This window comes from Streptomyces sp. NPDC005820 (assembly GCF_040630255.1).
Taxonomy (GTDB): Bacteria; Actinomycetota; Actinomycetes; order Streptomycetales; family Streptomycetaceae; genus Streptomyces.
Map to the genome: position 1 here is coordinate 115343 of NZ_JBEXXE010000018.1, position 57239 is coordinate 172581.

Genomic DNA, 57239 nt, shown 5'->3' on the forward strand with positions numbered 1-57239 from the left:
GGCGACGCTCGAGGTCACCGCGGAGCACACCTTCGTGTACGCGCTGCGGCCGGCCGGGGCCGACGCCAAGGCGCCGGCCTCCCTGTTCACCGTCCGCCGTGAGCTGCTGTTCCGGTTCGACCGGGAGGATCTGCGGACCCGCCAGACGCAGATCGTCTCGGCGACCGTGCAGGCGGGGCCGCTGTCCTGCGCGGAGGACTCCACGAACCAGCTGCGGCCGTTGCTGGCCGGCCGGACCGCGGTGGGCCGACCGCCCGGAACCGATCCGTTCGCGACGGGCGGCGCGGCATTGTGCGGGACGCTTGCCGCCGGGGCTGAGCCGAAGTTCTGAGGCCGCGGGCCGGCGGGGGCCGGTCGCGCCCACGCGGCGGAGCCGCATATCGGCACAGCCCCGCGCCCCTCAGGGTGACGGCCCCTGCCGGCGTCGACCAGCGCCCCTTTTACTGGGCGCTTTCCGCCGGAGGCTCCTCATTCCCCTCCGGCGTGCTCGTGAAGCCGTCGAAGCCTCGGCGGACTCGGCCGCCCAGGCCGCCGGCGCCGCCCGCGATGTCGGTGACCAGCTTCATCAGGGGGTCCTTGGAGGACTTGATGTTGGTCGCGTAGTGGGAGGCGGACTCGCGGAAGGAGTCGGAGACCGAGGTGTTCTTGTCGTCGTCGCGCCGCGGGTAGTGGCCGTCCATGATCCGCTGGTGGTCGCGGGACTCGGCCCACTTCTTCAGCTCAGCCGCCCGGACCGTGGCGAAGGGGTGCGTCCGGGGCAGGACGTTGAGGATCTTCAGGACGGAGTCGCGCAGGTCGCCGCCCTCCTCGTACTCCTCCGCCTGCTTCAGGAACGCGTCCACGTTCATCTCGTGCAGATGGTTGCCGCCGGCCAGCTTCATCAGACCGCGCATCGAGGCCTGCAGATCCTGGCCGACTAGGAGACCGGCCCGGTCGGCGGACAGCTCCGACTTGCGGAACCACTCGCGCAGCGCCGTGACGATCGCCATGATCGCGACGGTGCCGAGCGGGATCCAGGCGACCCGGATGGCGAGGTTCGTCAGGAAGAGGAGGATCGTGCGGTACACCGCGTGTCCGGACAGGGCGTGGCCCACCTCGTGTCCGATGACGGCCCGCATCTCCTCCTCGTCGAGCAGCTCGACGAGCCCGGTGGTGACCACGATGATCGGCTCGTCCAGGCCGATGCACATCGCGTTCGGCTGCGGGTCCTGGTTGACGTACATCGGCGGGACCTTCTCCAGGTCCAGGATGTAGCAGGCGTCCCGCAGCATGTCGTTGAGGTGCGTGAACTGCTGGTCGGAGACCCGCACCGAGTCGGACAGGAACAGCAGCCTCAGGCTTCGCTCGGGCAGCAGCCCGCTGAGCGCCTTGAACACGGTGTCGAAACCGCTCAGCTTGCGCAGCGCCACCAGGGCGGAGCGGTCGGCCGGGTGCTCGTACGCGCGCGAGGAGATCCCGGGGAACCGGGTGCGCTGCCTGCTCGGCACGTTCTCCGAGCCGTTGTTCTCGCGGCCGTCGTCGGACATGTACTCCCCCATGTGCGTCTGTGTGGCCCTCGTGGTGCGGTCCGCCCTTTGCGGACCCTTGTGCGGCCCTTTGCGCCCCCGAAGCAGAGCCCAGCCTAGGCGGAGTTACCGTGGACGGGCACTACACCTAAGGAGTCCCGAACCATGGAGCAGCACCCCGCGGCCGCCTGGCTGACCGAGGCCGCCCAGCAGCAGGGGGCGGGGAACCTTCTCCGTGTCGTACTGATCGTGATGATCCTGGGCTGTGTGCTCACCGCGTGGTTCGTACTGCGGGGCTACAAGCGGAAGGACGACTGAGTCCGCGCGAAGGTTCCCATTGGCGGAGTCGGCGTGATCGCCGCCGAGCGCCCCGCTTACGATGGGCCGACATCTTTATCCCGCCCACACCGGATAGGTCGTCCCGAAGATGAGCCTTCACAGCGCCGCTGCCCAGCTGGTCACCCTCGCCGCCGAGGGCGAGGAGCACGGTGGCAACCACGAGAGCCTGAACCCCCTGCTCACCGGCGGTGGCGCGTTCATCATCCTGATGCTCCTGCTCTGGGTCACCACGCGCTTCAACCGCGACCGCTGAGGCACTCCGTGTTCATACCGGGGTTCATACCGGGGTGGATACCGGTGCACTTCGGGCATCGGTCGGCCGGTGTCCTCAGGACGGGCCGGTAGGGTCTGCACGCATGGGAGAGCAGGACATGCCTACCGGCCCGTCGAACCCGGGCAAGCGCCGCCTGGGCGTCATGGGCGGGACGTTCGATCCGATCCACCACGGACACCTCGTGGCGGCCAGCGAGGTCGCCGCACAGTTCCACCTGGACGAGGTCGTGTTCGTCCCGACCGGTGAGCCCTGGCAGAAGAGCCACCGCCGGGTCTCCCCGGCCGAGGACCGCTATCTGATGACGGTCATCGCGACCGCCGAGAACCCCCAGTTCTCGGTCAGCCGTATCGACATCGACCGCGGCGGCGCCACCTACACCGTGGACACCCTGCGCGACCTGCGGGCCCTCAACCCCGACACCGACCTCTTCTTCATCACCGGCGCCGACGCCCTCGGCCAGATCCTGACCTGGCGCGACAGCGAGGAGCTGTTCTCCCTGGCGCACTTCATCGGGGTCACCCGGCCCGGCCACCACCTCACGGACCCCGGCCTCCCGGAGGGCGGCGTCTCCCTCGTGGAGGTTCCCGCGCTGGCCATCTCCTCGACGGACTGCCGTGCGAGAGTCGCCAAGGGAGACCCCATCTGGTACATGGTGCCGGACGGAGTCGTGCGTTACATCGACAAGCGCGAGCTGTACCGCGGCGAGTGAGCCGAGAGGGGTACCGGTGAACGACCGATACGACGCGGGCTACGGGGGCGACCCCTACGAGCTCGTCGGCTACGACGAGTACGGGCAGCCGATCTACCGGCAGGTCGCGCAGCAGCCCTACGACGCCTACGGGCAGCAGGGGCAGCAGAACCAGCAGGGCTACGGGTACGACCCGTACGCCCAGGGCGGTCAGCAGGCGCCCCCCTACGACCCCTACAACACCGCGGTGCAGCAGACCGGCCCGGGCTACGCCCCGTACGACGCCGGTACCGCGGCCCCGTACGACCCCTACGGGCAGACCGTCGCCGGCGGACAGCACCTCCGGGCCGAGCAGCCCCGTACCGCCGAGCAGACCGCGTACATCCCGCAGCAGGCCGGACCGGCCGAGGACGAGAGGGACGCGCAGACAGGCGGCCAGGAGGGTTCCCGGGCCCCCGAGGGGGACCGACGGGAGTACCACACCGGGCAGTTCGCGTTCGTGGAGGAGCCCGACGGCGACTCCGAGGACGTCATCGACTGGCTGAACTTCACCGAGAACCGCACCGAGCGCCGCGAGGAGGCCAAGCGCCGCGCCCGCAGCCGGCTCGTGGCCCTCGCCGTGGTCCTCTCCCTCGTCGCGGTCGGCGGCGTGGGCTACCTCTGGTTCGCCGGGAAGCTGCCCGGACTGTCCTCGTCCGCCGGCTCCAAGACCGGCGCCACCACCGCGAGCGCCGCCCAGAAGCGCGACGTGGTCGTCGTCCACCTGCACAACACCTCCGGGGGCGGCACCAGCACGGCGCTGCTCGTCGACAACACCACCACCAAGCGGGGCACCACCGTCCTGCTGCCCAACTCCCTCGTCCTCACCGACACGGACGGCACCACCACGACCCTCGCCAAGTCCGTCGACGACGACGGCTCCGACGGCACCCGGGACGCCCTGGACACCGTCCTCGGCACCGACATCGAGGGCACCTGGCGGCTGGACACCCCCTATCTGCAGAACCTCGTCGACCTCGTCGGCAACATCGAGGTCGACACCGACACCGACGTCCCCGACCCGGCCGCCAAGAAGAAGGGCCAGGCGCCCCTCGTCAACAAGGGCGAGGACCAGACCCTCAGCGGCAAGATGGCCGTCGCCTACGCCACCTACCGCGCCTCCGGCGAGGCCCAGAACGCCCAGCTGGAGCGGTTCGGCCAGGTCATGCAGGGCGTCCTGCGCAAGGTCTCCTCCGACGCGTCGGCCGCGACGACCACCGTGCAGACGCTCGCGCAGATCCTGGACCCCTCGCTCACCGACAAGGACCTCGGCACCTTCCTCGCCAAGCTCTCCGACCTCGCCAAGGGCGGCGACTACAAGACCGCCCTGCTGCCGGTCCAGGCGGACGGCACGCTCAGCGCCGAGGACAGCGCGAGCGTCGTCAAGGACGTCCTCGGCGGCACCGCGAAGAGCCCCGACAAGGACGCGGCGGTCAGTGTCTCCGTGCGGAACGCCGGCGGCACCAAGGCCGACACCGAGGACGCGCGCGTGGTGCTCCTCAACGGCGGCTTCACCTTCCTGGACGGCGGCACGGCCTCGGCCACGCAGCCCACCTCCCAGGTGCTGTACGCGGACGCCGCCGACAAGGAGAACGCCACCGAGGTCGCCAAGACCCTGGGCCTGCCCGCCGGCACCGTGAAGAAGGGAAAGGTCTCCGGGAACGCGAACGTGTCGGTCGTCCTCGGCCAGGACTACGAGCCCTCGTCGTAGCCCGCCCCCTGATCGCGTGGGGGGCCGTCGGCGGTCCGTGAGACCCTTGAGGTCAAACGACCGCCGACGGAAAGCCACGTAGTGACCGCCACCGACCGCTCCATCGAGCTCATCACCGCCGCCGCCCAGGCGGCCGCCGACAAGCTCGCGCACGACATCATCGCCTACGACGTCAGCGACGTGCTGTCGATCACGGACGCCTTCCTGCTGGCCTCCGCGCCCAACGACCGCCAGGTCAAGTCGATCGTCGACGAGATCGAGGAGCGGCTGCAGAAGGAGCTCGGCGCCAAGCCGGTCCGCCGCGAGGGCGACCGCGAGGCCCGCTGGGTCCTGCTCGACTACGTCGACATCGTCGTCCACGTCCAGCACAGCGAGGAGCGCGTCTTCTACGCCCTGGAGCGGCTGTGGAAGGACTGCCCCGAGCTGGAGCTCCCCGAGGACGCCGTGGCCACCAAGGGCAAGGCCGCGGAGTACGCCAAGCTGCGGGCCGAGGAGGACGACGCCGCCGAGTTCGGGGAACTGCGGTGACCGCCTCCGGCCGGGGCCGACGCGTCATCCTGTGGCGGCACGGCCAGACCGCGTGGAACGTGGAGCGCCGCTTCCAGGGCACCACGGACGTCGAGCTGACCGAGACCGGCGTGGCCCAGGCCCGCCGCGCCGCCCGGCTGCTGGCCTCCCTCAAGCCGGACGCCATCGTCGCCTCCGATCTCTCCCGCGCGGCGGCCACCGCCACCGAGCTGGCCGAGCTCACCGGTCTGGAGATCACCCATGACGAGGCCCTGCGCGAGACCTACGCGGGCGTGTGGCAGGGCCTGACGCACGAGGAGATCGTCGCCCGCCACGGCGACGAGTACGCGGCGTGGAAGCGCGGCGAGCCGGTCCGCCGCGGCGGCGGCGAACTGGAGACCGAGGTGGCCGACCGGGCCGCGCCCGTGGTGCTGCGGCACGCCGAGAAGCTGCCCGAGGACGGCACGCTGGTCGTCGTCAGCCACGGCGGCACGATCCGCACCACGATCGGCCGTCTCCTCGGCCTGGAGGCGCACCACTGGGAGAGCCTCGGCGGCCTCTCCAACTGCTGCTGGTCCGTCCTCGGCGAGGGCGCCCGCGGCTGGCGCCTGCTCGAGCACAACGCCGGCACGCTGCCGGAACCGGTGCTCGGCGACGACGACTGAGCCGATTTCGCTTTCCGGCAGGTCGCAGGCTAAAGTTCTTCTTGTTCGGCCCGCAGGAGCGGGGAGAACAGATGGGGCTATAGCTCAGTTGGTAGAGCGCCTGCATGGCATGCAGGAGGTCAGGAGTTCAATTCTCCTTAGCTCCACAGCGACAGGACCCCGTCCGATCGACTCGATCGGACGGGGTCCTTCTCGTTCCTACGGCCCCTGAGTGAAGCGCACTTGAGTCGGAACCGCCTCACCAGGCGTATACCTCTGCGGAGGCGCCGCCGTGTCCGGACTGGTACTGAGGCGTCGCTGACCGTATTGGCCCGGCCGTGGCAGAATCAAACGGCCGGAAGGGGGCGCGGCCCGACGGGAGGGAGTAGCGATGCCTGCGAGCATCCTCGGAGAGGTCGGCCACCTCTCCGGAGCGGCGTTGACACGGGGCAAGGCCACCCGGCTCAGCTGCCCTTCCTGCGGTTCGGCGTTCGTGGCCCAGGTTCTCGGCGACAACGGCGGGATCTCCTACGTGTGCACGGCCTGCGGCCACAGCTGGAGCTGATTCATGGGTGCACACAGGCGGAAGTGCGACTGGTGCGGCAGCGGCACCCCGATCGTCCGCGACATGGAGCCGGTCAACCCCGACTACCAGTACTGGTGCGAGGAATGCGCCCGGGCGCTGATCATAAAGGGCGACCCCATCGAGACGTACCGCGAGCTGGAGGGCGAGCCGATCTACGGGCGGCTGCTCGAGGAGCACTGCACGCTCAAGCGGTTCTATTCGTTCGTCACTGCTTGACATTCCGGCCAAAATGGACAGAACGGAAACGATTTGGTGGTCCACCCCCCGGACCGTGTAATGTTGGCGTCGTCGCCGGGGAAACCGGGCGGAGCAAAGCAAGGGGCTATAGCTCAGTTGGTAGAGCGCCTGCATGGCATGCAGGAGGTCAGGAGTTCAATTCTCCTTAGCTCCACAGCAGAAAGATCCCGCCGGGTCGAATCGGACTCGGCGGGATCTTTCTTTATGTCCCGTAATGTCTCGTAATGTCTCGTACGACGCCGAAGGGGCCGCCTGTTTCCAGGCGGCCCCTTCCGGATGCGGGGGCGGTCAGCGGCCGAGCGCGCGCCGGCCGCGGCCCTGGGAGAGCACCGGGAGGTTCTTGGCGGGCGCGGAGCCGCGCGTGTCCTCCTCCAGGCGCAGGGCGAGGGCCGGGCAGCGCCGTACCGCGCGCAGCGCCTTCGCCTCCGCGTACCGGGGCACCTTCGCCTGGGCCACGGTCGGGAAGCCGTCGGCGCCCAACTGGAAGACCTCCGGGAGGATGTCCGCACACAGACCGTGGCCCCGGCACAGGGTCCAGTCGACGAAGATCTTCTGACGGCTGTCGCCGGCGTCCTGGGGGGCGCCGCCGCTCGTGAGGGCCGCCGGGGCCATGCCCTCCTCGAAGAGGGGGAGAACGCCCTCCACCGGCCGTCCGCAGCCGTTTCCGAGGACATGCGCCGCGAGGTCGTCGGTGAACGCCTTGATGGTCGACTCGAGGAACATCGCGGAGCCGTCGGGGTGCGAACACGCCCCACGCCGCTTGACGTTCTTGGCGACCTGCTTGAGGGCCTCCAGCGCGGCCGGGCCGCCGCCGTTGATGATGTCCTCCATGCCGCGCGCGGCGGCCGGCAGACCGAGGTAGCAGGGACCGCACTGTCCCGCGCTCTCGTCCGCCAGCCACTGCGCCACGCGCAGCGACTCGCCCAGCGGGCAGGTCTCCTGGCTGATCGGCAGGATCGCGCCGGCGCCCAGCGCACCGCCCACCGCGTCCAGCGAGTTGCGGGAGACGACGGCCTCGTTGACCGTCGCCGCGTCGATCCACTTGCCGTGGTAGCCGCCCGTCAGCACACCCTGCGGCACCGGCGGGGCGCCGGCCAGCTGAAGGACGTACCGCAGCGGGACGCCCGTGGGGACCTCGATCACCATGGGGCGCGCGACCGCGCCGGAGACCGTCAGCATGACGGTGCCCGGCTCGTCGTAGAGGCCGGTGTTGCCGTAACGCTCGGGGCCGATGCGGGCGGCGATGGCCAGCTGGGCGAACGTCTCGGCGTTGGACAGCAGGGTCGGCGCGCCGCCGACGCCGCTCTGCGAGGCGCTGGTCTTGCGGCCGGGCGGGATCGCCGGGCCGCCGTCGATGGAGCGGACCAGCGACGCGGCCGCGCCGGTGACCATGCGGATCGGGTTGCGCTGGACGAACGCCTTGAGCGCCGAGCGGCGGCCGGTGCCGAGGCCCCGCTCGGCGAGGGCGGCCTCCATGGAGCGCTCGGTCGACTCCCGGGTGACCCCCACCACGAGCGTGCGGGCACCCAGCGCCTCCGCGACCAGCAGCGCGCCGTCGAGGATGAGATGCGGGGCACGGTTGATCAGCACCGTGTCCTTGCGGCAGGCCGGTTCGTCCTCACTGCCGTTGACGACGACGACCGGCCGGACGCCGCGCTTGATCGCCGCGTCGGCGACCGAGCGCAGCTTCTTGTGGAACGGGAAGCCCGCGCCGCCGCGTCCCTTGAGATTGATGCGTTCGGAGAGCTGCGCGAGCTTCTCCCCGCCCATGGGTTCGAGCGGCCCGTGCACCTTGAGGTGCATGGGCAGGTCAAGTCTCTCGACAAGGTCGAAGCCCGACGTGAGCTGCGGAAGGCCGACCACGCGGACTTCTGGGACGTCGGGCAGGGCCTCGTTCACCTATAGCCTCCGGAAGGCGTGTTCCAAGGTTCGCCCGAACCCGGATTGTCCGTGGACGCTCCGGGCGATGGTGCACTGGCGGGACCGCTGTTGTACGTGTCGTTCGAGTTGTACGCGCCGTACTGGGCATTCGTCTCACCGGTGTTGTACACATCACCCCCGCCGTACCCCGGGTTGCCCGAATTGCCATAGACGGGGATGTTGAACCCGGTGTCCTGCATGGGGTCGTACGCCGACGGGGGCGCCTCGCCGACCGGCGGCGGGGACGGGATCGGCCAGCTGCCGGAGGTGCTGCCACCGGTGTCCATGCGCGGCATCGCGGTGGTGGCCTGCATGTCCTGCATGTTCATGCGCGCGGTCTGATCGGCCGCTCCCGCATAGGGCTGTTGCCCGCCGGGCGTGTTGGCGGAGCGGTAGGCGGCGGCGTATCCGCCGCCCCCGGCGTCCACGCCGGCCGGCATGCCGAACAGGGACGAGGTCTGCGGGTTGCCTCGGCCGGTGTCCCGGCCTTCGTCCCTGGACGCCGCCCGGGAGGGCCGGGAGGGACGCTCGTAGTCGCCTTCGGCCATCCGCGCGCGGTTCGCCTCCAGACCCTCCATGGCGTAGCGGTCCTGGGTGCCCATCATCGTGGTGATCTTGTCGGCGACCCCGCGCTTGAACTCGCGCGGGGCGGCGCGCAGCAGCAGCGCGGCCATGACGCCGACCAGGCAGAGCTGGTACGAGATCATGAAGAACGGCTTGGCGGCGCGACCCGCGTAGAGGCCGTGGATGAGGGCGGCGCACAGGGCCGGGTAGGCCAGCATGTGCATCGCGCGCCAGCGGGCGGCGACCTCGGCCGGGGCGGCGAACTGGTTGCGCAGGGCGCCGGTGATGCCCACGAAGATCATGAGCAGGCCGGCCGTGGAGCCGAGGCCGATCAGGAAGCCGATACCGGTGACGCCCTGGGAGAACGGGATGAGCGCGGCGAGCAGGACGGTGTGCTCCAGCGCGATCTTGACGGTGACGTGCACCAGGAGGAAGGCGATCGAGCCGACTGCGGTCACCCGGTGGATGCCCTGCGCGATGATGCGCTGGCGGGTGTTGAGGATCAGCCGGTCCTGGGCGACCAGACCCCAGATGACCGAGCAGGTGAGGCACACCAGCGACAGGACGCCCGCGCCGAAGTTGAGGAAGGACTGGACCTGGTCCCCACCGGCGAGCACGACGACCGGTATGAGGACCAGGACGACAGCCGAGGCCACCCCGTAGGCCGATCGGCCGGGCTTGGGGATCGAGCTGTTGTTGAGAAGAGGGTTCATGGGGGCAACTCCGAGCAGTTTCGGGAAAGCGGTCCCGCTGCCGAACTCTAAGCGGCTCCATACCGATGGGTACGAGGTTTGAGTTATTGCGTTGTTATCAAGTGACCATCTGGGCGGGACGATGTCCCTTTAGCTGCTGTTACGCGAAGTAATCCTTGACCTTTGTTCAACTTCGGCCGGGTGTGCCCGGTGTCCGTAGGTCATACGTAAGTCCGTCGCAGCTTGCTCAACCCCTGCGGTACCCTAGCGCCATGCGTGCCGTACGCCTTCTGCTTAGCGAGCCGCGCTGATCAGTCCCGAACGCCGGTGGACCGGACGGTTCGGCATCGGCGCGGCGTCCCCTCCTGTGCGAGGGGATTTTTCGTTTCCGGGAAGCCCGGGAAGTCCGGGACGCCGCAGCAGTCGGCAGAGACGATCGATGGAGCCTTGAGGATCATGAGCGAGACGAACCCCGCTGCCGCCACTGGCATGCCGGCGGATGCCGCGCCACACCGCTACACGGCGGCCATGGCCGCCGACATCGAGGCACGCTGGCAGGACTTCTGGGACGCCGAGGGCACCTACGCCGCGCCCAACCCCACGGGCGACCTGGCCGGGGACCCGGCGGTCGCCGCCCGCCCCAAGAAGTTCATCATGGACATGTTCCCGTACCCCTCCGGTGCGGGCCTGCACGTCGGCCACCCCCTGGGCTACATCGCGACCGACGTCTTCGCGCGCTTCCAGCGCATGACCGGCCACAACGTCCTGCACACCCTCGGCTTCGACGCCTTCGGCCTGCCCGCCGAGCAGCACGCCGTGCAGACCGGCGAGCACCCCCGGGTCACCACCGAGGCCGCCATCTCCAACATGAAGTCCCAGCTGCGCCAGCTGGGCCTGGGCCACGACAAGCGCCGGTCGTTCGCCACGATCGACCCGGACTACTACAAGTGGACCCAGTGGATCTTCCTGCAGATCTTCAACTCCTGGTACGACGACGAGGCCGCCAAGGCCCGTCCGATCGCCGAGCTGATCGCCCAGTTCGAGTCCGGTGAGCGCGGCGTCCCGGGCGACACACGCGCGTGGAACGAACTGACCGCCACCGAGCGCGCCGACGTCCTGGGCGGCTTCCGGCTGGCCTACGCCTCCGACGCGCCGGTCAACTGGTGCCCCGGCCTGGGCACCGTCCTGGCCAACGAGGAGGTCACCGCCGACGGCCGCTCCGAGCGCGGCAACTTCCCCGTCTTCAAGGCCAAGCTGCGCCAGTGGAACATGCGGATCACCGCCTACGCCGACCGCCTGCTCGACGACCTGGACGCGCTGGACTGGCCCGAGGCCATCAAGCTGCAGCAGCGCAACTGGATCGGCCGCTCCGAGGGCGCCCGCGTCGACTTCCCGATCGACGGCGAGCACATCACCGTCTTCACCACCCGCCCCGACACCCTGTTCGGCGCGAGCTACATGGTCCTGGCGCCCGAGCACCCGCTGGTCGACAAGTTCGTCCCGGCCGCCTGGCCCGAGGGCACCCACGACGTGTGGACCGGCGGGTACGCCAGCCCCGCCGAGGCCGTCGCCGCCTACCGCGCCCAGGCCGGCTCCAAGTCCGACGTCGAGCGGCAGGCCGAGGCCAAGGACAAGACCGGCGTCTTCACCGGCGCGTACGCCACCAACCCGGTCAACGGCGAGCAGGTCCCCGTCTTCATCGCCGACTACGTCCTGATGGGCTACGGCACCGGCGCCATCATGGCCGTCCCGGCCGGTGACCAGCGCGACTTCGAGTTCGCGCGCGCCTTCGAGCTGCCGATCGTCTGCATCGTCGAGCCGACCGACGGCCGCGGCACCGACACGGCCACCTGGGAGAGCGCCTTCGGGTCCTACGACGCGAAGATCATCAACTCGTCGAACGACGACATCTCCCTGGACGGTCTGCCCGTCGCCGAGGCCAAGGCCCGCATCACCGAGTGGCTGGCCCGCAAGGGCATCGGCGAGGGCACCGTCAACTTCCGGCTGCGCGACTGGCTGTTCAGCCGGCAGCGCTACTGGGGCGAGCCCTTCCCGATCGTCTATGACGAGGACGGCGTCGCCCACGCCCTGCCCGAGTCGATGCTGCCGCTGGAGCTGCCGGAGGTCGAGGACTACTCGCCGCGCACCTTCGACCCGGACGACGCCGACACCTCCCCCGAGACCCCGCTGTCCCGCAACGAGGACTGGGTCAACGTCACCCTGGACCTGGGCGACGGCCGTGGACCGCGCGCGTACCGCCGCGAGACCAACACCATGCCCAACTGGGCCGGTTCCTGCTGGTACGAACTGCGCTACCTGGACCCGCACAACAGCGAGCGGCTCGTCGACCCCGAGATCGAGCGCTACTGGATGGGCCCGCGCGAGGGCCGGCCGCACGGCGGCGTCGACCTGTACGTCGGCGGCGCCGAGCACGCCGTGCTGCACCTGCTGTACGCCCGCTTCTGGTCCAAGGTCCTGTACGACCTGGGGCACGTCTCGTCCGCCGAGCCGTTCCACAAGCTGTTCAACCAGGGCATGATCCAGGCCTACGTCTACCGCGACAGCCGTGGCTTCCCGGTGCCGGCCACCGAGATCGAGGAGCGCGACGGCGGCTTCTTCCACGAGGGCGAGCCCGTCAAGCGCGAGCTGGGCAAGATGGGCAAGTCCCTGAAGAACTCCGTCACCCCGGAGGCGATCTGCGCCGAGTACGGCGCCGACACCCTGCGGCTGTACGAGATGGCGATGGGCCCGCTGGACGTCTCCCGCCCCTGGGACACCCGCGCGGTCGTCGGCCAGTACCGGCTGCTGCAGCGCCTGTGGCGCAACATCGTCGACGAGGCCACCGGCGAGGTCACCGTCGTCGACACCGACGCCGACGAGCCCACGCTGCGGGCGCTGCACAAGGCGATCGACGGAGTGCGCCAAGACCTGGAGGGCCTGCGCTTCAACACCGCCATCGCCAAGATCACCGAGCTGAACAACCACCTGACCAAGGCGGGCGGGGCGCTGCCCCGCACCGTCGCCGAGGGCCTGGTGCTGCTGGTCGCCCCGCTGGCCCCGCACATCGCCGAGGAGCTGTGGCGCAAGCTGGGCCACACCGACTCGGTCGTCCACCAGGACCTGCCGGTCGCCGACCCGGCGTACGTCGTGGACGAGAGCGTCACCTGCGTCGTCCAGATCAAGGGCAAGGTCAAGGCGCGCCTGGAGGTGTCCCCGGCCATCTCCGACGAGGAGCTGGAGAAGGTGGCCCTGGCCGACGAGAACGTCGTCAAGGCGCTGGACGGGGCGGGGATCCGCAAGGTGATCGTGCGGGCGCCGAAGCTGGTGAACATCGTTCCGGCGTAGTCCGCCGGCCATGGCTTGATCGCCATCCCCTAGGGGTCGGGTACGGGCAGGTTCGGGGTTCTGCTGGAACTCCGGGCCTGCCTGTCTCGTTTACCGTTTGATGGGGAACGGATTGAGGGAAGCGGACCGCCGTAGGAGGAGCTCGTGGAAGCAGTGATCGCAGTCGTCGCCCTGCTGTTCGTGCTGCTCACGGTGCTCGGCGTCTACGCGACGGTGAAGGCGGTCGGCGCCGCCAAGCGCGGAGTGGACCGCACCATCGGCCAGGCCCGCCGCACGGTCGAGGACCACACCCTGCGGGCCAAGTCCTTCGCCCAGCCGGGACCGGTTGGCGAGATCGCCCAGCTCAGGCTCGGACTGCGCACCTCGATGCGGGCCACGCAGGACGCCCTGCACGCGGGCGTGGCCGAGGACGAGTCCCTCAGAGAGTCCCTCGGACTGTTCCAGCGGCTCAGCGCCCACGGCCATGAACTGGACAGCGAGCTCAAGCGGCTGGAGTCAGAGCCCGACCGGGCCAAACTCGCCGAGCGGCTGCCGTCGCTGCGCGAGCGCACCGAGCGCATCACGGGCTCGGCCGACTCCCTGCGCTGGGCGGCCCGCGACCGCGCCCGCCGCTTTGCCGAGGACGACCTCGACAGCCTCAGCGCCCAGATCGACGTCGAGGCCGGCGCCCTGCGGCACTGGACCACCGAAGACACCCCGCAGACCCCCCAGCCGCACCCCCGACCGGAGACACCGGGAACACGCGCCGCACAGGAGCCGGCCCGTCCCGCGATCGACCCGACCGGACCGCGACCCACCTACCCCTGGCAGAAGAAGCCTCGCCCCGAAGCGTCCGGTATGTGATCCGTACCGGATTCGGTCAAGGCCTGTCCAGGCGAGAGGGGCCGGGCTGCCGTCCACGCGCTACGCCAGGTAACCTCCAGCTCATGTCCCGCCATGTCGCGATCGTCACGGATTCAACGGCCTACCTGCCGCAGGGGACGATGGAGCGCCACGGCATCACCGCGGTGCCCCTGACCGTCGTCCTCGGCGGCGAGGCCCTGGAAGAGGGCACCGAGATCTCGACCCGCTCCCTGGCCCAGGCGCTGCAGAAGCGACGCCCCGTCACCACCTCGCGCCCCAGCCCCCAACTCTTCGCCGAGACCTACCGCAGGGCCGCCGAGGCGGGCGCCACCGGAATCGTCTCCCTGCACCTGTCCGCCGAACTCTCCGGCACCTACGACGCGGCGGTCGTCGCGGCACGGGAGGCGCCGGTGCCGGTGCGGGTGGTGGACACCGGCATGGTGGCCATGGCCCTCGGGTTCTGCGCGGTCGCCGCGGCCGAGGCCGCCGAGTCGGGCGGCACCGTGGACGAGGCGGTCGCCGCCGCCGAGAAACGGGCCGACGGCACCTCCGCCTATTTCTACGTCGACACCCTCGACTATCTGCGCCGCGGCGGCCGGATCGGCGCCGCCCAGGCCCTGTTGGGCTCGGCGCTCGCGGTGAAGCCACTGCTCCAGCTGGACGCGGGCCGCATCGACCTCCTGGAGAAGGTGCGTACGGCGTCCAAGGCCATCGCCCGCCTGGAGGAGCTGGGCGCCGACCGGGCGGGCAGCGCCCGGGTCGACATCGCCGTCCACCATCTCGCCGCTCCCGAACGGGCGTCCGCGCTGGCGGACCGGCTGCGGGCGCGGGTGCCCGGGGTGGCGGACCTCCAGGTGAGCGAGGTCGGCGCGGTGATCGGGGCGCATACCGGGCCCGGGTTGCTGGGAGTTGTGGTCTCGCCGCGGTAAGGAGCTTCCTTTCCACACCCCGTACGGGTGGCGGAGTTATCCACAACCGGACGGTAATCCACGGGAATTGAGCAAGATCATCGCGATCTGGCGAAGTGTCCGATCCTCAGGACATGGCACTTCGATCACGCTCACGCACCCACTCACACACCCACTCGCGCACCACCCACGCGACCAGCGGCCCCGGCCGGGCTCCCGGTTCGGACGGCCGTATGCGGCATGCCTCGGCAGACGAACTGCGCCGACGGGCGGAGGTGTTGTTCGCGGCTCGGGGCGCGGACGGGACCCGGCCCGAGGACGACGAGGTCGGTGCGGATCGGGAGGGGCCACCCGCCGAGCCGGAGCCGACGGCGCTCGACGGGGGCCGTGCCGGCGGCCGATGGGAGCGGTTCGGGCCCGCTCTGCGGGAGCGCATGCCGGTGTGGGTGCAGACGCGCTGCGGGATGGAACGCGGGGGCGCGCTCGCGCTGACGGTGGTGCTGGTCGTCGCCGTCGGCTTCGCCGTACAGCACTTCTGGACGGGCGGGGCCGAGCCGGTGAGGCCCCCGGAGGTGGTGCGGGCGGCGGCTCCCTTCGAGGGGAAGAGGGCGGCGGCGGAGGCCACCCCGCCGGCCGGTGCGCCCGGGGCCGAGATCGTGGTGGACGTCAGCGGGAAGGTCCGCAAGCCGGGCATCCATCGTCTTCCGGCCGGTTCACGTGTCGTCGACGCGCTGAGCGCGGCCGGCGGGGTGCGGCCGGGGACGCACACCGAAGGACTCAACCGCGCCCGGTTCCTCGTCGACGGCGAACAGGTCGTCGTCGGCGGACCCGCGCCCCCGACGGCTGCGGGACCGGCGGGACCGGCCGGACCCGGGGCGGCGGCCGGGCCTTCGGCTCCCGTCGCCCTCAACACCGCCACCGTCGAGCAACTCGACACCCTCCCGGGCGTCGGCCCCGTGCTGGCCCAGCACATCGTGGACTACCGCACCCGGCACGGCGGCTTCCGTTCGGTGAACGAGCTGCGCGAGGTCAACGGCATCGGCGAGCGTCGCTACGCCGATCTACGGAACCTCGTACGGCCATGAGGGCCGGGGAGGAAACGGAGACCACCCCGCCCGACCACGCCCCGCCCGACCACGCCCGGCCCCACGACGCCCGGCCCGACGACGCCTCCGCCGCACACCCTCGCCGCCCCGTCCACGCCGCTTCCGGCAAGCGGCTGGGGGACGCCCATCCACGGCAGGAGGGGCCGGTGGATCTGCGGTTGGTGCCGCCCGCGGCGGCGGCCTGGGCCACGGCGGCCCTCGCGCTGCACGCGGCGCCGGGGGTCGTGGCGGGTCTGGTGCTCGGCTGTCTGACCGGGGCCGTCGTGCTGCTGGTGGCGCGGAGCCCGCGCGGTGGCCGGACGCGGTTCACGGTGGCCGCCTCACTGCTCTGTGTCGCCGCGGCGGCGGCCTCGGCCGGGCTGCACGGGGCCGATCTGCGGCGGGGGCCGGTGCCGGAGCTGGCGGGCACGCACGCGACGGTGACCGCCGAGGTCGAGCTGACCTCCGACCCACGGCTCACCCGGCCCCGGGTCAGCGGGGACCACGCGGTCCCGGACTCCGTGATGATCGACGCGGAGGTGCGCGAGGTCGAGGGGCCGCAGGGAGAGGTCGTCGCGACGCGGGCGCCGGTGCTGATGCTGGTGGACGTCCGGGCGGCCGGGCGGGTGGCGGCCGGGGCGTCGCCGTGGCTGCGGCTGCTGCCGTCCACCCGGGTGCGGGTGACGGGGCGGCTGGCTCCGCCGCTGACGGGCGGGGACCGGATCGCGGCGGTGCTGCGGGTGCGCGGCCCCGGGGTGCCGCGGGTCGTGCGGGAGCCCTCGGCGGTCCAGCGGACGGCCGGCCGGCTGCGGGCCGGCCTGCGGGAGGCCACCGACGGACTGCCGACGGACGCCCGGGCGCTGCTGCCGGGGCTGGTCGTCGGGGACACCGCGCGGATCACACCCGAACTGGACGAGGCCTTCAAGGAGACGGACCTCGCCCACACGCTCGCCGTGTCCGGCAGCAACCTCACGATCGTCCTCGCCCTGCTCCTCGGACCGCCCGGGCTGGCCCAGCAGGTCGAACGCCGTGGCCTGGCGCCCCGCCTCGGCATCCCCCTGCGGGCCACCGCGCTGCTCGGCGGAGCGCTCACCCTCGCCTTCGTCGTGGTGTGCCGGCCCGACCCGAGCGTGCTGCGGGCCGCGGCCTGCGGGGCGGTGGTGCTGCTCGCCCTCGCGACCGGCCGCCGCAGATCCCTCGTCCCGGCGCTGGCGACGGCGGTCCTGCTGCTGGTCCTGTACGACCCGTGGCTGGCCCGGAGCTACGGCTTCCTGCTGTCGGTGCTCGCCACGGGCGCCCTGCTGACGCTGGCGCCGCGCTGGAGTGCCGCGCTGCGCGGGCGCGGGGTGCCGCCGCGGCTCGCGGAGGCGCTGGCGGCGGCGGGAGCGGCGCAGGCCCTGTGCGCGCCGGTCGTCGCGGTGCTGTCGGCGCGGGTGAGCCTGGTGGCCGTGCCGTGCAACCTCCTCGTGGAGTTCGCGGTGGCGCCCGCGACCGTCCTGGGCTTCGCGGCGCTGGCGGCGGCACCCGTGGCGATGCCGATGGCCGAGGCGCTGGCCTGGTGCGCGAGTTGGCCGGCCGGCTGGATCGCGCGGATCGCGCGGGCCGGGGCGGCGCTGCCCGGTGCAGGAGTGGACTGGCCCGGCAGCTGGGCCGGGGCGCTGCTGCTCGCCCTCGTCACGGCGGCGGTGCTGCTGCTCGGCAGGCGGCTGCCGGGCCGGCCGTGGCTGTGCGCGGTCTGCGGGGCGCTGTTCCTTCTGGCCGTGGTGCGGCCGCCGCCGCTCACCCGGGTGCTCACGGGCTGGCCGCCGCCGGGCTGGCGGCTGGCGATGTGTGACGTGGGGCAGGGCGACGCGACGGTCCTGGCGGCGGGCGGGGGCACGGCAGTGGTGGTGGACGCCGGGCCGGACCCGGAGCCGGTCGACCGGTGTCTGCGCGCACTTGGCGTCACCAGGGTGCCGCTCGTGGTGCTGACCCACTTCCACGCCGACCATGTGGCCGGGCTGCCGGGGGTGCTGCGGGGACGGGAGGTGGGCGCGATCGAGACGACGGGGTTCGAGGAGCCCTTGGACCAGGTGGGGTTCGTACGGAATCAGGCGCGGGCTCGGCAGATTCCGGTGCTGCGGGCCGTGGCGGGGGAGCGGCGGCGGGCCGGGCCGCTCGACTGGGAGGTGCTGTGGCCGCCCCCGGGCCCGGCACCGGAGCCGGACGGGCCGAACGACGCGAGCGTGACCCTGCTCGTACGGTCGGGCGGGCTGCGGATGCTGCTGCTGGGCGATCTCGAACCCCCGGCCCAGCGGGCGCTGTTGCGGTCACCGGCGGGCGGGTCGGTGCGGCGGGTGGATGTGCTCAAGGTGGCCCATCATGGCTCGGCCTACCAGGATCCGGACCTCATACGGGCGGTGGCGCCCCGGCTGGCGTTGATCTCCGCGGGGGCGGGGAACCCGTACGGACATCCCGCGCCCAGTACGGTCGCGGCGCTGAAGGCGGGAGGCGCCGTGGTGCTGCGGACGGACCGGGACGGGGCGCTGGCGGTCGCCGGCATGGCCGGGTCGCTGCGGGTGGCGCGAGACTGAGGGCATGGATTCCACACACCTGGACGCCGGGTTGGACGACCGGCTGGTCGACGGCTATCTGCGCCGCCTCGGGGTCGGGCGCCCGCCCCGCCCCACGGCCGCGGCCCTGAGCGAACTCCATCTGAGGCATCTGCTGACCGTGCCCTTCGAGAACCTGTCGGTCCAGCTCGGTGAGCGGATCGTGCTGGAGGAGCGGCGGCTGGTCGAGAAGGTCGTCGAGGAGCGGAGAGGAGGGTTCTGTTACGAGTTGAACGGGGCGTTCGGGGCGCTGCTGGCGGCGCTCGGGTTCGAGGTGACGTTCCTGGCGGCGCGGGTGTGCGGGGACCAGGGGCGGCTCGGGATCCCGTACGACCACATGGCGCTCAGGGTGGGCCCGGCGGACGGTGGGGCATGGCTGGCCGACGTGGGGTTCGGGGCGCACAGCCACTATCCGCTCCGCTGGGCGGACCGGGGCGAACAGAAGGATCCCGGCGGGGTGTTCCGGATCGCCGAAGCCGAAGCCGAAGCCGAAGCCGAGGGCACCGGTACCGGCACCGGCACGGGTGATCTGGACGTCGTACGGGACGGCTCTCCGCAGTACCGGCTGGAGGTCAGGCCGAGGGTGCTCGGGGACTTCGTGGCCGGGGCCTGGTGGCACAGCACCTCGCCGGAGTCGCACTTCACGCGGTCGCTGGTCTGCTCGCGGGTGACCGAGGACGGGGGGCGGATCACGCTCAGCGGGCGGCGGTTGAAGGTGACGGCACCCGAAGGAGGCAGCACGGAAAGGGAGTTGGTGACGGACGAGGAGGTGCTCGGGGTGTATCGGGAGCGGTTCGGGATCGTGCTGGAGCAGGTGCCGGAGGTGAGCGCGGGAGGGGCGGGCCCGCAGGGGTAATTGGGATCGTGTTGCCTCGAATGCCGCATCGGTGATCGAATGGGTCTTCGGTAACAGGTGGAGTCAAGTCGCGCAGGGGTGGCGTTGATGTTCGGCCGCTGGATGGGAAACCGTACGAACCGGGTGCAACGGACGAGTCCCCTCGCGGCGGTCCAGACCCCGGAGAACGCCGGGGTACTGAGCTGCCGGGTGCTGGATCCGGTCAACGAGCCCGTGCGCAACGCGGAGTTCGCGGTGAGCGACGCGATGGGGCGCAAGGTCGTCAGCGGCGGGACGGATCCGTTCGGGGCGTTCCTGACGACGGTGCCGGCCGGTGAGTACCGGCTGGCGGTGTCCGCCGAGGGGTTCACCCCGTACCGGGCGACCGCGACGGTCGGGGAGAACGCGCTGGCCTCGCTCGGTGACGTGACCCTCCAGCTGGCGTCGCCGCCGGAGCTGCCGGCGCCGGGGGACTGGGAGGTCGAGCCGACGCATTCCTCGATCGGGTTCACCGCGCGGCACATCGGGCTCGCCCGGATCCACGGGCGGTTCAACTCCTTCGCGGGGGCCGTGCGGATCGCGGAGCGGATGGAGCAGTCGGCGATGCACGTGGTGATCGACGCGGCCTCCATCGACACCAACGTCGGGATGCGGGACCAGCACCTGCGGTCGGCGGACTTCCTGGACGTCGAGCGGTATCCGACGCTGGAGTTCTACAGCGAGCGGTTCACCCACAAGGGCGGGAGCCGGTGGGCCGTGACGGGCGCGCTGTCGCTGCACGGCGTGACGCGGACGGTGACCCTGGACGCGGAGTACCTCGGGCTCGGCAACGGCATGGGCGGCGAGAGGCGGGCGGCCTGCCGGGCGCGGACCGAACTGCACCGGGACGACTTCACCGTCAGCTGGCAGACGATGCTGGCGCGGGGGATCGCGGTGGTCGGGCCGAGCATCCGGGTCGATCTGGATGTGCAGATCGTGCCGAAGGGCTGAGACGCGGTACCGGAGAATGGCTCCGTGAGTGATGTGAGACATGTGCTGGTGCTGCCCGACCGTGATGCGGCGGAGGAGGTGGCGGAGGCCCTCGTGGAGCGGTTCGGGGTACGCGAGGAGCCGTTGCTCGTCCGGGACGCGTTGGCGGGGGAGGACGACGCGGAGGACGCGCAGTGGCTGGTGGTCCTGCGGGACGAGGGCGGGGTGTTGGACGCGGGGGCCCTGGACGAGTTCGCGGGGGAGTGGGAGGGGTGGCGGGAGGAGCCGTAGGCGGGGGGCTGGGGGTCCGAAGCTGAGTGTGCCGACCCAAGGGGCGCGGGGAACTGCGCGAGCGGCCCCCACGCACCCGCAGTCGCGTGACGCGACTGTCAGTCCCCCGTGCCATCCTTGTCCCGATGGCCAGGAAGACTGCGAATGACGATGTCCTCGCCGCGGTGACGCTCGCCGTGGGGCAGGAGGAGTTGCTGCTCGACCGGGCGGTGCAGGAGGTGGTGGCCGCCGCCAGGGCCGCGGACGCCGACACGGACGTCCGGGACCTGACCCCCGACCAGCTGCAGCCCGGCACCCTCGCCGAGCTGACCAGCCCCTCCCTCTTCTCGGAGCGCAAGGTCGTCGTCGTACGCAATGCGCAGGATCTGTCCGCCGACACCGTCAAGGACGTGAAGGCCTACCTGTCGGCGCCCGCCGAGGAGATCACGCTGGTGCTGCTGCACGCCGGCGGGGTCAAGGGCAAGGCGCTGCTGGACGCCGCCCGCAAGGCGGGGGCGCGGGAGATCGCCTGTCCGAAGATGACCAAGCCGGCCGACCGGCTGGCGTTCGTACGGCAGGAGTTCCGGGCCACCGGGCGGTCCGCGACGCCCGAGGCGTGCCAGGCGCTGGTCGATGCCATCGGCAGCGATCTGCGGGAGCTGGCCTCGGCGGTGACGCAGTTGGTCGCCGACGTCGAGGGGACGATCGACGAGGCCGTCGTGGGGCGGTACTACACCGGGCGGGCCGAGGCGTCGAGCTTCACCGTCGCGGACCGGGCGGTGGAGGGGCGGGCCGCGGAGGCCCTGGAGGCGTTGCGGTGGTCGCTGGCCACCGGCGTCGCGCCCGTGATGATCACCAGCGCGCTCGCGCAGGGCGTCCGGGCCATCGGCAAGCTGTCCTCCGCGCGCGGCGGCCGGCCGGCCGATCTCGCGCGGGAGCTGGGCATGCCCCCGTGGAAGATCGACCGGGTGCGCCAGCAGATGCGGGGCTGGACACCGGACGGGGTGGCCGTGGCGCTGCGGGCGGTGGCCGAGGCGGACGCGGGGGTGAAGGGCGGCGGGGACGACCCGGAGTACGCGCTGGAGAAGGCGGTCGTGGTGATCGCGCGGGCCGCCCGCTCCAGAGGACGGTAGGGGCTCCCCAGGGGAGAATCGTGCGTATCAGCCCCATATCGCCTGACAACGAGAGGTGGCGATCGCCGTGGCTGAACATCCGCACGCGAAAATAGTCCGCGAGGGCTACGAGGCCTTCCAGCGCGGGGACATGGACACCCTGCGCGCCATGATGACCGGGGACTGTACCCACCATGTCCCCGGCTCCCACCTGCTCTCCGGGGACTACAAGGGGATCGACTCGGTCCTCGACGACTACTACGGCCGGCTCTACTCGGAGACGGGCGGATCGTTCCGCGTCGAGTTGCGCAACCTGTTCGTGGACGGCCGCGGGCATGTCATGTCCGTGCACCACTTCACCGCCGACCGGGGCGGCAAGCACATCGACGAGATGGGCGGGATCGTCTTCCGGATCGTAGGAGACAAGATCAGCGACCTCGACGAGTGTGTCGCGGACATGGAGAAGTCGAACCAGTTCTGGATGTGACCGGGCACGCCGAAGATCCGGCACGCCGAAGGCCCCGGCTGTCCATCCTGGGGAAGGGTGGGAAGCCGGGGCCTTCGGTTGAAGCCGGTGAGCCCATACCCGCGTGGCGAACGCAGGCCGCGTACGGGCTCGGGTGCCGGTCGGGGGCGGATGAGAGAGGGCCCGCCCTGGGTCCTTCCGGCGGCTCGGATCCCGGGGGATCCGGTCGGACCAGAAAGGTCAGCCCTTGAGGGTCGTGACCTTGGAAGCCAGCGCCGACTTCTTGTTGGCGGCCTGGTTCTTGTGGATGACGCCCTTCGAGACGGCCTTGTCGAGCTGACGCGCGGCAGCGCGCTGGAGCTCGGTGGCCTTCTCGAGGTCACCCGCGGCAGCGGCCTCACGGGCCTTGCGGATCGCGGTCTTCAGGGAGGACTTGACGGCCTTGTTGCGCAGCCGAGCCTTCTCGTTGGTCTTGATCCGCTTGATCTGGGACTTGATGTTCGCCACGAAATAAGCCTCTTCTAATTCCTGGATTCCTTGGTGCCTCGCGCTGAGAGGGCATGAGACACAGCTGCCCACACTACCAGCGGGCCCGAGAATGGCCCAAACCGGCTCCTGGTCCCCGCCCGTGGGACCATGGAGCCTACGTATCGATCCGACCCGAGGCACAAGGCGCCTCAAGAGACAGGACCCTGCGTGCCCGCGACCCCTAACAATGTGCCCGAGCCGAGCCGTACCGACCCGGCTCTGATCCGCAATTTCTGCATCATCGCGCACATCGACCACGGCAAGTCCACGCTCGCCGACCGGATGCTCCAGCTGACCGGTGTGGTCGAGCAGCGGCAGATGCGTGCTCAGTACCTCGACCGGATGGACATCGAGCGCGAGCGCGGCATCACGATCAAGTCCCAGGCGGTGCGGCTGCCGTGGGCTCCCACCCACGACAAGAACAACACGCACATCCTCAACATGATCGACACCCCCGGGCACGTCGACTTCACCTACGAGGTCTCGCGGTCGCTCGCGGCCTGTGAGGGGACCGTCCTCCTCGTCGACGCCGCCCAGGGCATCGAGGCCCAGACCCTCGCCAACCTCTACCTGGCGATGGAGAACGACCTCACGATCATCCCGGTGCTCAACAAGATCGACCTGCCGGCCGCCCAGCCGGAGAAGTTCGCGGAGGAGCTCGCCAACCTGGTCGGCTGCGACCCCGACGACGTGCTCAGGGTCTCCGCGAAGACCGGTGTCGGCGTCGACGCCCTGCTCGACCGGGCCGTACGGGACATCCCGGCACCGGTCGGCGTCAAGGACGCCCCCGCCCGCGCGATGATCTTCGACTCGGTCTACGACTCCTACCGGGGCGTGGTCACGTACGTCCGTGTCATCGACGGTCAGCTCAACAAGCGCGAGCGGATCCGGATGATGTCCACCGGCGCGACCCACGAGCTGCTGGAGATCGGCACCAACTCGCCCGAGATGCTGTCGGCCGACGGCCTCGGTGTCGGCGAGGTGGGCTATCTGATCACCGGTGTGAAGGACGTCCGTCAGTCCAAGGTCGGTGACACCGTCACCAGCCAGGTCAAGGGCGCGACGGAGGCCCTCGGCGGGTACAAGGACCCGAAGCCGATGGTCTTCTCGGGTCTGTATCCGCTGGACGGCTCCGACTACCCGGAGCTGCGCGAGGCTCTGGACAAGCTCCAGCTCAACGACGCCGCCCTGGTCTACGAGCCGGAGACCTCCGCCGCGCTCGGCTTCGGCTTCCGCGTCGGCTTCCTCGGGCTGCTGCACCTCGACGTGGTCCGTGAGCGCCTCGAACGCGAGTTCGGCCTCGATCTCATCGCCACCGCGCCGAACGTGGTCTACCGCGTGGTCATGGAGGACCGCAGCGAGGTCGTCGTCACCAACCCGAGCGAGTTCCCCGAGGGGAAGATCAGCGAGGTGTACGAGCCGGTCGTGCGCGCCACCGTCCTGGCGCCGACCGAGTTCATCGGCTCGATCATGGAGCTGTGCCAGACCCGGCGCGGCACCCTGCTCGGCATGGACTACCTCTCCGAGGACCGGGTCGAGATCCGCTACACCCTGCCGCTCGCGGAGATCGTCTTCGACTTCTTCGACCAGCTCAAGTCCAAGACGCGCGGCTACGCCTCGCTGGACTACGAGCCCACCGGCGAGCAGACCTCCAGCCTGGTCAAGGTCGACATCCTGCTGCACGGCGACAAGGTGGACGCCTTCTCGGCGATCACCCACAAGGACGCCGCGTACGCGTACGGGGTGCGGCTCGTCGCCAAGCTGCGCGAGCTGATCCCGCGGCAGGCCTTCGAGGTGCCGATCCAGGCCGCCATCGGCTCCCGGGTCATCGCCCGCGAGACCATCCGCGCCATCCGCAAGGACGTCCTCGCCAAGTGCTACGGCGGTGACATCTCCCGTAAGCGGAAGCTGCTGGAGAAGCAGAAGGAAGGCAAGAAGCGGATGAAGATGGTGGGTTCCGTGGAGGTTCCGCAGGAAGCCTTCATCGCCGTGCTGAGCAGCGACGACGCCGCGGGCTCCGGCAAGGGCAAGAAGTAGCTCCTCCGACGCCTGAACACCGGGCCCGCCGTGCTGTCGCGCGGCGGGCCCGGTGTGTGTTGTCTGGAGAAAGTGACAGTACGTAGCCCCTTACGTGCCGGGCGGTCGCCCTTTAACCTGATCCCCTGCTCGATAGTTACTCGCGAGTTAAACAACAGCCGCAAGAGCCAGCCGCGCCGTCGCGGGCCCCGGAGGATGTCGTGAGCGACACACAGACCCTGACCGAGAACCGTCCGCCGTCCGTCGCGGGCCTCTTCCTGGAGCGCGTGGCCGCCACGCCCGACGCCGAGGCGTACCGTCACCCGGTGCCCGCCGCGTCCGGTGAGGGGCCCGACGACTGGAAGTCGCTGAGCTGGGCGCAGGCCGCCGAGCGGGTGTACGCGATCGCGGCCGGGCTCATCGGGCTGGGGGTACAGCCCGAACAGCGCGTCGCGCTCGCCTCCGCCACCCGGATCGAGTGGATCCTCGCCGACCTCGGCATCATGTGCGCCGGCGCCGCGACGACCACCGTCTACCCGCAGACCAACGCCGACGAATCGGCGTACATCCTCTCCGACTCCGAGAGCCGGGTGCTGATCGCCGAGGACGCGGCGCAGGTCGCCAAGGCCGTCGAGAAGCGCGCCGAGCTGCCCGCCCTCACCCATGTGGTGGTCCTCGACCCGGCCGGCGTCGACACCGGGGAGGACTGGATCCTCACCCTCGACGAGCTGGAGAAGCGCGGCGCGGCCCGGCTGGAGAAGGAGCCCGGGCTGATCAAGGAGCGGGTCGCCGCGATCACCAAGGACCAGCTCGCCACCCTCATCTACACCTCCGGCACCACCGGCCGCCCCAAGGGCGTGCGCCTGCCGCACGACAACTGGTCGTACATGGCCAAGGCGATCGCCGCTACCGGGCTGATCAGCGCCGAGGACGTGCAGTACCTCTGGCTGCCGCTCGCGCACGTCTTCGGCAAGGTGCTCACCTCCGGCCAGATCGAGGTCGGGCACGTCACCGCCGTCGACGGCCGCGTCGACAAGATCATCGAGAACCTTCCGGTGGTCCGGCCGACCTACATGGCGGCCGTGCCGCGGATCTTCGAGAAGGTCTACAACGGCATCGCCAACAAGGCCCGCGCGGGCGGCCCCGCCAAGTACAAGATCTTCCGCTGGGCGTCCGAGGTCGCCCGCGAGTACGCCAAGGTCACCCAGGACAACTTCCGCCGCACCGGCACCGCGAGCGCCCCCTTCGGCCTCGCCGCCAAGCACAAGGCCGCCGACGCGCTGGTGTACGCCAAGATCCGCGAGGCGTTCGGCGGCCGGCTGCGCGCCTGCGTCTCGGGCTCGGTCGCGCTGGCCCCGGAGATCGGCTTCTTCTTCTCCGGCGCCGGCATCCACATCCTGGAGGGCTACGGCCTCACCGAGTCCTCCGCGGCCTCCTTCGTCAACCCCGGCGAGGCCTACCGCACCGGCACGGTCGGCAAGCCGCTGCCCGGCACGGAGGTGCGGATCGCCGAGGACGGCGAGATCCTGCTGCGCGGCCCCGGCATCATGGAGGGCTACCACGGGCTGCCCGAGAAGACCGCCGAGGTGCTGGAGGCCGACGGCTGGTTCCACACCGGCGACATCGGCGAGCTGTCGCCCGACGGCTACCTCCGGATCACCGATCGCAAGAAGGACCTGTTCAAGACCTCCGGCGGCAAGTACATCGCGCCCACCGAGGTCGAGGGCCAGTTCAAGTCAGTGTGCCCGTACGTCTCCAACATCCTCGTGCACGGCGCCGACCGGAACTTCTGCACGGCGCTGATCGCGCTGGACGAGGTGTCGATCCTGGACTGGGCCAAGGAGAACGGGCTGGGGGGCAAGTCGTACGCCGAGGTCGTCGCCGCGCCCGAGACGGTCGCGCTCGTCGAGGGATACGTCAAGGAGGTCAACGGTGGGCTGCAGAAGTGGCAGACCATCAAGAAGTTCCGGCTGCTGCCGCGGGATCTCGATGTGGAGCACGGGGAGATCACGCCGAGTCTGAAGCTGAAGCGGCCGGTGGTGGAGCGGGAGTACCAGCACCTCATCGAGGAGATGTACGCGGGGACGCGGGAGGCGTAGGGGCGGTTGGGGGCGCGTGGGAGGCTGCGGGTGCGTTGTGGTCACCCGCGCCCACGCGGCGGAGCCGCATATCGGCACTAGCCCCGCGCCCCTTTTAGGCCAACTGCAGTCCCCGTGCTCGAAAGTCGGCCTTCTTTCGTCCTTCATCGAGCACATCCGTACACACGCGCAGCACCTTTCCCGTCCGACATGATCCCCTTCGATCACTCACCGCATATGGCCGGGATCCGTCTGTCACTCTGAGGGCATCCGAACTGCCCGGGAGCTGCGCATGGGGGCCATTCCGACCCAGCGGGAGACCGTCTCCCTCGGCGCCGGTGCGCCGTCGCCCACGACCCCGCACGCGCCCCCGGCCGCCCGCGCCACCCTGGCCGGCAGCGCGCACGCCCCGGGCGCCGCCCGGGATCTGGTGCGGGCCGCCTTCTCGGAGTGGAGGGACCTTCCCGAACACCTTCCCGAACACCTTCCCGAACACTCGCCCCAACACCTTCCCGAGCACGTTCCCGAGCACGTTCCCGAGCACCTTCCCGAGCGCCTCGCCGAGGACGTCATGCTCGTCGTCAGCGAGCTCGTCACCAACGCCGTCGTGCACGCCGGCACCGATGTGGAACTGCTCTGCCGACTGGAGGACGACCCGGAGCAGGGACACGCGGTCGTCGTCGAGGTCTGCGACCACCACCCCTCCCGCGCCCCGCGCGACAACCCGCCCGAGACGCCGTACGAGACCCCGGAGTACGGCCGCGGTCTGCGTCTGGTCGCCGCGCTCGCCGACGCGTGGGGAGTGACGTACCGCAGGGGCGCGAAGACGGTGTGGGCGCGGCTGCTGCCCCTGGCCCCCGAGCCGTACGAGACCGACGGGACGCACGGCGCCTCGCCCGTCGCACCCCTCGACCCCCTCCTCGAAGCCCTCGCCCCCGAACCCCGGCCCTCCTGCCGGGACGGGGACTGGCTGAACCGGGGCGCCCTGTCGTTCCTCGCCGAGGCCTCCGACCTGCTCGCCGGACAGCTCGACGAGGACCTCGTCGCCGCGCTCACCAGCCAGCTGCTCGTGCCCCGGCTCGCCGAGTGGTGCGGCGTCTGGCTGGAGGACGAGGTCAGCGGACACGGCGGCGGCTGGGGCGAGTGGGCCGGAGGCCCCGGGCCGCGGCTGGCCCGCGTCTGGCACGGCGACGAGGGCCGTATCGAGGAGCTGCGCCGGGCCCTGGAGAAGGAACCGCCACGCCCCGCGGAACCGCCCCGCTCGGGGCCCGAGCCCTTCACGTGGCCCGGCGCCGCACTCGGCCCGCGCGGTGCCGCCCTCGCCTACCGGCTGATCGCCGGCGGGCGTCCGCTCGGCACCCTGGTCATCGGACGGGCCGGACCCGGCGCCTTCCCCGACGAGGTCACCGGGCTCGTCGAGGACCTCGGCCGCCGGGTGGCGCTGGCGATCGGCGCGGCCCGCCAGTACGCCCGCCAGGCCACCATCAGCGCCGTCCTCCAGCGCGGTCTGCTGCCCGGCGCCGTCGCCGAGATCCCCGGGGTGCGCAGCGCCCTCGTCCACGAGCCGCGCGAGCAGGGCGGCCCGAGCGGCGATTTCTACGACCTGTTCCCGGCGGGGGACGGCCGCTGGTGCTTCGCCATCGGCGACGTCCAGGGCAAGGGCCCGGAGGCGGCCGTCGTCATCGGCCTGGCCCGCCCGTGGCTGCGGCTGCTGGCCCGCGAGGGTTACGGCGTCGCCGACGTCCTGGACCGCCTCAACCACCTTCTCCTCGACGACGCCACCGAGGCCGCCGACGCCGCGGCCCGCGCCTTCGTCGGCCCCACCGACCCCGGCGACGGCCCGCAGACCCGCTTCCTGTCCCTCCTCTACGGCGAGCTCGCCCCCTTCGAGGGCGGCGTCCGCTGCACCCTCGCCTCCGCCGGGCACCCGCTGCCGCTGCTCCTCGGCCCGGACGGCTCCGTCGCCACCGCCGCGCGCCCGCAGACGCTCCTCGGGGTCATCGAGGACGTGACGTACACCAGTGACGTGCTGGAGCTGCGGCACGGCGACAGCCTGCTGTGCGTCACCGACGGGGTGACCGAGCGACGCTCGGGCGTCCGCCAGTTCGACGACGGCGACGGGCTGGCCGTCGCGCTCGCCGGATGCGTGGGCCTGGACGCCGAGCTGATCGCCGAGCGCATCCGCCGGCTCGTCCACGAGTTCGGCGAGCGGCCCCCGGAGGACGATCTGGCGCTGCTGGTGCTGCAGGCGGAGTGACCGTCGTCGTACGGGACCGTCGTACGGGACAATGGAGGGCATGCCTTCCGCACTCCCCGACGGTGAGCCCGTCCCCGACGACGGCGCCCTCCCGGCGCACGCGCTCACCGGCGCCGCCGACCGCCCCCTCGGGTTCTATCTGCATGTCCCCTACTGCGCGACCCGCTGCGGGTACTGCGACTTCAACACCTACACCGCCACCGAGCTGCGCGGCACCGGCGGCGTCCTCGCCTCCCGCGACAACTACGCCGACACCCTGACCGACGAGATCCGGCTGGCCCGCAAGGTCCTCGGCGACGACCCGCGCGAGGTCCGCACGGTCTTCGTCGGCGGCGGTACGCCCACGCTGCTGGCCGCCGACGACCTCGTACGGATGCTGGGCGCGATCCGTGACGAGTTCGGGCTGGCGGCGGACGCGGAGGTGACGACGGAGGCGAACCCCGAGTCCGTGGACCCGTCCTATCTCGCCACCCTCCGCGCGGGCGGCTTCAACCGGATCTCCTTCGGCATGCAGAGCGCCCGGCAGCACGTCCTGAAGATCCTCGACCGCACCCACACCCCCGGACGGCCCGAGGCATGCGTCGCGGAGGCCCGGGCGGCGGGCTTCGAGCACGTCAACCTCGACCTGATCTACGGCACCCCCGGCGAGTCGGACGACGACTGGCGGGCGTCCCTGAAGGCCGCGCTCGGCGCCGGGCCCGACCATGTCTCGGCGTACGCCCTGATCGTCGAGGAGGGCACCCAGCTGGCCCGGCGCATCCGGCGCGGGGAGATCCCGATGACCGACGACGACGTCCACGCGGACCGCTATCTGATCGCGGACGAGGTGATGTCGGCCGCGGGCTACGACTGGTACGAGGTCTCCAACTGGGCCACCTCGCCGTCGGCCCGCTGCCTCCACAACGAGCTGTACTGGCGCGGCGCCGACTGGTGGGGCGCGGGCCCCGGGGCGCACTCCCATGTGGGGGGCGTGCGCTGGTGGAACGTGAAGCATCCGGGCGCCTACGCGACGGCCCTCGCCGCCGGCCGCTCCCCGGGCGCCGGCCGCGAACTCCTCTCGGAGGAGGACCGCCGCGTCGAACGCATCCTGCTGGAGCTGCGGCTGCGGGAGGGCGTACCGCTGGACCTGCTCCGGAAGGAGGGTCTCAGGGCTTCCCGCCGGGCCCTGGGGGACGGGCTGCTGGCGCAGGGGCCGTACGACAGCGGCCGGGCGGTGCTCACCCTGCGAGGGCGGCTGCTGGCGGACGCCGTGGTCAGGGACCTGGTGGACTGATCACCCCGGCGAGTGAATCCCTGTGGAACGCGGGTTCGTTCCCTAACCTGGTTCGTAGGCTGCCGCTGACAGCACGCGGCGGATGTGGAGGCCATGGAGATGACCGCTGTGGACGAGCGTGGGGTGACCAGGTTCTTCGAGGGGTTCGAGCCGCCCGAGGGACTGAAGGTCGAGCTTCTTCGGGGGGTAGTCGTGATGATGGCCAGCCCTGACATCGTGCACAACATGATCGTTGCCGATGTGCAGGACCAGATCCCCCGGCAGCGCTGGGATCGCCTCCAGACCCAGGATGTGGACATCCTCGGTGAGGCCAGCGAGCCCATTCCGGACCTCATGGTGCTGGAGCGCGGGGTGGTCCCGGCCTCAGGCAATCTGGTGCCGTCCCAGTTGATCACCTTGGTGGTCGAGGTCGTGTCGAAGTCCAGCGTCCACCAGGACTATGTGGTCAAGCGGTCGATCTACGCGGCGGGAAAGATCCCTGCCTACCTCCTCGTCGACCCGATCATGGCGCAGTGTGTCCTGCTGACGAGGCCCACAGGCCAGGGTGAGGATGCCGACTACCTCAGCCAGGAGATCATCAAGTTCGGCAATCCGGTCCTGTTGGGGGCTCTGGAACTCGAACTCGACACCACCGAGTTCGGAACGTTCCCCAACGTCAGGCCCCACCGCTACCCGTGACGAAGTCGATCAGTTCCTCCACCCTGCCCAGCAGGGCCGACTCCAGGTCCTTGTAGGAGTCGACCCGCGCCAGGATCGCCTGCCACACCGCCCCGGTGTTGTCGGACGGCCAGCCCAGCGCGCGGCACACTCCCGTCTTCCAGTCCTGGCCGTGAGGCACGCGCGGCCACCCCGCGATCCCCAGGGACGACGGCTTCACCGCCTCCCAGATGTCGATGTACGGGTGGCCCACGACCAGCGCGTGCTCGCTCGTCACCGACTGCGCGATGCGGTACTCCTTCGTGCCGGGCACCAGATGGTCGACGAGCACCCCCAGCCGCGCGTCCGGCCCGGGGGCGAAGTCGGCCACGATCGACGGGAGGTCGTCCACGCCCTCCAGGTACTCCACCACCACGCCCTCGACGCGCAGGTCGTCGCCCCACACCTTCTCGACCAGTTCGGCGTCGTGCCGGCCCTCCACGTAGATGCGGCCGGCGCGGGCCACACGGGCGCGGGCGCCGGGGACGGCGACCGAACCGGAGGCGGTGCGGGTGGGACGTACGGGTCCGGAAGAAGGCCGTACGAGGGTCACGACCCGGCCCTCCAGCAGGAAGCCCCGGGGCTCCAGCGGGAACACCCGGTGCTTGCCGAAGCGGTCCTCCAGGGTCACCGTGCCCGCCTCGCAGCGGATCACCGCGCCGCAGAAGCCGGTGCCGGGCTCCTCCACCACCAGGCCGGGCTCCGCCGGGACCTCGGGGACGGGCTTCGGCTTCTTCCAGGGAGGGGTCAGATCCGGCGAGTACTGGCGCATTCGGATGACGATAGGAGAAGCACCGGCCCGGGGGGCCCACGATCAGCGCGACACGCCGTAGCGGGCCGCCAGCTCGTCCCGCTGCCGCCGTACGAACGCCGCGTCCACCACCGCCCCGTGACCCGGCACGTACAGCGCGTCCTCGCCGCCGAGGGCGAGGAGACGGTCCAGGGCGGCGGGCCACTGCGAGGGGACGGCGTCGGGGCCGGCCTGGGGCTCGCCGGACTCCTCCACCAGGTCGCCGCAGAACACGACCTCCGGGGAGCCGGGGACCAGGACCACGAGATCGTGCGCGGTGTGCGCCGGGCCCACGTTCGCCAGCAGGACCTGGCGGCCGGCCCCCAGCTCGAGGGTCCGCTCCCCGGAGACCGGATGGCGGGGCCGGACCAGGGCGTCCGCGGCATCGGTCGCCGACGCCTCGTCCATACCGTTGCGCACCGCGTCCGCCCGCAGCTCCTCCGCCGGGACCGTGTCCATGCCCACCGCGCCGTACACCTCCGCGCCCGCGAACGCCGCCGCGCCGAACACATGGTCGAAGTGCGGATGGGTGAGCGCGAGATGGGTCACACGCGCGCCGGTCAGCTCCTCGGCCTGAGTCCGCAGCCGCACCCCCTCCGCAAGACCCGACCCGGCGTCCACCATCAGCACCGCGCCCGCCCCCACGACCAGCCCGGCCGTGCAGTCCCAGCCCGGCAGCCGCACCCGCCCGACCCCGGCCGCGACCGGCTCCCACCCCAGCTCTTCCCAAGTCACCGTCATACCGGGACGCTAACGGTAAGTCGTCCGGGCGTCGGCCGACCTTGCCCCCGGTGTACCCCGCAGCCGTACACTGGCCGGGGAACGTCTGGCACTCGGAAGCGAAGAGTGCCAGGGCAGACGCCCAGGGGACTGGGGGACGACCACGGGAGGTGTGCGCGGGTGCTGAGTGAACGCAGGCTGCAGGTGCTGCGCGCCATCGTCCAGGACTACGTCGGAACCGAGGAGCCGGTGGGGTCGAAGGCCCTCACCGAGCGGCACAACCTCGGCGTCTCCCCGGCCACCGTGCGCAACGACATGGCCGCCCTGGAGGACGAGGGATACATCGCCCAGCCGCACACCAGCGCCGGGCGGATCCCCACCGACAAGGGCTACCGGCTGTTCGTCGACAAGCTGGCCGGCGTCAAGCCGATGACCGCGCCCGAGCGGCGCGCCATCCAGAACTTCCTCGACGGCGCCGTCGACCTCGACGACGTCGTGGCGCGGACCGTACGGCTGCTCGCGCAGCTCACCCGGCAGGTCGCCGTCGTGCAGTACCCCTCGCTGACCCGGTCCACCGTGCGGCACGTGGAGTTGCTGTCGCTCGCGCCGGCCCGGCTGATGCTCGTGCTGATCACCGACACCGGACGGGTCGAGCAGCGCCTGGTGGACTGCCCGGCGCCCTTCGGGGAGGCCTCTCTGGCGGATCTACGCGCGCGGCTCAACAGCCGGGTCGCGGGCCGCAGGTTCAGCGACGTGCCGCGACTGGTCGAGGACCTGCCGGACGCCTTCGAGGCGGACGACCGCGGCACGGTCTCGACGGTGCTCTCCACCCTGCTGGAGACGCTCGTCGAGGAGAACGAGGAACGGCTGATGATCGGCGGCACCGCCAATCTCACCCGTTTCGGACATGACTTCCCTCTCACCATCCGGCCCGTCCTGGAGGCCCTGGAGGAACACGTCGTTCTTCTCAAACTCCTGGGCGAGGCGGGGGATTCGGGCATGACCGTACGCATCGGTCATGAGAACGCCTACGAGGGACTCAACTCCACTTCCGTGGTCTCGGTCGGCTACGGTTCGGGCGGCGAGGCAGTCGCCAAACTCGGCGTGGTCGGACCGACCCGCATGGATTACCCGGGAACGATGGGAGCGGTACGAGCGGTGGCACGGTACGTCGGACAGATCCTGGCGGAGTCGTAAGTGGCCACGGACTACTACGCCGTTCTCGGCGTGCGCCGCGACGCGTCGCAGGATGAGATCAAGAAGGCCTTCCGCCGGCTCGCCCGCGAGCTGCACCCGGACGTCAACCCGGATCCGAAGACCCAGGAGCGGTTCAAGGAGATCAACGCCGCCTACGAGGTGTTGTCGGACCCGCAGAAGAAGCAGGTCTACGACCTCGGCGGCGATCCCCTCTCCCAGGCCGGCGGCGGTGGCGCGGGCGGCTTCGGGGCCGGTGGCTTCGGCAACTTCTCCGACATCATGGACGCGTTCTTCGGTACGGCGTCCCAGCGGGGGCCGAGGTCCAGGACCCGGCGCGGCCAGGACGCGATGATCCGGCTGGAGGTGGACCTCGAGGAGGCCGCCTTCGGCACCACCAAGGACATCCAGGTCGACACCGCGATCGTCTGCTCCACCTGCAGCGGTGAGGGCGCCGCCCCCGGCACCACCGCCCAGACGTGTGACATGTGCCGCGGCCGCGGCGAGGTCTCCCAGGTGACCCGGTCCTTCCTCGGCCAGGTCATGACCTCCCGCCCCTGCCCCCAGTGCCAGGGCTTCGGCACCATCGTCCCGAACCCCTGCCCGGAGTGCGCGGGCGACGGCCGGGTGCGCTCCCGGCGCACGCTCACCGTCAAGATCCCGGCCGGCGTCGACAACGGCACCCGCATCCAGCTCGCGGGCGAGGGCGAGGTCGGCCCCGGCGGCGGCCCCGCCGGCGACCTGTACGTCGAGATCCACGAGCTGCCGCACTCCACCTTCCAGCGGCGCGGCGACGATCTGCACTGCACGGTCACCATCCCGATGACCGCGGCGTCCCTCGGCACCAAGGTGCCGCTGGAGACGCTGGACGGCCTGGAGGAGGTCGACATCCGGCCCGGCACCCAGTCCGGCCAGTCGATCCCGCTGCACGGCCGGGGCATCACGCATCTGCGCGGCGGCGGCCGGGGCGACCTCATCGTCCATGTCGAGGTCATGACCCCGACCAAGCTCGACCCCGAGCAGGAGCGCCTGCTGCGCGAGCTGGCCAAGCTGCGCGGCGAGGAACGGCCCCAGGGCCAGTTCCAGCCGGGCCAGCAGGGGCTGTTCTCGCGGTTGAAGGACGCGTTCAACGGGCGGTGAGCGGGCGCTGAGCCCGGGCGATGCCGTTGGCCTATGCCGAGCGGTGGCCGGTTTCGGACTTGATCGGAGGACGTGACACCATGCCGTCATGTCCTCCGAGCTGACCGATCTCTTCCCCCACCCGATCGTGCAGGCCCCCATGGCGGGCGGTGTCTCCGTGCCGCAGCTCGCCGCCGCCGTGTCCGAGGCCGGCGGGCTCGGGTTCCTGGCCGGCGGGTACAAGACGGCCGACGGCATGTACCAGGAGATCAAACAGCTCCGGGGACTGACCGGCCGCCCCTTCGGCGTGAACCTCTTCATGCCGCAGCCCGAGTATGCCGAGACCGGTGCCGTCCAGCTCTACGCCGAGCAGCTCGCCGGTGAGGTCACCTGGTACGAGACCGAGCTCGGCGACCCCGACAGCGGGCGCGACGACGGCTACGACGCCAAGATCGCCGTACTCCTCGACGACCCCGTACCGGTGGCGTCCTTCCACTTCGGCGTCCCGAGCGGCGACACGCTGAAGTCGCTGCGCGCGGCCGGAACGTTCACCCTCGTCACCGTGACCTCCGCCGAGGAGGCGGTCGCCGTCGAGCAGGCCGGGGCGGACGCGGTGATCGTGCAGGGCATGGAGGCCGGCGGCCACCAGGGCACCCACAAGGACATCCCCGAGAACGACGGCTCCGCCCTCGGACTGCTCGCCCTGCTCGCCCAGGTCCGCGAGGCCGTGCGCCTGCCGATCGTCGCCGCCGGCGGCATCATGCGCGGCAGCCAGATCGCCGCCGTCCTCGCGGCCGGCGCGAGCGCCGCCCAGCTGGGCACCGCGTTCCTCGCCACCGCCGAGTCCGGGGCGCAGGCCGTGCACAAGGCGGCCCTCACCGACCCGCTGTTCGTGCGCACCGAGCTGACCCGCGCCTTCTCCGGCCGCCCGGCCCGCGGCCTGGTCAACCGCTTCCTGCGCGAGCACGGCCCGTACGCGCCCGCCGCCTACCCCGAGGTCCACCACCTCACCTCCCCGCTGCGCAAGGCCGCCGCCAAGGCGGGCGACGCCCAGGGCATGGCGCTGTGGGCGGGCCAGGGCCACCGCATGGCCCGTGACCTGCCCGCCGCGGAGCTGGTGGAGGTCCTGGTGGCGGAGCTGGCGACCGCGCGGGCCGTGTCGGCCGAGGGCGACCGGCGATGACCGCGCCCGTCTTCGTCGTCGACCGACTCGACGCCGTGGGGCCGGAGTTCGTGCTCGACGGGCCCGAGGGGCGGCACGCCGTCTCCGTGAAGCGGCTGCGGCCCGGCGAGGACGTCGTCCTCACCGACGGGCACGGTCGCTGGGCCGAGGGCGTCGTCAGGGCGGCCGAGGGCAAGGACCGGCTGGTCCTGGACCTGGGGGCCGTGCGGGACGAACCCGAGGCCTCCCCCCGTATCACCGTCGTCCAGGCCCTCCCCAAGGGGGACCGCGGCGAGGTCTCCGTGGAGACCATGACCGAGGTCGGCGTCGACGCGATCGTGCCCTGGCAGGCGGCCCGCTGCATCACGCAGTGGCGCGGCGAGCGGGGCCTGAAGGCGCTCGGCAAGTGGCGGGCCACCGCCCGCGAGGCCGGCAAGCAGTCCCGCCGCGTGCGCTTCCCCGAGGTCGCGGACGCGGCGAGCACCAAGGAGGTCGCCGCGCTGCTCGCGGGCGCCGATTTCGCGGCCGTGCTCCACGAGAGCGGCGCGGACCGGCTCGCCACCGTCGAACTCCCCGCCCACGGCGAGATCGTGCTCGTCGTCGGCCCCGAGGGAGGCGTCTCCCCCGAGGAGTTGGCGGTCTTCGCGGAGGCGGGCGCCCGCCCCCATGTCCTCGGCCCCACGGTCCTGCGCACCTCCACCGCGGGCACCGCCGCCGCGGCCCTCCTCCTCGGCCGCACCGGCCGCTGGTCCTGACCGACGCCGGGGCGGCTCAGTCTCCGGCCCCTGCCGGGAACAGCTCCCAGCCGTCCAACTCCCCGGCGCCGGGCAGCAGTCCGCGTCGGGTCGCCTCGTCGACGAGGGCGCGCACGACGCCGGGTTCATGGAGGTTCAGATGGTGGTGGCGGTCGCCCACACCGCCCGTGTGGGTGTAGGCGCCGTCCCCGGCGTACCGGCCGGGACCTGAACGGAAGACGATCCGGGTACGGACGCCGTCCCGTCGGAGGGTGAGCACCTCCTGGCAGGGCTCCCCGTCTCCGTGCCGGTGACGGACCGTCCACAGATAGGTGGTCGTGTCGCCCACGACGAGGCTCCTCGGCCGGCGGCGGTTGCGCATGGGGTCAGGCTAGACCGTGGCCGCATCCGGGCTACCGCGCCGCGGACGGGAGTGGCAGGCTGCCGTCCATGGGGGCATTGAGGCGGATTTGGCTTCTCGTGTTCGTGCCCGTCGTCGTGGGCGGCGCCGTGGCCTGCGAGCCGGGCGGCGGGGTGAGCGGCATGTCCGTGGCGTACACGACCGACCAGGCCGCCACGGCGGAGATCGAGCGGCGCGACGTGGACGTGCGCTGGCTGACCTGCACCGCCGAACGGGACGACCCCCTCGTCTCCGTCGACTGCCAGGGGGAGACCGGGGACGGGAAGGACATCACGGTCGCCGGCAAGATCGTACGGGCCGTCGACGGGAAGTGCGTGCGGGGCGATCTGCGCGCGGACGTCGGCGAGAAGGAGCTGTTCCGGGTCGGCGGCGTCGGGGACTGCGGAACCGCGACGCCCTCGCCGGTCGAAGCCCCGTCCACGCCTCCCGGACCCGCCGGTTCCGCCCGGCCGACCGTCACGGTCACCGTGACCGTCACCCGGACCGTCGACGCCCAGGGCGGACAGAAGTGATCGAAACCGCTGACCTGCGGTCCCATCCCTGAATACAGTGATCTGGTGACACAGTCCGCGACGCCTGCCGCATACTTCCGACACCCGCATCCGCACGGCGAGTTGGTGGCGTTCGCCGCCGAGGACGACGTGTGGCTCGCGCCCCTCGACGGGGGCCGGGCCTGGCGGGTCAGCGCCGACAACGTACCCGTCTCCGCACCCCGCATCTCACCCGACGGAACCACCGTCGCCTGGACCTCCACCCGCGACGGCGCCCCCGAGGTGCACATCGCGCCCGTCGAGGGCGGACCGGCCACCCGCCTGACCCACTGGGGGAGTTGGCAGACCCGGGTGCGCGGCTGGACCCCCGACGGCCGGGTCCTCGCCCTCAGCACCCACGACCAGGCCACCCTGCGCCGCAGCTGGGCCCGCGCCGTCCCCGTCGACGGCGGACCGGCCACCACCCTGCCGTACGGCCCGGTCGGCGCCGTCGCGTTCGGCCCGCACACCGTGCTGCTGTCCGCGCCGATGGGCCGCGAGGCCGCCTACTGGAAGCGCTACCGGGGCGGTACGGCCGGAAAGCTGTGGATCGACCGGGACGGCAGCGGGGAGTTCGTCCGGCTGCACCAAGAACTCGACGGCAACCTCGAGTGCCCGGTGTGGGCGGGGGACCGGATCGCCTTCCTCTCCGACCACGAGGGCACCGGCGCGCTCTACTCCTCCCTCGCCGACGGCTCCGACCTGCGCCGCCACACCCCCCTCGAAGGCTTCTACGCCCGTCAGGCCACCGGCGACGGCACCCGGATCGTGTACATGTCGGCGGGCGAGCTCTGGCTGCTCGACGACCTGGACACGGCCGAGCCCCGCCGCCTCGACATCCGCCTCGGCGGACAGCGCACCGATCGCCGCCCCCACCCCGTCACCGCCGCCCGCTGGCTCGGCGGCGCCGCACCGGACCACACCGCGCGCGGCAGCGCCGTCGAGGTGCGCGGCGCCGTCCACTGGGTGACCCACCGCTCCGGTCCCGCGCGCGCCCTCGCCGCCCGGCCCGGAGTGCGGGCGCGGCTGCCGCGCACCTTCCGCACGGAGGGAGAGGAGTGGGTCGTCTGGGTGACGGACGCCGAGGGCGAGGACGCCCTGGAGTTCGCGCCCGCCACCGGACCCGTCGCCGGCGCCACCCCGCGCCGGCTCGCCGCCGGACGCCTCGGCCGGGTCCTGGAGCTCGCCATGGCCCCCGACGGCAGCCGGGCCGCCGTCGCCGCCCACGACGGCCGCCTCCTCCTCGTCGAACGGGAGAGCGGCGAGGTCCGCGAGGTCGACCGCAGCACCGACGGAGAAGTCTCCGACCTGGTCTTCTCCCCCGACTCCGCCTGGCTCGCCTGGTCGCACCCCGGCCCGCCCCCGCTCGCCCAGCTCAAGCTCGCCAACGTCACCGATCTCTCGGTCACCGAGGCCACCCCGCTGCGCTTCCGCGACTACGCGCCCGCCTTCACCCTCGACGGCAAGCACCTCGCGTTCCTCTCCACCCGCGCCTTCGACCCGGTCTACGACGAACACGTCTTCGACCTCTCCTTCCCGGCCGGCGCCCGCCCCCACCTGATCACCCTCGCCGCCACCACCCCCTCCCCGTTCGGCCCCCAGCGCCACGGCCGCCCCTTCGACGCGCCCGACAAGGACGAGACCCCCGACAGCGAGGGCACCCCCGCCACCCGTATCGACCTCGAAGGACTCGCCGACCGGATAGTGCCGTTCCCCGTCGAGGCCGGCCGCTACTCCGGGCTCGCCGCCGCCAAGGACGGCGTCCTGTGGCTGCGCCACCCCGTACGCGGCGTCCTCGGCGCCTCCCGGGCCACCCCGGACGACCCCGACCCGCGCACCGAGCTCGAGCGCTACGACCTCGTCCAGCAGCGCATCGAACACCTCGCCGCCGACGCCGACGGCTTCGAGGTCAGCGGCGACGGCAAACGGCTGCTGCTGCGCACCGACGGCAAGCTCAAGGTCGTCCCCAGCGACCGGCGCGCCTCCGGCGACGAGGACAGCGACACCAACATCACCGTCGACCTCGGCCGGATCCGGCAGACCGTCGACCCGGCCGCCGAGTGGCGCCAGATGTACGACGAGACCGGCCGCATCATGCGGGACAACTTCTGGCTCGCCGATCTGGGCGGGCTGGACTGGGACGCCGTCCTGGACCGCTACCGCCCGCTGCTGGACCGGGTCGCCACCCACGACGACCTGGTCGACGTGCTCTGGGAGGTGCACGGCGAACTCGGCACCTCCCACGCCTATGTCTCCCCGCGCGGCGGCTACGGCCGCGGCGCCCGTCAGGGCCTGCTCGGCGCCGACATCTCCCGCCACGACGACGGCAGTTGGCGCATCGACCGGGTGCTGCCCTCGGAGACCTCCGACCCCGACGCCCGCTCCCCGCTCGCCGCACCCGGGGTCGCGGTGCGGGCCGGGGACGCGATCCTCGCCGTGGCGGGCCATCCGGTGGACCCGGTGACGGGTCCCGCCCCGCTGCTCGTCGGCACGGCGGGCAAGGTCGTCGAACTGACCGTCTCACCCGCAGGCGGGGGCGAGCCCCGCCACGCGGTCGTGGTGCCCGTCGACGACGAGGAGTCCCTGCGCTACCACGCCTGGGTCGCCGACCGCCGGGCCTACGTCCACGAGGTCTCCGGCGGCCGCCTCGGCTACCTCCACGTCCCCGACATGCAGGCGCCCGGCTGGGCCCAGATCCACCGCGACCTGCGCGTCGAGGTGGCCCGCGAGGGCCTTGTCGTGGACGTCCGGGAGAACCGCGGCGGCCACACCTCCCAGCTGGTCGTGGAGAAGCTCGCCCGCCGGATCGTCGGCTGGGACGTCCCGCGCGACGCCCGCCCGTTCTCCTACCCGCTGGACGCCCCGCGCGGCCCCGTGGTCGCCGTCGCCAACGAGTTCTCCGGCTCCGACGGCGACATCGTCAACGCCGCCATCAAGGCCCTCGGTATCGGCCCGGTCGTCGGCACCCGCACCTGGGGCGGCACGATCGGCATCGACAGCCGCTACCACCTGGTGGACGGCACCCTCGTCACCCAGCCCAAGTACGCCATCTGGCTGGAGGGCTACGGCTGGGCGGTGGAAAACCACGGCGTGGACCCCGACGTGGAAATCATCTGCACCCCGCAGGACTACGCAGCGGGAAGGGACGTCCAGTTGGACGAGGCGATGAGACTGGCTTTGCAGGCACTGGAGGAACGTCCGGCCAAAACTCCGCCAAGTCTGCCAAGTTAAGGGGCGCGGGGAACTGCGCGACCAGCCACGCAGGCACCCGCACCCGACAACGCTACGATGCCACCCGATCACCGGCTCAACCCGAGGGGACCGAAATGGCAGGGGAACCGCAGGACGACTGCCTGTTCTGCAAGATCGCCGAGGGCCACATCCCGGCGACGATCGTCCGCGAGACGGAGACGACCGTCGCCTTCCGGGACATCAACCCGCAGGCGCCCACCCACGTCCTGGTGATCCCCAAGGTGCACTACGGGAACGCCGCGGAACTGGCCGCCGCCGAACCGGCGATCGCCGCGGACGTCCTGCGCGAGGCGAAGGCCGTCGCCGAAGAGGACAAGCTGGAGAGCTACCGCGTCGTCTTCAACACCGGCACCGGCGCCGGCCAGACCGTCTGGCACGCCCACGCGCACGTCCTCGGCGGCCGTGGCCTGCAGTGGCCCCCCGGATAGTCCGCCATGTCCGCACGTGAACTCGTCGTCCTCGGCACCGCCAGCCAGGTCCCGACCCGGCACCGCAACCACAACGGGTACCTGCTGCGCTGGGACGGCGAGGGCATCCTGTTCGACCCCGGCGAGGGCACCCAGCGCCAGATGCTGCGGGCCGGGGTCGCCGCCCACGACCTCAACCGGATCTGCGTCACGCACTTCCACGGCGACCACTCGCTCGGCCTGGCCGGGGTCATCCAGCGCATCAACCTGGACCAGGTCCCGCACGAGGTCACCGTCCACTACCCGCTCTCCGGCGAACGCTTCTTCGACCGCCTCCGGTACGCCACCGCCTACCGCGAGTCGGTCCCGCTGACGCAGGTACCGGTGAGCGCGGACGGCGTCCTCGACGCCCGGCCCTCCTACACCCTCGACGCCCGCAAGCTCTCGCACCCCGTCGAGTCCTACGGCTACCGGCTCACCGAACCCGACGGCCGCCGTATGCTCCCCGACCGGCTCGCCGCACACGGCCTCAAGGGCCCGGACGTCGGCCGCCTCCAGCGGGAGGGCTCCGTCAACGGCGTCTCGCTCGACGACGTCAGCGAGATCAGACGGGGGCAGCGGTTCGCCTTCGTCATGGACACCCGGCTCTGCGACGGCGTCCACGCGCTCGCGGAGGGCGCCGACATGCTCGTCATCGAGTCGACCTTCCTCGACGAGGACGAGCGGCTCGCCGTCGACCACGGCCATCTGACCGCTGGTCAGGCCGCCCGGGTCGCCCGGGAGGCCGGCGTACGGCATCTCGTGCTCACCCACTTCAGCCAGCGCTACACCGAAGCGGACGAGTTCGAGCGGCAGGCGCGGGCGGCGGGCTTCGAGGGCGAGCTGACCGTGGCGCACGACCTGCTGAGGGTGCCGCTGCCGAAACGGCGGTAAAACAGCCGTACGATGCTTTGATGCCCCTCCCGAAAGCTGAACTGCACCTGCACATCGAAGGCACCCTGGAGCCGGAGCTGGCCTTCGAGCTGGCCGCCCGCAACGGGGTCGCGCTGCCGTACGCCGACACGGAAGAGCTGCGCGAGGCCTACCGGTTCGAGGATCTGCAGTCCTTCCTCAACCTGTACTACGAGCTGATGGCGGTCCTGCGCACCGAGCGGGACTTCGAGGACCTCGCCGACGCCTACCTCGCGCGGGCCGCCGCCCAGGGCGTGCGGCACGCGGAGATCTTCTTCGACCCGCAGGCCCACCTCGCCCGGGGCGTCGGCATGGGCACGGTGGTGGAGGGGCTGTGGCGGGCGCTCGGCGGCAGTGAGGCGCGCCACGGCGTCTCGACCCGGCTCATCCTCTGCTTCCTGCGCGACGAGTCCGCCGAGTCGGCCCTCGCGACCCTGGACGCGGCGAAGCCGTACCTCGACCGGATCACCGGCATCGGCCTGGACTCCGCCGAGGTGGGGCACCCGCCGGTGAAGTTCCGCGAGGTGTACGAGGCCGCCGCCGCGCTGGGCCTCAGGCGTGTGGCGCACGCGGGGGAGGAGGGGCCGCCGGAGTACATCACCGAGGCCCTGGACGTCCTCGGCGTCGAGCGCGTCGACCACGGGCTGCGCTGCATGGAGGACCCGGCGCTGGTGGAGCGGCTGGTGCGGGAGCGGATCCCGCTGACGCTGTGCCCGCTGTCCAACGTCCGGCTGCGCACCGTCGACACCCTCGCCGACCATCCGCTGCCCGCGATGCTCGACGCCGGGCTCGTGTGCACGGTCAACTCCGACGACCCGGCCTACTTCGGCGGGTACGCGGGCGACAACTTCGACGCCGTACGGCAGACCCTCGGTCTGACCGAGGACCGGCTGCGCGAGCTGGCCCGCAACTCCTTCACCGCCTCCTTCCTGGAGGACGACGAGGAGCGGCGGGCACGGTATCTCGCCGAGGTCGACGCCTACACCTTCTGATCCTTCCTGGTGGACATCAGTGCTGGTGGACATCAGTCCTGGTGGACCCGGTCGACCAGGATGTCGATGACGAGCGGCGTGCGCGGGCCGAAGCTCAGCAGCACGCCGTCCTCCAGGTCGACGACCCTGCGGTGCATGCCCGCCGGGGTCTGGGCGATGCCCGGGATCTGCAGCAGCCCGTCGAGGCCGCCGACCGAGTCCAGACCCTTGGTCATCATCAGGATGACGTCCGGCTGGGCCTGGGCGAGCGCCTCGGTGGTGATCGGGGTGAACGGCTTGTCCAGGCCGGCGGCCGTGCCCGCGTCCACCGCGCCCGCCGCGTCGAGGAGCGAGTCCGCGCCCGAGCCCTTGCCGCCGATCAGATAGACGGCCGCGCTGCCGCGCATGTACAGGAACGCGACCTTGGGCCTGCTGCCCTCGGGGACGGCGGCGCGGGCGTCGGCGAGCTCGCCCGCCATGCGCCGGTTGAGCGCCTTTCCGGCGGCCGGCACGCCGAGGGCCTCGGCGATCCGGGTGGTGCGGGTGGTGACGTCGGCCGGTTTCGTCGCCGGGTCGAGTACGACGACGGGGATCCCGGCGTCCCTGATCTGGTCGATCGCCTCCTGGGGCCCGGTGTCGGTGTCGGCCAGCACCACCGTCGGCCGCAGCGACAGCACGCTCTCGGCGCTCACGTCGTGCGCCTCGGTGACCTGGGGCAGCTTCTTCGCCTCCTCGAAGGTGGCGGTGATGTCCCGGCCGACGACGTGGTCGCCGAGCCCGAGCGTGAACACGATCTCGGCGACGCCGCCGTTGAGCGGCAGGATGCGCGAGGCGTCCTGCACCGTGACCTCGAGGCCGTCGGAGGAGGCGACGGTGACCGGCAGTTCCGGGGTGGGGGCCGGGCCGGGGAGCGGGACCAGGGAGTTCGTCGCGAGCTGCTTGCGGGCGGCGGCCGCCCGGGCGCTCGCGTCCGAGGGCGCCGGGTCCGCGCCCGCCGTCGTGGAACCGCCGGCCGAGCAGGCTCCGGTCAGCAGCGCGAGCGCCAGTCCGAGGGCCGCGAGTGCTCTTCCCGGCCGCTGTCTCCCCGTCACGCGCATGGCGTTTCCCTTCCGCTCGCTGGCACACAGATGAGGATTAGTTTAGGTTAGCCTTCCCTTAGTTGCGTGTGGTGGGGGTCTTCCATGGCATGGGCAAGTGGCCTGCGCGGTAACGGAGTTGGCGTTTTCCTCACGGTCGCCTCGGCGTCCGCCCTGCTCCTCCCGGCGGCCTCGACGGCCGTCGCGGCGGGGGGTGCGGCGACCGGACCCGAGGGGCAGAAACTCACCGTGTCCCAGTCCTCGGGGCTCGACCCGGCGGGCGCGACGGTCACCGTGACCGGCTCCGGCTACAACACGGAGAAGGGCATCTACGTCGCCTTCTGCGTCGACAACGGCGCCGGGAAGACGCCCACGCCCTGTGTCGGAGGCGTCGACATGTCCGGCGAGTCGGGTGCGTCGGCGTGGATCTCCTCCAACCCCCCGTCCTACGGCGAGGGGCTGGCGAAACCGTACGGCGGCAGCGCGCACGACGGCACCTTCAGTGCGCGCATCACGGTGCGCGCCAGGGACGCCAACACCGACTGCACGGCGGCCGGGGTGACCTGTGCGGTCATCACGCGCAACGACCACACCCGGGGCGGCGACCAGAGCCAGACGGTACGGATTCCGGTCACCTTCGGCGGCTCGGGCGGATCCACCGGGTCCACGGCGAGCACCTCGACGCCGCGTGCGAGCGCGACCACCAGGTCCTCCGTCGGCGGCGGCACTTCGGCCGAGGCGTCCGACGGCTCCATGGCCGACACCGGCTCCGGCCTCGCGCTCCCGGTCGGTCTGACGGCCGCCGGGTCGGTGGCGGTGGGCGGCGGCGCCTGGTTCTGGGCCCGCCGACGTCGCCAAGGCTGACCTTTCCTCACTTCACCCTGGGAGAACTGAATATGGCGAAGAGAACCGGCGCCGTCGCCCTGGCGGCCGGCGCCCTGCTCGCGCTGAGCGCCCCCGTGGCGGTGGCCGACGAGGGGCGCGTGGAGTGGACCCTCGCGGTTCCCGGGGTCTCGCTCGACGTCACCGCCCCCGCCGTACCGGCCGTCGACGGCGGTGCCTCGTTCCCCGTCCTCGAAGGCGGCACGGACGCGGTGGAGTTGGGCGGCGCGGTCCGCCTCTCCGGACCGGCGGAACAGCCCCTCGTCCTCGCCGGACTCCGACTGCGGCTCACCGGTGACGAGGGCGAGCTGTACGCCCGTACGGTCGTCGACGGCCGGGCCCGCGAGCTGGCACTGGCCGACGTGGCGGGCGTACGGGCGTCCCTCACCGCGGAGGGGGCGGAACTGCTGTCGTCCTGGAGCGGGACCGTGTTCCGGGAGGGCGACGGGCTGGGGGAGCTGGGTGTCGACGCCCCCGAGCCGGTCGCGGAGTCCCCGCGACCGTCCCCGACTCCCACGGCTTCCGTGGAGCCGAAGCCCGAGCCCGAGCCCGCGGCCTCCGTGGGGCGCTCCACCGTCGCCCGCGGCACCCCGCAGACCGTCACCGCGACCGGGCTGCCCCCCGGTGCCGTCGTGCTGGTCGCGATCGACGGCGACACCCGCTACCAGGACACGGTCGACGCGGAGGGTCGTATCGCCCGGTCGTTTCCCGTGTACGACACGGCGGTCGTGGGCGAGCACACCGTCGAGCTGACCCAGGTGGGCGCCGAACAGCCGGTCGTTGCTCTCGGCTTTACCGTCCATTGACAATCACTCAAGATCTTAGTTAGGTAAGCCTTACCTAAGTTCATCTGAGTTCACCTCCTTCGGAGAGGACACCCATGAGAATCCCCGCCGCCCGCGCCGCACTCGCCGTCGCCGCAGCCGGTGCCCTGACCCTGGGCCTCGCGACCTCCGCCTCCGCCGCCACCTCCACCCGCACGGTCGTGGACAGCGGCACCACCTACAACCTGTCCCTCACCGCGCCGGACACCGCCGCCGCCTCCGGCCAGGTCATCACGGTCTCCGGCTCCGGCTACAACACCGGCCAGGGCATCTACGTCGGCCTCTGCGTCGTGGACGGCGCGGCGGGCGTCAACAAGCCCAGCCCCTGCCTCGGCGGCCAGGACGAGACCGGCTCCACCGGCGCCTCGCACTGGATCAACAACACCTTCGGCGGGCTCTTCGCCAACAGCTCCAAGTTCGGCACCGGCGGCACCTTCAGCGTGAGCATCTACGTCAAGGCCACCCTCGACGACGGCAGCGTCTGCGGCGAGGACGTGACGTGCGCGGTCGTGACGCGCGCCGACCACTTCGACACCAACGACCGCAAGTACGACGTCCACGTCCCGATCACCTTCCAGTGAGACCGGCGGTGGCGCCCCTCAAGCAGCCTCGTCTGCACCTCGGACGGCCGGCGGGCCTGCTCGGCGCCGCCGCCCTGGTGGCCGCCTCCGTGACCGTCGGCGCGCTCGTCGCCGGTCCGGTCGCGCGGGCGGCCGACACCCCCCGCACCGCCCTCGGCAAGGACGGGCAGCGACTCACCGTCTCCGCCTCCGCGAACCTCGACCCGGCCGGTGAGACGCTCCGGGTCACCGGCTCCGGCTACGACGTCACGAAGGGCGTCTACGTCGCCGTCTGCAAGGACAACGGCGACAACCGCATCCCGACCCCCTGCCTCGGCGGCGCCGACCAGACCGGTGGCAGCGGGGCGTCGAAATGGATCGTCCCGAAGGGCTCCACCGAGGCCCCCGCCGGGGTCGCCGAGGAGTGGGGCGACGGCGGCGCCTTCGACGTCGACCTGGCGGTCACCGGCAAGGACAGCGGCCTCGACTGCACCCAGGTCGCCTGCTCGGTCATCACCCGCGTCGACCACAACGGCACCGGCGACCGCTCCCAGGACGTCCGCATCCCGGTCGCCTTCCAGGGCCAGGACCCCGGCGACGGGGACGACGGCGGCGACGGCGTGGACGTACCGGCCGGGACCGTCAGCTACACCCGGGCCGCCGGGTTCACCACCGCCGGCCGCCCGCTGGACCTGCTGCTGCACCCCGACTCCGGGAAGCTGTACGTCGGTTCGGACGACATCACCGACACGGCGGGGGTGAGCGAGCAGGGCCTCTACGCCCTCGACCCCGCCGACGGGAAACTCCTGAGCCAGGTCCAGCAGGCCCCCGGCTCCACCGGCACCCTCGCCAACCGGGTGGTCCGCCGGATCGCCGGCCCGCTCCCCGGCGACGGCGTCGTCTTCAACTACCCCCTCCGTGGCATCGGCACCGCCAAGGACGGCGACACCGCCGCCAAGGGCGTCTGGCTGACCGGCACCGAGATCACCGGCGTCGGACCGGGCACGAGGACGGGCACCACGCTGGTCGCCCAGGGCGCGGTGATCTCCGAGATCGACACCGCGACCGGCGCGGTCGTGGACGGCCGTACCCTCACCCTCGCGGGCGGGGGCGACGCGTTCGGCGTCGACCTCGCCCACCGGGCGGCCTGGTCCGGCGACCGCACGAACGGCACACTCCGCCGTATCGACCTCGACACCTTCACGGTGACGGCGACCGTCGACATCCCGGCCGAGCAGGTCACCTTCGTCGAACCGGACCCGGTCACCGGGCGTGTGTGGGTCGGCAGCGCCACCTCCGTCCTGGTCTTCGACGAGGACGGCAGGAAGCTCGCCACGCTGACCGGCGCCGACCGCCCCACCGCCGCCGCCTTCGACGCCACCACCGGTGAAGTCTTCGTGCTGCGCGAGGACTTCGGCACCGCCGAGGACAACGGCGCCGACAACAACGGCGCGTTGGAGGTCTACGACGGCGCGGCCTTCCAGCAGGCCGCCGAGCCGCTCGTGCTGCCCGGCAGCCGCGCCGGAGCCTACGCGGGCGTCGCCGTCACCCCTGGAGCCGCCTCCGTCTACGTCACCGATCAGGCTGAGAGCAAGGTCCTCAGGCTCGACCGGCGGATGTCCCCGAAGGTCGTGCAGTCCCCGACCGACCAGAGCGTCACGGCCGGTGACGAGGTCACCTTCGTCGCCTCCGCCGAGGGCACACCGCAGCCCACGGTGAGCTGGAGCGTCAGCCCGGACGGCGGGCAGACCTGGACGAGGATCGAGGGCGCGACGCGGAACGCGTACTCCTTCACCGCGAAAACCGCCCAGGACGGGTACGCGTACCGCGCCGAGTTCAAGAACACGGTCGGCACCACCCGCACCGCGCCGATCACGCTCACCGTGAAGGAGGCGGGCGGCGGGACGACAGGCGGCGGCGAGAGCCCGGCGGCCCCCTCCGGCACCCGGACCGTCACCGGATCCGAGGGCCAGACACTCACCGTCACCCCGGTCAACGACCTCGCCGTCAAGGGCCAGACCCTCAGGATCACCGGCTCCGGCTACGACACCGGCAAGGGCGTCTACGTCGCCCTCTGCGTCGACAATGGCGACGGCGAACTGCCCACGCCGTGCATCGGCGGCGTCGACATGACCGGCGGCTCGCACAGCTCGGCCTGGATCTCCTCGAACCCGCCCGACTACGGCGAGGACCTGGCGATCCCGTACGGCGAGGGCGGCACCTTCGAGGTGGAGCTGACCGTGGACGCCGAGGACGAGTTCACCGACTGCTTCGAGGCGACCTGTGTCCTCGCCACCCGCGCCGACCACACCCTCTCCGGCGACCGCTCCCAGGACGTGAAGGCCCCGGTCGCCTTCGTCGGCCAGGACCCGGTGGACACCGACGACGGCGGGACCGGCGGCGGCAGCGACGGCGGCGGGACCACCACGACGGGCGGTACGACGAGCGGCGGCACCGGCACCGGCGGCAGCACCGGTGGCTCCGGTACGACCACCACCGGCTCCCCCTCGGGCGGCAGCCTCGCCGCCACCGGCGCCACGGTCGGCACGGCGGCCGGTCTCGCCCTGCTGCTCACGGCGGCGGGCTGGTACGTCCGCCGACGGGCGAGGGCCGCCCGGTAGAACCGCTCAGCTCCCGGACCCCGGTGCGGCACCCGCCTGCCGGGGTCCGGCCGTGTCGTAGGCGCCCGGAGTGGGGGCGGCCGGGGTGTCCACCTCGATCTCGACGACCGGCCGGGCGGGCGCCCCGCCCCGCCGCCGCACGGCCCCCAAAAGCACCTGACGCCCACTCGCGTGCAGCGCCACCCCGGTCATCGGTACGGCGACCACGAGCAGCGCCGCGCCCAGCACCAGGCCCATCGTGGGGAACCCGGCCTGCGCCGACAGCACGCTCCCGGTGAGCGGACCGGCCGCCGTGCCCAGCGAACCCGCCGAGCCGACCAGCACCGCCCAGCGCCCGCGCGGGTCCAGCGAGGCGGCCAGCCCGATGAGGTACGACAGGACGACCGGGTAGAGCACGTTCCAGACGATCTGGCCGGCCGCGAAGCCCGTCGGCGTGGTGGCCGAGGCGTTGCCCGCCACACAGCCCGCGATGAGGACGGTCCCGATCCCGATCGGCAGCGCCCGGCCCAGGCGTGCCCCGAGCGCGCCGGCGGCCAGCACGCCCGCGAGCCCGGCGCCCAGCGCCACCGCGAACACCGCGCCCACGGCAGCCTCGCCGAGGTGCGCCTGCGTCAGCCCGATCCGTCCGCTCACTCCCCAGAGGGAGTTCTGCACCAGGGACCAGAAGGGCATGGCGGCGGCCAGCACCAGTCCCGCCCGCAGGTGGGGCAGGGGCGCGCGCTTCCCGGGCAGCGCCGGATCGGCGGCCGGTGCCGTACGGCCGGGCAGACGCCCCGTCAGCGGCCATACGGCGAGCGCGGTCAGCGCGATCGCGGCGAGCGGCTGTCCGTGGCCCGCACCGAGGTGGGGCACCGTCAGATAGACGGCCCCGGCGAGCGCGGACACCCCGAGCAGGCCCAGCGTGGAGGCGCGGTGCGGGTCGGGTTCGGCGGCGATCCGGGTCGCGGCGACCGCCGTGGCCGTACCGGAGCCGAACCCGCCGAGGACCGCGCCCGCGACCACGGCCGGCACCGAGCCGGCCAGCGCGGCCCCGCCGTAGCCGAGCATCGCCAGCAGCAGCCCCGCCCGGGCCATGGTCCGGGCGCCGACCCGCTCCACCCGGGAGGCCAGCAGGAATCCGGCCGAGGACGAACTCAGCAGCAGCGCGCTGCCCACGGCGCCCGCCTCGGTGGCGGTCAGCGGCAGCCCGCCGTCCAGCCGGCCGACCACGGTCGGCAGCAGATAGGGAGCGAGATACCCGGCCGTGAAAAGGGCGACGAGGGGCCAGGGCGTGGGGGTACGGCGGGCGAACACGGGCGTTCCTGCAAGGCGAGAAGAGGCGGCTCGGGGCAATTCATATCAAGCGGGCGCCGCCCGAAAAAATTGAGGATGCATGATCTGGGTCACACCCTGTTTACCAGGGGAGACATCGGGTAGGTGAAGGCGTTTTCGGCGCCCCCTAACGCCAGTTCACGGCCCCGCCGGCCCCCGGTGCCGTCGCCTCGATCTTGGCGCGTATCTCCCGCATCACCGCCACGATCCGCTCCTCGTGCCCGGCCGTCAGCCGCGCCAGCGGCACCGAACAGCTGATCGCGTCCTGCGCCGGATGCTCGTACCGCAGCGCGAACCCGAAGCCGACGATCCCGGTCACGCCCTCCTCGCGGTCCACGGAGTAGCCGCGCGCCCGCACCCCGGCCAGGTCCGCCCGCAACGACTCCCGGCCGGTGTGCGACTTCGGGGTGAGCGCCTCGTAGGGGCCCTCGGGCAGCTCGTCGTCGGAGCGTTCGGCGAGCAGCGCCTTGCCGAGGGCGCCGACGTGCGCGGGCAGGCGGCGGCCGACGCGGCTGATCGTGCGCAGGTATTCGTGCGACTCGCGGGTGGCGAGGTAGGCCACGTCCCGTCCGTCCAGCCGGCCCAGATGGATCGTCTCGCCCAGCGCCTCGGACGCCTCGTCGAGATACGGCCGCACCAGGCGGACGCGCGGGTCGGAGTCGAGGTAGCCGGTGCCGGTCAGCAGGGCGTGGATGCCGATGCCGTAGAGGGAGCCGGTGACGTCCGTGCGCACCCAGCCCCGGCCGATCAGGGTCTGCAGCAGCGCGTACATCGAGCTGCGGGGCACCCCCAGGGCGTCCGCCAGCTCCTGCAGCCGCGCCGGGCGGTCCCCGCGCGCGGCGAGCAGTTCCAGCAGCTCGACCGTGCGAGCGGCCGACTTCACCTCGCGGACACCGCCTGTCTCCGACATGTCCCGATCGTAAGCGGGGGCACCCGGCGCGTTGACGGGCGTATTGACGGTTGCCGTTCGCGTATCTAACCTCCATCTTCATACGTGGAAAGCGTCTACATAGGGAGATGGGGAAGGTGGGCCTCGACACCGACACGGTCCGGAGACTGCGGGAGGGCATGGCGGCCGGCGTGCTGTCCTTCCCGCTGACGAGCTTCCACGAGGACGGCTCGCTCGACCCCGACGGCTTCCGCGCCCATGTCGCGAGCCGGCTCGCCGCCGGCCCCGGCGCCCTCTTCCCCGCCTGCGGCACCGGCGAGTTCTTCTCCCTCGACGAGGACGAGTACCGCACGGTCGTGCGCATCGCCGTCGAGGAGGCCGCCGGACGGGTGCCGGTCGTCGCCGGGACCGGCTACGGCTGGGCCCAGGCCGTCCGCTTCGCCCGCATCGCCGAGGAGGAAGGCGCCGACGCCCTGCTCGTCCTCCCGCACTACCTCGTCGCCGCCCCGCAGGACGGCCTGGTCGCCCAGCTGGAGCGGATCGCCGCCGGCACCCGCCTCCCGCTCATCGCCTACCAGCGCGGCCAGGTCGACTACGGCGTCGACGCCTTCCGGCGGATCACGCGGATCCCCGGAGTCATCGGCCTCAAGGACGGCCGCAGCGACCTCGACCGCCTCCAGCGCCTCACCCTCACCGCCCCCGAGGGCTTCCTCCTCTTCAACGGCGCCGCCACCGCCGAGATCCAGGCCCGCGCCTACGCCACCGTCGGCGTCCCCGCCTACTCCTCCGCCGTGCACGCCTTCGCACCCGAGATCGCCGACGCCTTCTTCACCGCCCTGCGGGACGGCGACGCCGGCACCGTCGACAAGCTCCTGCGCGCGTTCTACGTCCCCCTCGTCGAACTCCGCGACCGGGCACCGGGCTACGCCGTGTCCCTCGTCAAGGCCGCCGCCCGGCTGCGCGGCGCCCCCGTCGGCCCGGTGCGCGCCCCGCTCACCGACCCCTCGGCCGCCGACCTCGCCGACCTCAAGACCCTCCTCGCCACCGGACTCGACCTCGTGGGAGCCGCCCTGTGAACCTCGCCGTCACGGACGTACGCCTGACGCCGATCCTGGTCGCCGACCCGCCGCTGCTCAACACGCAGGGCGTGCACCAGCCGTACACCCCCCGGCTGATCGTCGAGGTGGAGACCGCCGACGGTGTCGTCGGAGTCGGCGAGACGTACGGCGACACCAAGTACCTGGAGCTGGCCCGCCCGTTCGCCGCGAAGCTGGTCGGCCGTCAGGTCAGCGACCTGAACGGCCTGTTCACGATCGCCGACCAGGTGGCGGTGGACTCCTCCCGGGTCTCCGGGCAGGTCGACGTGGGCGGGCTGCGCGGGGTCCAGACCGCCGACAAGCTGCGGCTGTCCGTCGTCTCCGGCTTCGAGGTCGCCTGCCTCGACGCCCTCGGCAAGTCCCTCGGCCTGCCCGTGCACGCCCTGCTCGGCGGCAAGCTGCGCGACTCCGTCGAGTACAGCGCCTACCTCTTCTACAAGTGGGCCGACCACCCCGAGGGCGTGCCCTGCGAGCGGGACGACTGGGGCGCGGCCCTCGACCCGGCCGGGGTCGTCGAGCAGGCCCGGCGCTTCACCGAGCGGTACGGGTTCACCTCCTTCAAGCTCAAGGGAGGGGTCTTCCCGCCCGACGAGGAGATCGCCGCCGTACGCGCCCTCGCGGCCGCCTTCCCCGGACACCCGCTGCGGCTCGACCCCAACGGGGCCTGGAGCGTAGAGACCTCGCTGAAGGTCGCGAAGGAACTCGGGGACGTCCTCGAATACCTGGAGGACCCGGCGCTCGGCACGCCCGCCATGGCCGAGGTCGCCGCGGGGACCGGAGTACCGCTCGCCACCAACATGTGCGTGACGACCTTCGCCGAGATCCAGGAGGCCTTCACCCGCGGGGCCGTGCAGGTCGTCCTCTCCGACCACCACTACTGGGGCGGGCTGCGCAACACCCAGCAACTCGCCGCGATCTGCCGGACGTTCGGCGTCGGGGTGTCCATGCACTCCAACACCCACCTCGGCATCTCGCTGGCCGCCATGACCCAGGTCGCGTCCACCGTGCCGAACCTCCACCACGCCTGCGACTCCCACTACCCCTGGCAGTCGGAGGACGTCCTCACCGAGCGCCTCACCTTCGACGGCGGCGGGGTCGCCGTCTCCGACGCGCCCGGGCTGGGTGTCGAGCTCGACCGGGAGAAGGTCGCGTTCCTGCACCGGCGCTGGCTCGACGACGACGGGTCGCTGCGCGAGCGGGACGATGCGGCGGCGATGCGGGTTGCCGACCCCGGGTGGGTGACGCCCTCGGTGCCGCGCTGGTAGGTGCCCCCCAGGGGGTTGCAGGCATCCGGTGTTTTTGTGGTGCAGACTGGCCAGGTCCGTACCACGTCAGGGAGCGCACCGTGACCGCCGCCGCGTCCACCGGAGAGGGACACCCCCGTCAGAACGGCCAGGCCGCCCAGGCCGCCCTGGTCGACCCCTTGGTCGCCCGGCGGGCCCCCGGGGATCCGCCCTGGGACGTCTACCTCACCGGCACCGTCTTCCTCGACATCATCTTCACCGGCCTCGACTCCGCCCCCGTGCGCGGCACCGAGTCCTGGGCCCGCGGCATGGGCTCCAGCCCCGGCGGCGTCGCCAACATGGCCACCGCCCTGGCCCGCCTGGGCCTGCGCACCTCCCTCGCCGCCGCCTTCGGCGACGACCACTACGGCGAGTACTGCTGGGACGCCCTCGAACAGGGCGAGGGCATCGACCTCTCCACCTCGCGCACGGTCCCCGGCTGGCACTCGCCCGTCACCGTCTCCATGGCCTACGAGGGCGAACGGACCATGGTCTCCCACGGCCACGAACCGCCCCCGGAGGCCGTGCTCGCCCAGGACGGCGCCCCCGACCACCCCCCGCACGCCCGCGCCGCCGTCGCCTCCCTCACCCCCGGCAAACGCGACGCCTGGATCGCCCGGGCCGCCGGCCGCGGCACCCGGATCTTCGCCGACGTCGGCTGGGACGACACCGGCGCCTGGGACCTGGCCGGCCTCGCCGACCTGGCGCACTGCGAGGCCTTCCTGCCGAACGCCGAGGAGGCCATGCGCTACACCCGAGCCGACTGCCCCCGCGCCGCCGCCCACGCCCTCACCGAGCACGTACCGCTCGCGGTCGTCACCCTCGGCGCCGAGGGCGCCTACGCCGTGGACGGACGCACCGGCGAGACCGCCGAGGTCCCCGCCATCGCCGTCGAGGCCCTCGACCCCACCGGCGCCGGGGACGTCTTCGTGGCCGGCTTCGTCACCGGCACCCTCGCCGACTGGCCGCTCGCCGACCGCCTCGCCTTCGCGGGCCTCACCGCGGCGCTCTCCGTCCAGGAGTTCGGCGGCTCCCTCTCCGCACCCGGCTGGTGCGAGATCGCCGCCTGGTGGCGCAAGGTCCAGTCGGTCGAGGGCCAGGCCCCCGAGGCGCTGCGCCGGTACGCGTTCCTGGAGGGCCTGCTGCCGAGGGAGGAGACCACACCCTGGCCCCTGCGCCGCGCCGTCCCGACGATCGGTTTCGGCCGCTCGGCGTAGGGCCCGTCCTAGGCCCGGGCAGGGTCGGCGGTCCACCGACAAAACCCCGTGGCGTTGTCAGCCCCCTGGCGTACCCTGGAACACGCCAGGCCGCCCCAGTGGCAGGCGAGACGCATCCGGGAGGACGTAGAGGCCCTCGTGGCCGGCCTATGACTCAGACACCCACAGCTCACACGCCCGCGCAGGGCAAGGCGAGAGCACAGTTCACGGTTCCCGCCCAGCACCCCATGGTGACCGTGCTGGGGTCCGGCGACTCCCTTCTGCGCGTGATCGAGACGGCTTTCCCGGCAGCCGACATCCACGTCCGGGGCAACGAGATCAGCGCTACCGGCGACCCACGGGAAGTCGCCCTCATCCAGCGCCTGTTCGACGAGATGATGCTGGTGCTCCGCACCGGGCAGCCGATGACGGAGGACGCAGTGGAACGCTCGATCGCCATGCTGCGGGCGAGCGAGAACGGGACGAGTGACGGCCAGGAGACCCCGGCCGAGGTACTGACTCAGAACATCCTGTCCTCGCGCGGTCGCACCATCCGCCCCAAGACCCTCAACCAGAAGCGGTACGTCGACGCGATCGACAAGCACACGATCGTCTTCGGCATCGGCCCCGCCGGCACCGGCAAGACGTACCTGGCCATGGCGAAGGCGGTCCAGGCCCTGCAGTCCAAGCAGGTCAACCGCATCATCCTGACCCGCCCGGCGGTCGAGGCCGGCGAGCGCCTCGGCTTCCTGCCCGGCACGCTCTACGAGAAGATCGACCCCTACCTGCGCCCGCTGTACGACGCGTTGCACGACATGCTGGACCCCGACTCGATCCCGAAGCTGATGGCGGCCGGAACGATAGAGGTCGCGCCGCTGGCGTACATGCGTGGACGTAGCCAACCTGTCTTCACGAGCGTCCTCACGCCCGACGGCTGGTGCCCCATCGGTGACCTCCAGGTCGGTGACCTCGTCGTCGGCTCGAATGGTGAGCCGACCCCGGTCCTGGGCGTTTACCCCCAGGGGGAGCGGGACATCTTCCGCGTCACGGCTCAGGACGGTTCTTGGACTCTGTGCTGCGGCGAGCACCTGTGGACGGTCAGGACGCGCGACGACAAGCGCCGCGACAAGCCGTGGCGTGTCCTGGAGACCCAGGAGATGATGGGCAACCTGCGGGCCGGGCACGCCCGTCGGTATGAGCTGCCGATGCTCACGAGCCCGGTCTGCTTCCCCGAGCGCGAAGTCCCCATGGACCCGTACGCGCTGGGGCTGCTACTGGGAGACGGCTGCCTGACGGGTTCCACCACGCCGTCTTTCGCGACGGAGGACCCGGAACTGGCCGAGGCGCTGGGAGCCGCGCTTCCCGGAGTCGCAGTGCGGCACAGGGGCGGGCCGGACTACGTCCTCAATCGGATCAAGTCCCCCGGTGACGTCGTGACCCTGGAGAATCCGGTCACTCGGATTCTGCGCGAGCTGGACCTGCTGCGTACGCGTTCGCACACCAAGTTCGTTCCGGACGACTACCTGTACAACTCCGCCGACGTACGATTGGCCGTCCTCCAGGGCCTGCTCGACTCCGACGGTGGTCCTGTCACGCAGAAGGACCGTACCTGCCGAATTCAGTACACGACGACATCCCTCCTGCTCCGCGACGACGTGATCTCGCTCGTGCAGTCGCTGGGCGGAGTCGCGTACACCCGCCGCAGGTCAGCCGAGGGGCGCAAGCCGGGCCTGGCAAAGGGGCGCGAGGTCGCGTATCGGCATGACGCCCACATCATCGACATCCGCCTCCCCGAAGGCATAGAGCCCTTCCGCCTCGCCCGCAAGCTCGACAGGTACCACGCGGCCGGCGGCGGCGGACGCCCGATGCGGTTCATCGACTCGATCGAGCCGGCGGGGCGCGAGGAGACCGTCTGCATCCAGGTGGCAGCTGAGGACTCCCTCTATGTCACGACGGACTATCTGCTGACGCACAACACCCTCAACGACGCCTTCATCATCCTGGACGAGGCCCAGAACACGAGCCCCGAACAGATGAAGATGTTCCTCACCCGCCTCGGCTTCGACTCCAAGATCGTGATCACCGGTGACGTGACACAGGTCGACCTGCCGAACGGCACCAAGTCGGGTCTGCGGCAGGTTCAGGACATCCTGGAGGGGCTGGACGACGTCCACTTCTCCCGGCTGTCGTCCCAGGATGTCGTCCGGCACAAGCTGGTCGGCCGTATCGTCGACGCGTACGAGAAGTACGACAGCACCAACGGCACGGAGA

Annotated in this window: 51 protein-coding genes and 2 tRNA genes (2 of these 53 running past the window's edge); 43 read left to right on the forward strand and 10 right to left on the reverse strand. The window is 71.9% G+C overall.

The features are described 5' to 3' along the window. Positions 1–331, forward strand: the 3' end of a protein-coding gene (locus ABZ464_RS22915) for a hypothetical protein (RefSeq protein ID WP_359279479.1). 734 nt of this gene lie to the left of the window's left edge; 331 of the gene's 1065 nt are visible here — the last part of the coding sequence; its start codon lies beyond the left edge, outside the window; it ends in the stop codon at positions 329–331. A gap of 109 nt (positions 332–440) precedes the next feature. On the opposite strand, the gene ABZ464_RS22920 is transcribed toward ABZ464_RS22915, so the two are convergent. Continuing rightward, positions 441–1526, reverse strand: coding sequence for a M48 family metallopeptidase (locus tag ABZ464_RS22920; protein WP_359279480.1), 1086 nt, complete (start codon positions 1524–1526; stop codon positions 441–443). Between the two features lie 144 nt (positions 1527–1670). Between ABZ464_RS22920 and ABZ464_RS22925 the strand changes: the two genes are divergently transcribed. The 10 genes from ABZ464_RS22925 (at position 1671) to ABZ464_RS22970 (ending at position 6684) form a co-directional block, all read left to right on the forward strand. Continuing rightward, positions 1671–1823, forward strand: a complete 153-nt coding sequence (locus ABZ464_RS22925; RefSeq protein ID WP_359279481.1) for a hypothetical protein — start codon at positions 1671–1673, stop codon at positions 1821–1823. Positions 1824–1932: 109 nt separating this feature from the next. Beyond that, positions 1933–2097 (forward strand): hypothetical protein, encoded by a 165-nt coding sequence (locus tag ABZ464_RS22930; protein ID WP_166663481.1) that lies wholly within the window; start codon positions 1933–1935, stop codon positions 2095–2097. 103 nt (positions 2098–2200) lie between these two features. Continuing rightward, positions 2201–2827 carry a nicotinate-nucleotide adenylyltransferase gene (gene nadD, locus ABZ464_RS22935; protein WP_359279482.1) on the forward strand — a complete coding sequence of 209 codons (627 nt, stop codon included), beginning with the start codon at positions 2201–2203 and terminating at the stop codon, positions 2825–2827. Between the two features lie 16 nt (positions 2828–2843). After that, positions 2844–4556, forward strand: coding sequence for an LCP family protein (locus ABZ464_RS22940; protein ID WP_359279483.1), 1713 nt, complete (start codon positions 2844–2846; stop codon positions 4554–4556). Between the two features lie 81 nt (positions 4557–4637). After that, a complete protein-coding gene (rsfS, locus tag ABZ464_RS22945) occupies positions 4638–5084 on the forward strand; it encodes a ribosome silencing factor (protein WP_359279484.1) in 447 nt (148 codons plus the stop codon). Then, on the forward strand, positions 5081–5728 hold the full coding sequence (locus ABZ464_RS22950) for a histidine phosphatase family protein (RefSeq protein WP_359279485.1): 648 nt from the start codon (positions 5081–5083) through the stop codon (positions 5726–5728). Before rsfS ends, ABZ464_RS22950 begins: the two co-directional genes overlap by 4 nt. A gap of 73 nt (positions 5729–5801) precedes the next feature. Next, positions 5802–5874, forward strand: a tRNA-Ala gene (locus ABZ464_RS22955). 224 nt (positions 5875–6098) lie between these two features. Further along, a complete protein-coding gene (locus tag ABZ464_RS22960; RefSeq protein WP_107103374.1) occupies positions 6099–6272 on the forward strand; it encodes a hypothetical protein in 174 nt (57 codons plus the stop codon). 3 nt (positions 6273–6275) lie between these two features. Continuing rightward, the gene (locus ABZ464_RS22965) at positions 6276–6509 is read left to right on the forward strand and encodes a hypothetical protein (RefSeq protein ID WP_003976229.1); all 234 of its coding nucleotides are present in this window, start codon (positions 6276–6278) and stop codon (positions 6507–6509) included. A gap of 102 nt (positions 6510–6611) precedes the next feature. Next, positions 6612–6684: transfer RNA gene (locus ABZ464_RS22970), tRNA-Ala, on the forward strand. Positions 6685–6818: 134 nt separating this feature from the next. On the opposite strand, the gene ABZ464_RS22975 is transcribed toward ABZ464_RS22970, so the two are convergent. Then, complete coding sequence (locus ABZ464_RS22975; protein ID WP_359279486.1) at positions 6819–8429, reverse strand: NADH-ubiquinone oxidoreductase-F iron-sulfur binding region domain-containing protein; 1611 nt, start codon at positions 8427–8429, stop codon at positions 6819–6821. Next, positions 8426–9727 (reverse strand): cytochrome b/b6 domain-containing protein, encoded by a 1302-nt coding sequence (locus ABZ464_RS22980; RefSeq protein ID WP_359279487.1) that lies wholly within the window; start codon positions 9725–9727, stop codon positions 8426–8428. The genes ABZ464_RS22975 and ABZ464_RS22980 overlap by 4 nt, the downstream gene beginning before the upstream one ends. A gap of 435 nt (positions 9728–10162) precedes the next feature. Between ABZ464_RS22980 and leuS the strand changes: the two genes are divergently transcribed. From leuS to ABZ464_RS23030, 10 genes are all read left to right on the forward strand, one after another. Beyond that, positions 10163–13051, forward strand: a complete 2889-nt coding sequence (gene leuS, locus ABZ464_RS22985) for a leucine--tRNA ligase (RefSeq protein ID WP_359279488.1) — start codon at positions 10163–10165, stop codon at positions 13049–13051. 144 nt (positions 13052–13195) lie between these two features. Beyond that, positions 13196–13894: a hypothetical protein gene (locus ABZ464_RS22990; RefSeq protein WP_359279489.1), complete on the forward strand. Its 699-nt coding sequence runs from the start codon at positions 13196–13198 to the stop codon at positions 13892–13894. Between the two features lie 83 nt (positions 13895–13977). Beyond that, positions 13978–14823 (forward strand): DegV family protein, encoded by an 846-nt coding sequence (locus ABZ464_RS22995; protein WP_359279490.1) that lies wholly within the window; start codon positions 13978–13980, stop codon positions 14821–14823. Between the two features lie 113 nt (positions 14824–14936). Continuing rightward, positions 14937–15887: a ComEA family DNA-binding protein gene (locus ABZ464_RS23000; protein WP_359279491.1), complete on the forward strand. Its 951-nt coding sequence runs from the start codon at positions 14937–14939 to the stop codon at positions 15885–15887. Further along, positions 15884–18460, forward strand: a complete 2577-nt coding sequence (locus ABZ464_RS23005) for a ComEC/Rec2 family competence protein (RefSeq protein ID WP_359279492.1) — start codon at positions 15884–15886, stop codon at positions 18458–18460. The genes ABZ464_RS23000 and ABZ464_RS23005 overlap by 4 nt, the downstream gene beginning before the upstream one ends. A gap of 4 nt (positions 18461–18464) precedes the next feature. After that, positions 18465–19334: an arylamine N-acetyltransferase gene (locus ABZ464_RS23010; protein ID WP_359279493.1), complete on the forward strand. Its 870-nt coding sequence runs from the start codon at positions 18465–18467 to the stop codon at positions 19332–19334. A gap of 87 nt (positions 19335–19421) precedes the next feature. Further along, positions 19422–20303: a YceI family protein gene (locus tag ABZ464_RS23015; RefSeq protein WP_359279494.1), complete on the forward strand. Its 882-nt coding sequence runs from the start codon at positions 19422–19424 to the stop codon at positions 20301–20303. Positions 20304–20327: 24 nt separating this feature from the next. Continuing rightward, the gene (locus tag ABZ464_RS23020; RefSeq protein WP_358982328.1) at positions 20328–20573 is read left to right on the forward strand and encodes a hypothetical protein; all 246 of its coding nucleotides are present in this window, start codon (positions 20328–20330) and stop codon (positions 20571–20573) included. A gap of 125 nt (positions 20574–20698) precedes the next feature. Beyond that, positions 20699–21685, forward strand: coding sequence for a DNA polymerase III subunit delta (gene holA / locus ABZ464_RS23025; protein ID WP_359279495.1), 987 nt, complete (start codon positions 20699–20701; stop codon positions 21683–21685). 67 nt (positions 21686–21752) lie between these two features. Further along, positions 21753–22151 (forward strand): nuclear transport factor 2 family protein, encoded by a 399-nt coding sequence (locus tag ABZ464_RS23030; RefSeq protein WP_359279496.1) that lies wholly within the window; start codon positions 21753–21755, stop codon positions 22149–22151. A gap of 219 nt (positions 22152–22370) precedes the next feature. Here the strand turns inward: ABZ464_RS23030 and rpsT are convergent, their stop codons facing one another. Further along, positions 22371–22637, reverse strand: coding sequence for a 30S ribosomal protein S20 (rpsT, locus tag ABZ464_RS23035; RefSeq protein ID WP_359279497.1), 267 nt, complete (start codon positions 22635–22637; stop codon positions 22371–22373). 189 nt (positions 22638–22826) lie between these two features. Here rpsT and lepA point away from each other — a divergent pair, with 189 nt between their 5' ends. The 5 genes from lepA (at position 22827) to ABZ464_RS23060 (ending at position 30960) form a co-directional block, all read left to right on the forward strand. Next, positions 22827–24695 (forward strand): translation elongation factor 4, encoded by a 1869-nt coding sequence (gene lepA, locus ABZ464_RS23040; RefSeq protein ID WP_359279498.1) that lies wholly within the window; start codon positions 22827–22829, stop codon positions 24693–24695. Positions 24696–24895: 200 nt separating this feature from the next. Continuing rightward, positions 24896–26773 (forward strand): AMP-binding protein, encoded by a 1878-nt coding sequence (locus ABZ464_RS23045; protein ID WP_359279499.1) that lies wholly within the window; start codon positions 24896–24898, stop codon positions 26771–26773. A gap of 271 nt (positions 26774–27044) precedes the next feature. Beyond that, entirely contained in the window at positions 27045–29009 is a 1965-nt protein-coding gene (locus ABZ464_RS23050; RefSeq protein WP_359279500.1) for a SpoIIE family protein phosphatase, read from the forward strand. A gap of 40 nt (positions 29010–29049) precedes the next feature. After that, positions 29050–30282: a radical SAM family heme chaperone HemW gene (gene hemW / locus ABZ464_RS23055; RefSeq protein WP_359279501.1), complete on the forward strand. Its 1233-nt coding sequence runs from the start codon at positions 29050–29052 to the stop codon at positions 30280–30282. Between the two features lie 99 nt (positions 30283–30381). Beyond that, the gene (locus tag ABZ464_RS23060; protein ID WP_359279502.1) at positions 30382–30960 is read left to right on the forward strand and encodes a Uma2 family endonuclease; all 579 of its coding nucleotides are present in this window, start codon (positions 30382–30384) and stop codon (positions 30958–30960) included. Here ABZ464_RS23060 and ABZ464_RS23065 read toward each other — a convergent pair. Continuing rightward, a complete protein-coding gene (locus ABZ464_RS23065; protein ID WP_359279503.1) occupies positions 30938–31750 on the reverse strand; it encodes a DUF3097 domain-containing protein in 813 nt (270 codons plus the stop codon). The genes ABZ464_RS23060 and ABZ464_RS23065 overlap by 23 nt on opposite strands. A 42-nt stretch (positions 31751–31792) precedes the next feature. Further along, positions 31793–32509, reverse strand: a complete 717-nt coding sequence (locus ABZ464_RS23070) for an MBL fold metallo-hydrolase (RefSeq protein WP_359279504.1) — start codon at positions 32507–32509, stop codon at positions 31793–31795. A 159-nt stretch (positions 32510–32668) separates the two neighbouring features. On the opposite strand from ABZ464_RS23070, the gene hrcA reads away from it, so the two are divergent. From hrcA to ABZ464_RS23090, 4 genes are all read left to right on the forward strand, one after another. After that, positions 32669–33685, forward strand: coding sequence for a heat-inducible transcriptional repressor HrcA (gene hrcA / locus ABZ464_RS23075; protein WP_359279505.1), 1017 nt, complete (start codon positions 32669–32671; stop codon positions 33683–33685). Continuing rightward, complete coding sequence (gene dnaJ, locus ABZ464_RS23080; RefSeq protein WP_359279506.1) at positions 33686–34822, forward strand: molecular chaperone DnaJ; 1137 nt, start codon at positions 33686–33688, stop codon at positions 34820–34822. It abuts the gene before it with no gap. Between the two features lie 88 nt (positions 34823–34910). Then, complete coding sequence (locus ABZ464_RS23085) at positions 34911–35984, forward strand: nitronate monooxygenase (protein ID WP_359279507.1); 1074 nt, start codon at positions 34911–34913, stop codon at positions 35982–35984. Continuing rightward, positions 35981–36718 (forward strand): 16S rRNA (uracil(1498)-N(3))-methyltransferase, encoded by a 738-nt coding sequence (locus ABZ464_RS23090; protein ID WP_359279508.1) that lies wholly within the window; start codon positions 35981–35983, stop codon positions 36716–36718. The genes ABZ464_RS23085 and ABZ464_RS23090 overlap by 4 nt, the downstream gene beginning before the upstream one ends. Positions 36719–36734: 16 nt before the next feature. On the opposite strand, the gene ABZ464_RS23095 is transcribed toward ABZ464_RS23090, so the two are convergent. After that, complete coding sequence (locus ABZ464_RS23095) at positions 36735–37079, reverse strand: hypothetical protein (RefSeq protein ID WP_359279509.1); 345 nt, start codon at positions 37077–37079, stop codon at positions 36735–36737. 68 nt (positions 37080–37147) lie between these two features. Here ABZ464_RS23095 and ABZ464_RS23100 point away from each other — a divergent pair, with 68 nt between their 5' ends. The 5 genes from ABZ464_RS23100 to ABZ464_RS23120 all read left to right on the forward strand — a co-directional run bounded on the left by ABZ464_RS23100 (position 37148) and on the right by ABZ464_RS23120 (position 43250). Beyond that, the gene (locus ABZ464_RS23100; protein ID WP_359279510.1) at positions 37148–37630 is read left to right on the forward strand and encodes a hypothetical protein; all 483 of its coding nucleotides are present in this window, start codon (positions 37148–37150) and stop codon (positions 37628–37630) included. A 45-nt stretch (positions 37631–37675) separates the two neighbouring features. Then, complete coding sequence (locus ABZ464_RS23105; protein ID WP_359279511.1) at positions 37676–40879, forward strand: S41 family peptidase; 3204 nt, start codon at positions 37676–37678, stop codon at positions 40877–40879. Between the two features lie 95 nt (positions 40880–40974). Then, on the forward strand, positions 40975–41328 hold the full coding sequence (locus tag ABZ464_RS23110) for a histidine triad nucleotide-binding protein (RefSeq protein WP_359279512.1): 354 nt from the start codon (positions 40975–40977) through the stop codon (positions 41326–41328). Positions 41329–41334: 6 nt separating this feature from the next. Beyond that, positions 41335–42240, forward strand: a complete 906-nt coding sequence (locus ABZ464_RS23115; RefSeq protein WP_359279513.1) for a ribonuclease Z — start codon at positions 41335–41337, stop codon at positions 42238–42240. Between the two features lie 20 nt (positions 42241–42260). Further along, positions 42261–43250, forward strand: a complete 990-nt coding sequence (locus tag ABZ464_RS23120; RefSeq protein WP_359279514.1) for an adenosine deaminase — start codon at positions 42261–42263, stop codon at positions 43248–43250. A 32-nt stretch (positions 43251–43282) separates the two neighbouring features. On the opposite strand, the gene ABZ464_RS23125 is transcribed toward ABZ464_RS23120, so the two are convergent. Further along, positions 43283–44326, reverse strand: a complete 1044-nt coding sequence (locus ABZ464_RS23125; RefSeq protein WP_359279515.1) for an ABC transporter substrate-binding protein — start codon at positions 44324–44326, stop codon at positions 43283–43285. 84 nt (positions 44327–44410) lie between these two features. Here ABZ464_RS23125 and ABZ464_RS23130 point away from each other — a divergent pair, with 84 nt between their 5' ends. From ABZ464_RS23130 to ABZ464_RS23145, 4 genes are all read left to right on the forward strand, one after another. Further along, positions 44411–45169, forward strand: coding sequence for a hypothetical protein (locus ABZ464_RS23130; RefSeq protein WP_359279516.1), 759 nt, complete (start codon positions 44411–44413; stop codon positions 45167–45169). Positions 45170–45201: 32 nt separating this feature from the next. After that, the gene (locus tag ABZ464_RS23135) at positions 45202–45993 is read left to right on the forward strand and encodes a hypothetical protein (protein WP_359279517.1); all 792 of its coding nucleotides are present in this window, start codon (positions 45202–45204) and stop codon (positions 45991–45993) included. 74 nt (positions 45994–46067) lie between these two features. Next, positions 46068–46592: a hypothetical protein gene (locus tag ABZ464_RS23140; RefSeq protein ID WP_359279518.1), complete on the forward strand. Its 525-nt coding sequence runs from the start codon at positions 46068–46070 to the stop codon at positions 46590–46592. Between the two features lie 8 nt (positions 46593–46600). Then, entirely contained in the window at positions 46601–49192 is a 2592-nt protein-coding gene (locus ABZ464_RS23145; RefSeq protein ID WP_359279519.1) for an immunoglobulin I-set domain protein, read from the forward strand. Between the two features lie 6 nt (positions 49193–49198). Here ABZ464_RS23145 and ABZ464_RS23150 read toward each other — a convergent pair whose 3' ends face one another. Together ABZ464_RS23150 and ABZ464_RS23155 are read right to left on the reverse strand one after the other, a co-directional pair. Then, the gene (locus ABZ464_RS23150) at positions 49199–50485 is read right to left on the reverse strand and encodes an MFS transporter (protein WP_359279520.1); all 1287 of its coding nucleotides are present in this window, start codon (positions 50483–50485) and stop codon (positions 49199–49201) included. 145 nt (positions 50486–50630) lie between these two features. Then, positions 50631–51413 carry an IclR family transcriptional regulator gene (locus ABZ464_RS23155; protein ID WP_359279521.1) on the reverse strand — a complete coding sequence of 261 codons (783 nt, stop codon included), beginning with the start codon at positions 51411–51413 and terminating at the stop codon, positions 50631–50633. A gap of 107 nt (positions 51414–51520) precedes the next feature. On the opposite strand from ABZ464_RS23155, the gene ABZ464_RS23160 reads away from it, so the two are divergent. The 4 genes from ABZ464_RS23160 to ABZ464_RS23175 form a co-directional block, all read left to right on the forward strand. Beyond that, positions 51521–52468: a 5-dehydro-4-deoxyglucarate dehydratase gene (locus ABZ464_RS23160; protein WP_359279522.1), complete on the forward strand. Its 948-nt coding sequence runs from the start codon at positions 51521–51523 to the stop codon at positions 52466–52468. After that, on the forward strand, positions 52465–53754 hold the full coding sequence (locus tag ABZ464_RS23165) for a glucarate dehydratase family protein (RefSeq protein ID WP_359279523.1): 1290 nt from the start codon (positions 52465–52467) through the stop codon (positions 53752–53754). The genes ABZ464_RS23160 and ABZ464_RS23165 overlap by 4 nt, the downstream gene beginning before the upstream one ends. Positions 53755–53834: 80 nt before the next feature. Beyond that, the gene (locus ABZ464_RS23170; protein WP_359279524.1) at positions 53835–54989 is read left to right on the forward strand and encodes a PfkB family carbohydrate kinase; all 1155 of its coding nucleotides are present in this window, start codon (positions 53835–53837) and stop codon (positions 54987–54989) included. Positions 54990–55138: 149 nt separating this feature from the next. After that, positions 55139–57239, forward strand: the 5' portion of a protein-coding gene (locus tag ABZ464_RS23175) for a PhoH family protein (RefSeq protein WP_359279525.1). Its footprint extends 38 nt past the window's final position; the window shows 2101 of its 2139 coding nt (coding positions 1–2101); it begins with the start codon at positions 55139–55141; the stop codon falls past the right edge of the window.

Coding starts and splice junctions, on each gene's coding strand:
- ABZ464_RS23000 (WP_359279491.1), top strand. CDS start 14,937: ATGGCACTTCGATCACGCTCACGCACCCACTCACACACCCACTCGCGC.
- ABZ464_RS22980 (WP_359279487.1), bottom strand. CDS start 9,727: ATGAACCCTCTTCTCAACAACAGCTCGATCCCCAAGCCCGGCCGATCG.
- leuS (WP_359279488.1), top strand. CDS start 10,163: ATGAGCGAGACGAACCCCGCTGCCGCCACTGGCATGCCGGCGGATGCC.
- ABZ464_RS23115 (WP_359279513.1), top strand. CDS start 41,335: ATGTCCGCACGTGAACTCGTCGTCCTCGGCACCGCCAGCCAGGTCCCG.
- ABZ464_RS23135 (WP_359279517.1), top strand. CDS start 45,202: ATGGCGAAGAGAACCGGCGCCGTCGCCCTGGCGGCCGGCGCCCTGCTC.
- ABZ464_RS23090 (WP_359279508.1), top strand. CDS start 35,981: ATGACCGCGCCCGTCTTCGTCGTCGACCGACTCGACGCCGTGGGGCCG.
- ABZ464_RS23085 (WP_359279507.1), top strand. CDS start 34,911: ATGTCCTCCGAGCTGACCGATCTCTTCCCCCACCCGATCGTGCAGGCC.
- ABZ464_RS23015 (WP_359279494.1), top strand. CDS start 19,422: ATGTTCGGCCGCTGGATGGGAAACCGTACGAACCGGGTGCAACGGACG.
- ABZ464_RS23070 (WP_359279504.1), bottom strand. CDS start 32,509: ATGACGGTGACTTGGGAAGAGCTGGGGTGGGAGCCGGTCGCGGCCGGG.
- ABZ464_RS22930 (WP_166663481.1), top strand. CDS start 1,933: ATGAGCCTTCACAGCGCCGCTGCCCAGCTGGTCACCCTCGCCGCCGAG.
- ABZ464_RS23060 (WP_359279502.1), top strand. CDS start 30,382: ATGACCGCTGTGGACGAGCGTGGGGTGACCAGGTTCTTCGAGGGGTTC.
- ABZ464_RS22965 (WP_003976229.1), top strand. CDS start 6,276: ATGGGTGCACACAGGCGGAAGTGCGACTGGTGCGGCAGCGGCACCCCG.
- ABZ464_RS22925 (WP_359279481.1), top strand. CDS start 1,671: ATGGAGCAGCACCCCGCGGCCGCCTGGCTGACCGAGGCCGCCCAGCAG.
- hemW (WP_359279501.1), top strand. CDS start 29,050: ATGCCTTCCGCACTCCCCGACGGTGAGCCCGTCCCCGACGACGGCGCC.
- ABZ464_RS23155 (WP_359279521.1), bottom strand. CDS start 51,413: ATGTCGGAGACAGGCGGTGTCCGCGAGGTGAAGTCGGCCGCTCGCACG.
- ABZ464_RS22995 (WP_359279490.1), top strand. CDS start 13,978: ATGTCCCGCCATGTCGCGATCGTCACGGATTCAACGGCCTACCTGCCG.
- ABZ464_RS23005 (WP_359279492.1), top strand. CDS start 15,884: ATGAGGGCCGGGGAGGAAACGGAGACCACCCCGCCCGACCACGCCCCG.
- ABZ464_RS23100 (WP_359279510.1), top strand. CDS start 37,148: ATGGGGGCATTGAGGCGGATTTGGCTTCTCGTGTTCGTGCCCGTCGTC.
- ABZ464_RS23065 (WP_359279503.1), bottom strand. CDS start 31,750: ATGCGCCAGTACTCGCCGGATCTGACCCCTCCCTGGAAGAAGCCGAAG.
- ABZ464_RS23160 (WP_359279522.1), top strand. CDS start 51,521: ATGGGGAAGGTGGGCCTCGACACCGACACGGTCCGGAGACTGCGGGAG.
- ABZ464_RS23010 (WP_359279493.1), top strand. CDS start 18,465: ATGGATTCCACACACCTGGACGCCGGGTTGGACGACCGGCTGGTCGAC.
- ABZ464_RS23120 (WP_359279514.1), top strand. CDS start 42,261: ATGCCCCTCCCGAAAGCTGAACTGCACCTGCACATCGAAGGCACCCTG.
- ABZ464_RS23095 (WP_359279509.1), bottom strand. CDS start 37,079: ATGCGCAACCGCCGCCGGCCGAGGAGCCTCGTCGTGGGCGACACGACC.
- ABZ464_RS23140 (WP_359279518.1), top strand. CDS start 46,068: ATGAGAATCCCCGCCGCCCGCGCCGCACTCGCCGTCGCCGCAGCCGGT.
- holA (WP_359279495.1), top strand. CDS start 20,699: ATGGCCAGGAAGACTGCGAATGACGATGTCCTCGCCGCGGTGACGCTC.
- ABZ464_RS23050 (WP_359279500.1), top strand. CDS start 27,045: ATGGGGGCCATTCCGACCCAGCGGGAGACCGTCTCCCTCGGCGCCGGT.
- ABZ464_RS22920 (WP_359279480.1), bottom strand. CDS start 1,526: ATGTCCGACGACGGCCGCGAGAACAACGGCTCGGAGAACGTGCCGAGC.
- ABZ464_RS23110 (WP_359279512.1), top strand. CDS start 40,975: ATGGCAGGGGAACCGCAGGACGACTGCCTGTTCTGCAAGATCGCCGAG.
- ABZ464_RS23130 (WP_359279516.1), top strand. CDS start 44,411: ATGGCATGGGCAAGTGGCCTGCGCGGTAACGGAGTTGGCGTTTTCCTC.
- ABZ464_RS22960 (WP_107103374.1), top strand. CDS start 6,099: ATGCCTGCGAGCATCCTCGGAGAGGTCGGCCACCTCTCCGGAGCGGCG.
- ABZ464_RS23125 (WP_359279515.1), bottom strand. CDS start 44,326: ATGCGCGTGACGGGGAGACAGCGGCCGGGAAGAGCACTCGCGGCCCTC.
- nadD (WP_359279482.1), top strand. CDS start 2,201: ATGGGAGAGCAGGACATGCCTACCGGCCCGTCGAACCCGGGCAAGCGC.